Consider the following 56419-nt stretch of genomic DNA (forward strand, 5'->3'; position numbering starts at 1 on the left):
GGGGACGGCCGGACCCTGCCCGAGGGCACCGAGCTGATCGTCACCTCGCCGGGCTGGAAGCCCACCAGCCCGCTCTTCACGGCCGCCGAGGCCGCGGGTGTGCCCGTGTGGGGCGATGTGGAGCTGGCGTGGCGGCTGCGCGGTCCCGGGGCGGCGCCCTGGCTCGCGGTCACCGGCACCAACGGCAAGACGACCACCGTTCAGATGCTCGCCTCGATCCTGGGCGCGGCGGGCCTGCGCACCGCGGCGGTCGGCAACATCGGCACGCCGATCCTGGACGTCGTCCTGTCCGGGCAGGAGTACGACGTCCTCGCCGTCGAGCTGTCCAGCTACCAGCTGCACTGGGCGCCCTCGGTGCGCCCGCACTCGGCCGCGGTCCTCAACCTGGCCCCGGACCACCTCGACTGGCACGGCTCCATGGCCGCCTACGCCGCCGACAAGGGCCGCATCTACGAGGGCAACAAGGTCGCGTGCGTCTACAACCTCGCCGACCCGGCCACCGAGGCCCTGGTGCGCGAGGCCGACGTCGAGGAGGGCTGCCGCGCGATCGGCTTCGGCCTCGGCAGCCCCCGGCCCTCGGAGCTCGGGGTCGTCGACGGCATCCTCGTCGACCGTGCCTTCGCGCCCGAGCGGCACAGCCACGCGCAGGAGCTGGCCGAGGTCTCCGACGTGAACCCGCCGGCCCCGCACAACATCGCCAACGCGCTGGCGGCGGCGGCCCTCGCCCGCGCCTTCGGCGTCGAGCCGGCCGCCGTCCGCGACGGCCTGCGCGCCTTCCGGCCGGACGCCCACCGGATCGCGCACGTGGACCGGATCGACGACGTGGACTACGTCGACGACTCCAAGGCCACCAACACCCACGCCGCCGAGGCCTCCCTCGCCGCGTACGAGCACATCGTCTGGATCGGAGGCGGCCTCGCCAAGGGCGCCACCTTCGACGAGCTGGTCGAGGCCGCCGCCAAGCGGCTGCGCGGCGCGGTCCTGATGGGCGCCGACCGCGCCCTCATCCGTGAAGCGCTCGCGCGACACGCCCCCGAGGTCCCGGTCGTCGACCTCGACCGCACCGACACTGGGGCGATGGCGGCGGCCGTCCGCGCCGCGCGGAATCTCGCCCACCCGGGCGACACGGTGCTCCTGGCACCGGCCTGTGCCTCGATGGACATGTTCGCGGACTACAAGGCTCGCGGAAACGCCTTCGCGGCGGCCGTACGGGATCTGCGGGCGTCCGGCGCCGGGCAGTAGCCGGAGCCGCTCCGGCACGCACCGCGACCAAGGAGGGGACATGACGGCAGCCGACCACGGTGACGCCTCCGGCTCTCGTTCCCGCAACGCGCTGACGGCGCCGGCCCGCCCCGCGCGGGCGGCGCTGCCCCGGCCCGAGGCCGCCGCGTCCGGGACGCGCCCGCCGGGCGGGAAACCGCCGCGGGGCAGCGCGCTGCGGGGCGCGAAGGTCGTCCTCGACCGTGCCATGCGGACCTGGGACCGCCCGCTGACCGCCTACTACGTGGTCCTCGGCAGCAGCCTGCTGATCACCGTGCTCGGTCTGGTGATGGTGTTCTCCGCCTCGCAGATCAAGGCGCTGGAGTACGGGCTGCCCTCCACGTACTACTTCCGCAAGCAGCTGTTCGCCGCCGTGCTCGGCACCGGCCTGCTCGTGGCCGCCTCGCGCGTCCCGGTGCGCCTCCACCGCGCACTGTCCTACCCGCTGCTCGTCGGCTCGGTCTTCCTGATGGCCCTGGTCCAGGTCCCCGGGATAGGGCAGTCCGTCAACGGCAACCAGAACTGGCTCTACCTCGGCGGCCCGTTCCAGCTGCAGCCCAGTGAGTTCGGCAAGCTCGCGCTCGTCCTGTGGGGCGCCGACCTGCTGGCCCGCAAGGAGGACAAGAAGCTCCTGGTCCAGTGGAAGCACCTGCTGATCCCGCTGGTGCCGGTGGCCTTTCTGCTGCTCGGCCTGATCATGCTCGGCGGTGACATGGGCACCGCGATCATCCTCACCGCGATCCTCTTCGGCCTGCTGTGGATCGCCGGCGCCCCCACCCGGCTGTTCGCGGGCGTCCTGGGGGTCGCCGGCGTCATCGGCTTCCTGCTGATCAAGACCAGCGGGAACCGCATGGACCGGCTGGCCTGCATCGGGGCCACCGATGTCACTCCCGGTGGCGGCTGCTGGCAGGCCGTACACGGGATCTACGCCCTGGCCTCGGGCGGATGGTTCGGTTCCGGACTCGGGGCGAGCGTGGAAAAATGGGGCCAACTGCCCGAACCGCACACCGACTTCATCTTCGCCGTGACCGGGGAGGAACTGGGGCTGACGGGGACGCTGTCGGTGCTCGTTCTCTTCGCGGCTCTAGGCTATGCGGGTATCCGCGTGGCCGGTCGTACGGAGGACCCCTTCGTCAGGTTTGCCGCGGGAGGCGTGACGACGTGGATCACGGCGCAGTTCGTGGTCAACATCGGTGCGGTGCTCGGTCTGCTGCCGATCGCCGGAGTCCCGCTCCCGCTGTTCTCCTACGGGGGCTCGGCCCTCCTGCCGACCATGTTCGCGATCGGGCTGCTGATCTCCTTCGCGAGGAACGAGCCCGCCGCGCGAACGGCACTCAACGCGCGGGGGCCCGGCTACTGGCCGGGGGCAATGACACGGACGATGAGGCGGTTCGTCAAGCGGCGGCCGTCCGGAGAGCGGTGAATTTCGGTGCATGTCGTACTCGCCGGTGGGGGGACCGCCGGCCACATCGAGCCCGCGCTCGCGCTCGCCGACGCCCTGCGCAGGCTGGACCCGACCGTGGGGATCACGGCTCTCGGCACCGAGCGGGGTCTGGAGACCCGTCTGGTGCCGGAACGCGGCTACGATCTGGCGCTGATCCCCGCCGTCCCGCTGCCGCGCAAGCCCACCCCCGAGCTGATCACCGTCCCCGGGCGGCTGCGCGGCACGATCAAGGCCGCGGAGCAGATCCTGGAGCGCACGAAGGCCGACGCGCTCGTCGGCTTCGGCGGCTACGTCGCGCTGCCCGGCTACCTGGCCGCCAAGCGGCTCGGTGTGCCGATCGTGGTGCACGAGGCCAACGCCCGTCCGGGCCTCGCCAACAAGATCGGCTCCCGCTACACCGACTACGTCGCGGTGAGTACCCCGGACAGCAAGCTCCGGCACTCGCGCTACGTCGGCATCCCGCTGCGCCGGTCCATCGCGACCCTCGACCGCGCCGCGGTCCGTGCCGAGGCGCGCGCCGCGTTCGGGCTCGACCAGACCCTGCCGACGCTGCTGGTCTCCGGCGGCTCCCAGGGCGCCCGGCGGCTCAACGAGGTGATCGCCTCGGTCGCCCCGCGCCTGCAGCAGTCCGGCGTCCAGATCCTGCACGCGGTCGGCCCGAAGAACGAGCTCCCGCACGCCGACAACATGCCCGGCATGCCGCAGTACATCCCGGTTCCCTACCTCGACCGGATGGATCTGGCCTACGCCGCCGCCGACATGATGCTCTGCCGCGCCGGCGCCATGACCGTCGCCGAGCTCTCCGCCGTGGGCCTCCCCGCGGCCTACGTCCCGCTGCCGATCGGCAACGGCGAACAGCGGCTCAACGCGCAGCCGGTGGTCAAGGCGGGCGGCGGTGTGATCGTCGACGACGCGGACCTCACCGCGGACTGGGTGCTGGGCAATGTGCTGCCGGTCCTGACCGATCCGCACCGACTGTATGAAATGTCGCGCGCCGCGGCCGAGTTCGGCCGCCCGCACGCCGACGAACTGCTCGTCGGCATGGTCCACGAGGCGATCGCCGCCCGCCGCGGCTGAACTCCCTTGCGGCCGCGCCCCTCCGTCACGCCGGGCGAACGAGGCGAATGACGGGGTGCCCCCGCGCCTTCCGGGCGCAGGGGGCGCCCCCGTACTCCGAAGGGGTACGGGGGAGGGTGGGCCCGGACCGCCCGGCGGCGCGCGGCCGCCGGCACGACCCGCACGACGACTAGCCTGCCCGGAAAGCGGAAGGCAGTTCCGACGACCCCGGAGGCGAACGTGGCCGTACCGACGACCGTCGAACCGGCCGGCGACCAGGAGGGCGAGACCGTGCGCCCGCCCCGGCGCCGCCGGCGCGTCATCGTGCTGACGGCGCTCGTCGCCGCCACCGTGCTCGGCGGCACGGGCACCTGGTTGCTGTACGGCTCAGCCTGGCTGCGCGCGACCCAGGTCCGCGTGACCGGCACCGACGTGCTCTACCCCGACGAGGTGCGCGACGCCGCCGAGGTCCCGCTCAACGGACCGCTGGTGTCCGTGGACACGGCCGCGATCGCCCGCCGGCTGAAGGCACGGCTGCCGCGCATCTCCGCTGTGGAAGTGGAACGTTCATGGCCGCACACGATCACCCTGAAAGTGACCGAGCGAACTCCCGCCGCGCTTGTCAAAGATGACGGTAACTTCATCGAAGTGGACGCGGACGGTGTCCGCTTCGACGAACGGGACACTCCCCTCAAGGGTGTGCCCATCATCGATTTGAGGCCCGACCGCTCGTCCGCGAGCTATCGCTATTTCGGGACAAAACGCCTATTGGTCGCGGCGGTTCAGGTCGCGGCGGACCTGCCGAAGGTGGCATACCGGGATGCACGCCTCATCCGGGTGCGCTCATATGACGACATTACGGTCGAACTGACCGGCGGGCGTGCGGTGGTGTGGGGGAGCGCGGAACAAGGGGCGGAGAAAGCGGTCGCGCTCACGGCGTTGATGAAAGTCGAGAGCGATGCCGAGTTCTACGATGTGAGTGCCCCAACATCCCCTTCTACGTCGGACGGTTGACGTCTCAGCCTCCTGTTCGACACCCTGGTTGGTCCGGCTCTGACGTGATCACATAGGGTCAAAAGAAAAACGGGAGGTTCGGCGTGTTCGTTGTACGCGAACCGCTTGTCGATTTAGTGTCCTGTCCCAAAGACAGTGCGGGACAGACATACTGGTAACCCTAAACCTGAGGGTTAGGGTTCGGATCGGCGGGCCTTCCCGACCGTCCCCACAGGTATACGTAACTCGAGGCGAGAGGCCTTCGACGTGGCAGCACCGCAGAACTACCTCGCAGTCATCAAGGTCGTCGGCATCGGCGGCGGTGGCGTGAACGCCATCAACAGGATGATCGAGGTCGGTCTCAAGGGCGTCGAGTTCATCGCGATCAACACCGATGCACAGGCCCTGCTGATGAGCGATGCCGACGTCAAGCTCGACGTCGGCCGTGAGCTCACTCGTGGACTCGGCGCCGGAGCCAACCCCGATGTCGGCCGCAAGGCCGCCGAGGACCACCGCGAGGAGATCGAAGAGGTGCTCAAGGGCGCCGACATGGTCTTCGTCACCGCGGGTGAGGGCGGCGGCACCGGCACCGGCGGCGCGCCCGTCGTGGCCAACATCGCCCGCTCGCTGGGCGCCCTCACCATCGGTGTGGTCACCCGCCCGTTCACCTTCGAGGGACGCCGCCGGGCCAACCAGGCCGAGGACGGCATCGCGCAGCTGCGCGACGAGGTCGACACCCTCATCGTGATCCCCAACGACCGGCTGCTGTCCATCTCGGACCGCCAGGTGAGCGTGCTGGACGCCTTCCGCTCCGCGGACCAGGTGCTGCTCTCCGGTGTCCAGGGCATCACCGACCTGATCACCACCCCCGGCCTGATCAACCTCGACTTCGCCGACGTGAAGTCCGTGATGTCCGAGGCGGGTTCGGCCCTCATGGGCATCGGCTCGGCCCGCGGCGACGACCGCGCGGTCGCCGCCGCGGAGATGGCCATCTCCTCGCCGCTGCTGGAGGCGTCCATCGACGGCGCCCGCGGTGTACTGCTCTCCATCTCCGGCGGATCCGACCTCGGCCTTTTCGAGATCAACGAGTCCGCCCAGCTGGTCAGCGAGGCGGCCCACCCCGAGGCCAACATCATCTTCGGTGCGGTCATCGACGACGCCCTGGGCGACGAGGTCCGGGTCACCGTCATCGCGGCCGGGTTCGACGGCGGGCAGCCGCCGACCCGCAACCGGGACAAGGTGCTCGGCTCGTACGGCTCCCGCGAGGAGAGCACGTCCGCGTCGCCGGCCCGTCCGGCCACCCCGCCCGCCGAGCCCGTACGTCCGGCCTTCAGCGGTCTGGGCAGCGTGACCCAGCGCGAGGAGGAGTCCAGGCCCGAGCCGGTCGCCGAAGTGCCGGCCCAGCCGATCGCCCCGCAGGTGCCCCCGGCGCGTCCCTACCAGGACACCGCCGCCGAGGAGCTCGACGTACCCGACTTCCTGAAGTAAGCACAGCCTCACGTGATAACGCTCAACCACGCACGTCCGGGCGGCGCCCACTTCGCCTTCACCGACAGGTGGGGCGGGGTGAGCGCCGCTCCGTACGACAGCCTCAACCTCGGTGGCGCGGTCGGCGACGACCCGGCCGCCGTCCTTTCCAACCGCGACCTCGCCGCGCGCGAGCTGGGCCTCGACCCGGCCCGCGTGGTGTGGATGAACCAGGTGCACGGCAACGATGTCGCCGTCGTCGCCGCTCCCTGGGCCGACGGCCGGATCCCGGAGGTGGACGCCATCGTCACCACCCGGCCCGGACTCGCCCTGGCGGTGCTGACCGCCGACTGCGTGCCGGTGCTGCTGGCCGACACGGAGGCCGGGGTCGTCGCCGCGGCCCACGCCGGCCGCCCGGGTCTGCTGGCCGGGGTCGTCCCGGCGGCGGTCGAGGCCATGGTCGGCCTCGGCGCCCGCGCGGAGCGGATCACCGCCGTCACCGGACCGTCGGTCTGCGGCGCCTGCTACGAGGTGCCCGAGGCGATGCGCGAGGAGGTCGCCCTCGTCGTCCCCGAGGCCCGCGCCACCACCGGCTGGGGCACCCCCTCCCTCGACATCGCCACGGGCGTGCATTCCCAACTCGCCCGGCTCGGCGTCCCGATGGGTGAGAAATCCCATATTTGTACGATGGAGTCCGGAGACCACTTCTCGTACCGCCGCGAGCGGACCACCGGGCGACTCGCGGGATATGTCTGGCTGGACGGGCCGAGTGACTGACCGCACACAAGAGCGAAGGGCCGAACTGGCCGGGAACCTGGCCGCGGTCGAGCAGCGCATCGCCGCGGCCTGCGCGGCGGCCGGCCGGGCACGGGACGAGGTGACCCTGATCGTGGTCACCAAGACCTATCCGGCGAGCGATGTCCGGATCCTGTCGGAGCTCGGTGTCCGCGAGGTGGCCGAGAACCGCGACCAGGACGCCGCACCGAAGGCGGCCGCCTGCGCCGATCTACCGCTGACCTGGCATTTCGTCGGCCAACTGCAGACGAACAAGGTGCGTTCCGTGGTCGGCTACGCGGATCTCGTGCACTCGGTCGACCGCCCGCGGCTGGTCGACGCGCTCTCCGCCGCCGTCATGAAGTCCGAGCGGGCCGACCGCGAGCTGGGCTGCCTGGTCCAGGTCGCGCTGGACGCCGAGTCGGGGACGCAGGGCGCGCGCGGCGGAATCGCACCCGATGCCGTCGAAGGGATCGCCGAAGCGGTCGCGGCCGCCCCGGGACTCCGTCTCGACGGCCTCATGACGGTCGCACCGCTGGCGGGATCGTACGCGGGTCAACCCCGCGCCGCCTTCGATCGGCTGGCGGAAATCGCATCCTGCCTGCGCGCGGCCCATCCGGCTGCAAACATGGTCTCGGCAGGGATGAGCGCGGACCTCGAAGAGGCCATCGCCGCCGGTGCGACACACGTACGCATCGGTAGCGCGGTACTCGGAGTCCGGACCGGGCTCGGGTAACGTCACCAAGCAAGTCGGACCACACAAAAAATATGGTCTTTCCCCGCTGAGAGGACGCAGAGCATGGCCGGCGCGATGCGCAAGATGGCGGTCTACCTCGGCCTCGTGGAGGACGACGGGTACGACGGCCCCGGATTCGACCCCGACGACGAGTTCGAACCCGAGCCCGAGCCGGAGCGCTCCCGCCGACCGCACCAGTCCCACCAGCCACCGCACCAGACACAATCGGAAGAACCGGCGCGAATCGTGCACGCTCCGGTTCCCCGGGAACCGCGGATCGCCCCAGTGGCATCCATCACACCAGAACGCCATAGCCTGGAGAAGAACGCGCCGGTGATCATGCCTAAGGTCGTGTCGGAACGAGAGCCGTACCGGATCACGACACTCCACCCCCGGACGTACAACGAAGCCCGTACGATCGGGGAACACTTCCGTGAGGGCACGCCGGTGATCATGAATCTGACGGAGATGGACGACACGGACGCAAAGCGACTTGTCGACTTCGCCGCCGGACTGGTCTTCGGGCTTCACGGCAGCATCGAGCGGGTGACGCAGAAGGTGTTTCTTCTGTCGCCTGCTAACGTCGATGTCACGGCGGAGGACAAGGCCCGCATCGCCGAAGGCGGGTTCTTCAATCAGAGCTGAGATACGCAACCGTACGAAACCGGCCGCGAGGCCCATGACCGAGCAGAGGAGATGGACGCGCGATGGACATCGCACTCCAGGTGCTGTGGATCGCGCTGATGTGCTTCCTGCTTGTCCTGATCTTCCGGTTGGTGATGGACTATGTTTTCCAGTTCGCTCGATCGTGGCAGCCCGGGAAGCCCATGGTGGTCGTCCTGGAGGCCACCTACACTGTCACCGATCCGCCACTCAAGCTTTTGCGGCGGTTCATCCCGCCGCTGCGTCTCGGGGGCGTGGCGCTCGACCTGTCCTTCTTCGTATTGATGATCATCGTGTACATCCTGCTCACCGTCGTAGGGGGCTTGCGAGGATGACCGATGCGGGCTCCCGATATGTCGACGATCACGTTGAGGTGAAGAGATGCCACTGACCCCCGAGGACGTGCGGAACAAGCAGTTCACGACCGTCCGCCTCCGAGAAGGCTATGACGAGGACGAGGTGGACGCCTTCCTCGACGAGGTCGAGGCGGAACTGACCCGACTGCTCCGCGAGAACGAGGACCTGCGGGCCAAGCTGGCCGCGGCCACCCGAGCCGCCGCCCAGAACCAGCAGCAGGGCATGCGCAAGCCCGAGCCGCAGGACGGCCGCGGTCCCGGGGCTCCCGTGCCCGCCGCCATATCCGGACCGCAGCCGGTGCCGCCCCAGCAGATGGGCGGCCCCCAGGGACCCGGCAGTGGCCTCGCCCTGCCCGCCGGGCCCAGCGCTCAGCAGGGCCCCGGCCCGATGCAGGGCGGCCCCATGCAGGGCGGCCCGATGCAGGGCGGCCCCATGGGACAGGGCCCGATGGGCCCCGGTCCGATGCAGGGCGGTCCCATGGGCCCCGGCCCGATGGGCCAGCACCCCATGGGTGGACCCGGTCACCCGATGCAGCAGCAGGGCCCCGGTGGCGACAGCGCCGCCCGTGTGCTCTCGCTCGCCCAGCAGACGGCCGACCAGGCGATCGCCGAGGCGCGCGCCGAGGCGAACAAGATCGTCGGCGAGGCCCGCAGCCGCGCCGAGGGTCTGGAGCGCGACGCCCGCGCCAAGGCAGACGCCCTTGAGCGGGACGCGCAGGAGAAGCACCGCGTGGCCATGGGCTCCCTGGAGTCCGCGCGCGCCACGCTGGAGCGCAAGGTCGAGGACCTCCGCGGCTTCGAGCGCGAGTACCGCACGCGCCTGAAGTCGTACCTGGAGAGCCAGCTGCGCCAGCTGGAGAACCAGGCCGACGACTCGCTCGCCCCGCCGCGCACCCCCGCGGCCGCGTCCCTCTCCTCCGGTTCCGGGGGTATGGGCGGCGGCATGAGTGGCGGCACCATGGGCGGCGGCATGGCCACGGCCGGTGCCGGCACCATGGGTGGCGGCCAGAGCTACGGCGGCCAGGGCATGGGCGTCGGCGGTCCGAACCCGACGTACGGCGGCCAGCAGCAGATGTCGCCTGCCATGACGCAGCCGATGGCACCGGTACGGCCGCAGGGGCCGGCACCGCTGCAGCAGGCGCCGACGCCGATGCGCGGGTTCTTGATCGACGAGGACGACAACTAGTCGCTTGTGCGACGGGCACCACATAGGGCCGGGCCCCCAGGGAGACGCTTCGCTTCCCTCGGGGGCCCGGCCCTTTTGCGTGCGCCCGTGTCATGTGTGTGCGGCGCCGTTGCGGTGGGGGTGGGGGTCGCCCGGCGCGGTCAGTGGCCGCCTCGCTGCGTACGGGGTGGGTCGGTGCCGCGCCGGGGTCCTCCCTCGGCCTTCGGCCGGGGTGCCCCATCTCGGGGCTCGCGGCGCTGCCTCACATCATTGGGCGCCGGGTTCGCTGCTCGTCTCCCGCAGCTACCGCTGGGGGGCACCCCGCCACACCCCCTCCGGTGGTCTGTGCGCCTGACGGCCGGTGGGGAGTCAGTGAGGCACTTGCGGCAACCCCGGACGGCCTTCTCACCCCCACCCACCGGCGGTCAGCCGCCGACGAGAGGGAGGGGCGGGGGAGTTGGGGCGCCCCCGGCCGAAGGCTGGGGGAGGGTGGGCGTTCTGGACGCTGACGCATATGTGTGTGCGGCATCCGGGACAGATTGAGGTCGTGCCCGCAGGCACGTGAATATGCGGTCCAGAATGGGCCCCAAGGGCCCCGACCCCGGCCCACCACCAACAGCGCGCAAGACGGCGATTGACCGCGCCGGAACACCCCCACCCCAACAGAAACCACGACGCACCCGCGGACGACGACGCCCCCCGCCCACACGAAACGTGGGGCGGGGGGCGGCGCGTGGGGTGCGGCCCCGTGGGGGTTACCGCTTGCGGAGGTGGAACGTGAGCCCGAGCGCCTCGTCCGTGAAGGCGGGGCCGTAACCCTCCTCCGGGCCGCCGGAGGCGAAGTCCGTCGCGAGGACCTCGTCCGCGACGAGCCCCGCGTGCTCCGCGAGTGCCTCCGCCAGTTCCGCGTCCGTCGCGGCCCAGCGCAGCGCGATGCGGTCCGCGACGTCCAGGCCGCTGTTCTTGCGGGCCTCCTGCACGAGCCGGATGACGTCACGGGCCAGGCCCGCCCGCCGCAGTTCCGGGGTGACCTCCAGGTCGAGCGCGACGGTCGCGCCGGAGTCGGAGGCGACGGACCAGCCCTCGCGCGGGGTCTCCGTGATGATCACTTCCTCCGCCGACAGCGGGACCGGCTCGCCGTCCACGACCACCGACGCGTTGCCCTCGCGCAGCGCGAGCGACAGTGCCGCGGCGTCGCACTCGGCGACGGCCTTGGCGACCGCCTGGACGCCCTTGCCGAAACGCTTGCCGAGCGCGCGGAAGTTGGCCTTGGCCGTGGTGTCGACCAGGGAGCCGCCGACCGAGCTGAGGGACGCCAGGGAGGCGACGTTGAGCTCCTCGGCGATCTGCGCCCGCAGTTCGCCGCCCAGCGCGTCGAAGCCCGAGGCGGCCACCAGCGCCCGCGAGAGCGGCTGGCGGGTCTTGACCCCGGACTCCGCACGTGTGGCGCGGCCGAGCTCCACCAGGCGCCGTACGAGGGCCATCTGCTCGGACAGGGCGGGGTCGACGAGCGCCTCGTCCACCGCCGGCCAGGTCGCCAGGTGCACGGACTCCGGGGCGCCCGGGGTGACGGGGACGATCAGGTCCTGCCAGACGCGCTCGGTGATGAAGGGCACCAGGGGAGCCATCAGCCGGGTCACGGTCTCGACGACGTCGTGCAGAGTGCGCAGCGCCGCCTTGTCGCCCTGCCAGAAGCGGCGCCGCGAGCGGCGCACGTACCAGTTGGACAGGTCGTCGACGAAGGAGGAGAGCAGCTTGCCCGCGCGCTGGGTGTCGTAGGACTCCAGCGCGTCCGTCACGTCCCGCACCAGGGCGCCCAGCTCGCCGAGCAGCCAGCGGTCCAGCAGCGGGCGTTCGGCCGGCGCCGGGTCGGCGTCGCCCGGCGCCCAGCCGGAGGTGCGGGCGTACAGCGCCTGGAAGGCGACCGTGTTCCAGTACGTCAGGAGGGTCTTGCGGACGACCTCCTGGATCGTGCCGTGGCCGACCCGCCGGGCGGCCCAGGGCGAGCCGCCGGCCGCCATGAACCAGCGCACCGCGTCGGCGCCGTGCTGGTCCATGAGCGGGATGGGCTGGAGGATGTTGCCCAGGTGCTTGGACATCTTCCGGCCGTCCTCGGCGAGGATGTGGCCCAGGCAGACCACGTTCTCGTACGCGTTCCGGTCGAAGACCAGCGTGCCGACCGCCATCAGCGTGTAGAACCAGCCGCGGGTCTGGTCGATCGCCTCGGAGATGAACTGCGCGGGGTACGTGCGCTCGAAGACCTCCTTGTTGCGGTACGGGTAGCCCCACTGCGCGAACGGCATGGAACCCGAGTCGTACCAGGCGTCGATGACCTCGGGCACGCGCACGGACTCACCGGAGCACTGCGGGCAGGCGAACGTGACGTCGTCGATGAAGGGGCGGTGCGGCTCGAGGCCCGTCTGGTCGGTGCCGGTCAGCTCCGACAGTTCGGACAGGGAGCCGACGCAGGTGAGGTGGCCCTCCCCGCAGCGCCAGATGGGCAGCGGGGTGCCCCAGTAGCGGTTCCGGGAGAGCGCCCAGTCGATGTTGTTGTTGAGCCAGTCGCCGAAGCGGCCGTGCTTGACCGCCTCCGGGTACCAGTTGGTGCGCTCGTTCTCGCGGAGCAGGGCGTCCTTGACCGCGGTCGTGCGGATGTACCAGGACGGCTGCGCGTAGTAGAGCAGGGCGGTGTGGCAGCGCCAGCAGTGCGGGTAGCTGTGCTCGTACGGCAGGTGCCTGAAGAGCAGTCCGCGCGCCTGGAGGTCGTCGACGAGGGCCTCGTCGGCCTTCTTGAAGAACTGGCCGCCGACGAGCTCCAGCCCCTCCTCGAAGGTGCCGTCGGGACGCACCGGGTTGACCACCGGCAGGTCGTAGGCGCGGCAGGTCCTGAGGTCGTCCTCACCGAAGGCCGGCGACTGGTGGACCAGGCCCGTACCGTCCTCGGTGGTCACGTACTCGGCGTTGACGACGAAGTGCGCGTTCTCGATCTCCACGAAGCCGAAGGGCCGGTCGTAGGTCCAGCGCTCCATCTCCCGGCCCGTGAAGCTCTGGCCGGTGGCCTCCCAGCCCTCGCCGAGTGCCTTGCCGAGCAGCGGCTCGGCGACGACCAGCTTCTCCTCGCCGTCGGTCGCGACGACGTAAGTGACGTCGGGGTGTGCGGCGACCGCGGTGTTGGAGACCAGGGTCCAGGGCGTGGTCGTCCACACCAGGAGCGCGGCCTCGCCGGCGAGAGGGCCGGAGGTGAGCGGGAAGCGGACGTAGACCGAGGGATCCACCACGGTCTCGTAGCCCTGCGCCAGCTCGTGGTCGGACAGGCCGGTACCGCAGCGCGGGCACCAGGGGGCGACGCGGTGGTCCTGGACCAGCAGGCCCTTGTCGAAGATCTGCTTCAGCGACCACCAGACGGACTCGATGTACTCAGGGTCCATCGTCCGGTAGGCGTCGTCGAGGTCCACCCAGTAACCCATTCGGGTGGTCAACTCGGCGAAGGCGTCGGTGTGCCGGGTCACGGACTCGCGGCACTTGGCGTTGAACTCGGCGATGCCGTACGCCTCGATGTCCTTCTTGCCGGAGAAGCCGAGCTCCTTCTCGACGGCGAGCTCGACGGGGAGGCCGTGGCAGTCCCAGCCGGCCTTGCGGGTCACGTGGTGGCCCTGCATGGTCTTGAAGCGCGGGAAGACGTCCTTGAAGACGCGGGCCTCGATGTGGTGTGCGCCGGGCATGCCGTTGGCGGTCGGCGGCCCCTCGTAGAAGACCCACTCCGGCTTGCCCTCGGTCTGCTCCAGCGAGCGGGCGAAGATTTTGTTCTCCTGCCAGAACGCGAGCACCTCGTGCTCCAGCGCGGGCAGGTCGACCTGGGCGGGGACCTGGCGGTACTGCGTCATCGGATCTGCCTCCGGCGGACACGTTCGCGTGCGTATTCCGTCGGAGGGACGAGAGCGCGTGTCGTGCGTGCTCCCGCGGTACCACCCTCCTTGGCTGCGGCCGGGCCCGTGAGGGCTCGCTCCGCAACCCCCTCATTGGGGTCGCGCTGCCGGGTCTAGTCGCCCTCGCGGGCTTTCTTCCGGCGGCTCCGGGGTGATCTTCACGTCGCGCACACCCCCGGGCTTCCACCGTCCCCGGGTCGCTATGGGCTGCGTACGGCGCTACTCGTCCCCTTCCACGCCTTTCGCTCCGCCCAGTGTAAGGGCCTGCGGGGTGCCGTGTCGGCCGGGTTTCCGCGGGCGGCGGGTGTGACCCGAATGGCCCGGTCCGCACCCTGTTACCGGTTGGTACCGGAATACCTCGCGGAGAGCTGGGCACAACGGATGCAGACCTGCCTCCCGACCGGGCACGGCGGGCGAATCAGGCGGCTGCCCCGTTGCCGCGCGTCCCGAGTCGATTTATCGTTCCGGCACGATTCGCGAGCAAGATCACAATATGTGAAGGGGCCGCGGCCATGGTGGGGAAGAAGACCACCGTCACGAAGAAGACGACGGCGAAGAAGACGGCACCGAGGGCCGCTTCCACGGCCCGCGCGAACGCCGCGTCCACCGTGAGGAAGACGGCGGCCAAGCGCCCCGCCAAGCCCGCGTCCCCCGCCCGCAGGACCGCCGCAACGGCCGACGAGGGAGCGGCCGCCGGAAAGGCGGCCGTCCCGCGGAAGCCCGCGCCGCGCAAGAAGGCGGCGCCCGCACCGAAGACCACCGCGGCGCCCGCCGCGAAGAAGGCCGCGGCCGGAAAGAAGGCGCCCGCGAAGAAAGCTGTCGTACGCAAGGCGGCACCTGCCGCGAAGAAGGCCGCGGCGCCCGCCGCGGGGAAGACCGCGGCCAAGGCCGCAGGAAAGAAGGCGGCCGTGGCGGAGGAGACGACGACGAAGGCGGCGTCCACGCGGAAGACCACGGGACGTACGGCGAGGAAGAGCGCGCCCCCCGCCAGGAAGACGGCGACCTCGGCGGAGAAGCCCGCGAAGGCCCCGGCCGCGGCCAAGAAGACCGCGCCGGCAGGGAAGGCCGCGAAGGCCGCGGGGACGGCGGCGACCGCGAAGGCGGCGAAGGCGTCCACGAGCGCGAGGACGGCGCCGGCGGGTAAGCCCGCGAAGGCGTCCACGACGGCGAAGGCCGCGAAGACCGACAGGGCTGCCCAGGCAGCGAAGAGCACGAAGGCCGTGAAGGCCACCAAGGTCACGAAGACGGGAGCCAAGAAGGTGGTAGCGAAGAAGACGGCGGCCGGTACGGCCGCGGCAGGGGCGTCGGCCTCCGCGGTCCCCACGGCCCGCATCGCCGAGGCGACGGGTGTCGTCGCCGGCGACCTGGCCGTACGGCCCGACGAGGAGCCGTGGTCCGAGGAGGAGGTGGACGCGGCGCGCGCAGAGCTGCTGGCCGAGATGGACCGGCTCCGCGCCGAGATCTCGACCTCGGAGGACGCCATCACCGGGCTGCTGCGCGACTCGGGCGACGGTGCCGGCGACGACCAGGCCGACACCGGCACCAAGAACATCACACGCGAGCACGAGATGGCGCTGACCGCCAACGCCCGCGAGATGCTCGCCCAGACCGAGCACGCGCTGGAGCGGCTCGACTCCGGCACGTACGGGCTGTGCGAGTCCTGCGGCAAGCCCATCGGCAAGGCGCGGATGCAGGCCTTCCCGCGGGCGACTCTCTGTGTGGACTGCAAGCAGCGGCAGGAGCGCCACTGACCGCGGCACGACCACCGGCACGCGGAATCGCGGGGCCCGCACCCCCGTAGCCCCGCTGTTCGGACGTATGTGCCGTAACCTCGTCTGCGTCAGGATCCGGCCTGGCGGAGATCAGGGCTGAAGGACTCACATGGCGAAGGCACAGGAGACCGCGGCGGACACGGCGGACCAGCCGACCGGCGCTACGGACGAGGTCACCGGCAAGGGACCGCGGCGCATCGCCGTGCTCCTCGGGGTGGCTGCGCTGGCGTACGTTCTCGACCTCCTCTCCAAGATCTGGGTGGTGACCAGCCTCGAGGGGCATGAGCCCATCGACGTGATCGGTCACTACCTGCGCCTGGAGGCGGTGCGCAACGCCGGCGCGGCCTTCGGCTTCGGCCAGGGCATGACCATCATCTTCACGGTGATCGCGGTCACCGTGATCGTCGTGATCGCCCGGATCGCCCGCAAGCTGCACAGTGTGCCGTGGGCGATCGCGCTGGGGCTGCTGCTCGGGGGCGCCTTCGGCAACCTCACCGACCGGGTGTTCCGCGCACCCGGCTTCCTGCAGGGGCATGTGGTCGACTTCGTCGCTCCGGCCCACTTCGCGGTCTTCAACCTGGCCGACTCGGCGATCGTCTGCGGCGGTGTCCTGATCGTTCTGCTGTCCTTCCGCGGCCTCGACCCGGACGGAACCGTGCACAAGGACTGACCGGCGAAGGACCGCCCGCGGATCCGGCATACTCGATCAGGTGAGTATGTCTGCCGAAGTTCGATCCCTCCCTGTCCCCGACGGCCTCGAGGGCGAGCGTGTCGACGCCGCCATCGCCCGTATGTTCGGTTTCTCGCGGACCAAGGCGGCCGAGCTGGCCGCCGCCGGGAAGGTGACGATCGACGGCAACGAGGCCGGCAAGTCCGACCGGGTCTCGGGCGGTGCCTGGCTCGAGGTCGAGATGCCCGCGCCGCCGCGCCCGGTGGAGATCGTCGCCGAGCCCGTGCCGGGCATGCGGATCGTGTACGACGACGACCACGTGGTCGTGATCGACAAGCCCGTCGGCGTGGCCGCCCACCCCAGCCCCGGCTGGACCGGCACCACCGTCATCGGGGGCCTGGCCGCCGCCGGCTACCGGATCTCCACATCCGGCGCCGCAGAGCGCCAGGGCATCGTGCACCGGCTCGACGTCGGCACCTCCGGTCTGATGGCCGTCGCCAAGTCGGAGATCGCCTACAGCGACCTCAAGCAGCAGTTCCGCGAGCGCACCGTCGACAAGCGTTACCACGCGCTCGTCCAGGGCCATCCGGACCCGCTCAGCGGCACCATCGACGCGCCGATCGGCCGCCACCCGAACCACGACTACAAGTGGGCCGTGACCGCCGACGGCAAACCCAGCGTCACGCACTACGACCTCGTCGAGGCGTTCCGGGCGGCCTCCCTGCTCGACATCAAGCTGGAGACCGGCCGCACCCACCAGATCCGGGTCCACATGGCCGCCCACCGCCACCCCTGCGTCGGCGACCTGACCTACGGAGCGGACCCCACCCTCGCCAAGCGGCTGAAGATCACCCGCCAGTGGCTGCACGCCGTGCGCCTGGGCTTCTCCCACCCCGAGGACGGCCGCTGGGTGGAGTTCGAGAGCCCGTACCCGGACGACCTCCAGAACGCCCTCGACACCGTGCGAGCCGACAGTGCCTGAGACGTACGAGGTGCGGGTCGCCACCGACCCCGACGACCTGAAGGCGTACTACGCGATACGGCACGAGGTCTTCGTCGAGGAGCAGAAGGTCCCCGCCGAGCTGGAGTACGACGCCCACGACGCCGTCGCCGTGCACGTCCTGGCCACCGGCCCGGACAGGGCGCTGGGCGCCGGGCGGCTGCTCCCCGGCACCGACGGCACCGGCATCCTCGGCCGGCTGGCGGTCACCGGCGCCGCCCGCGGGCTGGGCATCGGCGTGGCCCTGGTGCGCGCCATCGAGGACGAGGCCCGCCGCCTCGGCCTCGACGCCGTCGAACTGCACGCCCAGACGCACGCGGTCGGTTTCTACGAGCGCCTCGGCTACACGTCCTTGGGTGAGGAGTACGAGGAGGCGGGCATCCCGCACCTTTCGATGAGGCGCGTGCTCTGAGCGGGGCGGGGACGGCGGCCATGCCACGCTAGGGGTGTGGATCAACTCGCGCTGTTCTTCGCCCTGATGCTCGCGGCCATCGTGATGGTGCCGCTGGGCGACCGGATGGGGCTGCCGTCACCCGTGCTGATGACGCTGCTCGGGGTCGTACTGGCCCTTCTGCCGTTCGTGCCGAACGTCGAGATCAACCCCGAGCTCATCCTGCCGCTCGTCCTGCCGCCGCTGCTCTACGCGTCCGTGCAGCGCACCTCCTGGCGGCAGTTCGCCGCCAACAAGAAGGCCATCTTCCTGCTGGCCGTCGCCCTGGTGCTGATCACCACCGCCGCGGTGGGCGCCATCGCCCACTCCGTCGTCCCCGGCATCTCGCTGGCCGCGGCCGTCGCGCTCGGCGCGCTGGTCGCCCCACCCGACCCGGTCGCCGCGACCGCCGTGGCCGGGCGCCTCGGACTGCCGCGCCGCATGGTGTCGACCCTGGAGGGCGAGGGGCTGTTCAACGACGTCACCGCCATCGTCGTCTACAACGTGGCGGTCGCCGCGGCCGTGACGGGCTCCTTCTCCTGGCCGGAGGCGCTCGGCGAGCTGCTGCTGTCGGCGGTCGTCGCGGTCGCCGTCGGTGTCGTCCTGGGCTGGACGGCCTCCAAGCTGATGGGGGTCGTGGGCGATCCGACCCTGCAGATCGGGCTCTCCCTGCTCGTCCCCTTCGCCTCGTACGCGATCGCCGACGAGGCGCACGGCTCCGGCGTCCTCGCCGTGCTCACCACCGCGCTGTTCCTCGCCGAACACGCCCGCGACGCCGACGACGTGACCGGGCGGCTGGTCGGCGCCACCTTCTGGGAGGTCGTCGACACCCTCGTCACCGGCGTCGCCTTCGGCCTGATCGGCCTGGAGCTGCACAACGTCTTCGGCGTGGGCTCCGGCCGCTGGGGCGCGATGGTCGGCCACGCGGCGATCGTCGTCGGCGCCGTCATCCTGGTACGGCTCGCCTACCTGATGCCCGCCGCCGCGGTGACCAGGCGGCTCCACAAGCGGCGCGACCTCGACGAGGACATCCCGATGTCCTGGCGCGAGACCGTCGTCATGTGGTGGTCCGGCATGCGCGGCGTGGCGTCCGTCGCCCTGGCGCTGGCCATTCCGCACACCACGGAGACGGGCGAGCCCTTCCCGGCGCGCGACGAGATCCTCTTCATCGCCTTCTCCGTCGTCCTCACCACCCTCGTCCTGCAGGGGCTCACCCTTCCGTGGGTCGTCAAACGGCTCGGGGTGAGCAGCGACACCCAGGTGGAGCACGACATGGAGATGCTGCTCGCGCTGCGTGCCATGGCGGCCGCCAAGCAGCGGCTGAGGGAGGTCGAGGAGACCGAGAGCTTCCCCGAGGAGGTCTCCGAACTCCTGCACCGCCGCGCCTTCGACGTAGGGGCCCGGATCTGCCCGGACATCGTCGACGACGAGAAGCGCGAGCGGCACACCGCGCGCGTGCGCCGCATCAGGACCGTCGAACGCGTCCAGCGGGACATGCTCTCCGCCGCCCGGCACGAGGTGCTCGCCGCCCGCAGCGAGCCCGGCTACGACCCGGAGATCGTCGACCGCGTGCTGCGTCAGCTCGACGTGCGCAGCCTGCGTGTGTCCCGGTAGGCCCCGGCGTCGGCCGGCTGACCGGCCGCCCGCCGACGGCGTACCGGCGCCTACCGCGCCCCGGGGCCGGGGCCGATGTCCTTGGCCCCGGGTGTGGCCTGCTCCCGGTCCGGGGCCTCGGCCAGGCCGGGAGCGGTGGCGGTGTTGATGCGCGGCAGCGCGTACGGGTGCTCGCGGCGCAGCCAGTCGATCATCTGCTCGCGCACCACGCAGCGGACCGTCCAGATGTCGTCCGCGTCCTTCGCCGTGGCCAGGGCCCGGACCTCGATCGTGGACGGGGTGGTGTCGGTCACCACCAGGCCCCAGGCCCGGCCGTCCCACTGCTCGCACTCCTTGAGGACGTCGTGGAGACGTTCGCGCATCAGGTCGACGGGGGTGGTGTGGTCCAGGTGGAAGTAGACGGTGCCGGTCATCCGGGCGTTGCCGCGGGACCAGTTCTCGAAGGGCTTGCTGGTGAAGTAGGAGACCGGCATGGTGATCCGCCGCTCGTCCCAGGTGCGGACCACCAGATAGGTGAGGGTGATCTCCTCCACCGTCCCCCACTCGCCCTCCACGACCACGGCGTCGCCGATCCGGACCATGTCCCCGAAGGCGATCTGCAGCCCCGCGAAGAGGTTCCCCAGCGTCGACTGGGCGGCGATACCGGCGACGATGCCGATCACACCGGCCGAGGCCAGCATCGAGGCGCCGAAGCCGCGCATCGCCGGGAAGGTCAGCAGCATGGCCGCGACCGCCACGACGCCGACGACCGCCGAGACCACCCGCTGGATCAGCGTCACCTGGGTCCGCACCCGCCGCACCCGCGCCGCGTCCTGGGCGCCGGAGGCGTAACGCGAGTACGACGCCTCGACGATGGCGGCCGCGACCCGGACGACCAGCCAGGCGCAGGCCCCGATGAGCACCAGGGTCAGCACCTGCCCGATCGCACGGGTGTGGCCGCGGGCCAGATGCGCCTGCTCGTACGAACCGCGCAGCAGCGAACTGCAGATCACCAGTTGTAGCGGCAGCCGGGCGCGGCGCAGCAGATTCCACAGCGGGGTCTCCGGGTGCCGGGCGTCGGCCCTGCGCAGCGCGTGGTCGACGGCCCAGCCCACGGCGAACGTCACGACGAGAGAGCCGCCCACCACGCCGAGCGGCCGTACGACGGAATCCATGTCTTCGACGGTAACGGGCATGATGGAGCCCGTACCCGACCGTGCGCCGTTCATGGGAAGTGAAATTGTGACCTCCGGCATGACCATCGTGCTGTTCCACTCGGCCTACGGACTCCGTCCGGCCGTGCACGCCGCCGCCGACCGGCTGCGCGCTGCCGGTCACGAGGTGCTCGTACCGGACCTCTACGAGGGCCGCACCGCGGACACCGTCGAGGAGGGCATGGCCATCAAGGACGAGATCGGCCGCGACGAACTGCTGATGCGCGCCGTCACCGTCTCCGGCCCGCTCTCCGGCCGCGGCCTGGTCTACGCCGGGTTCTCGCTGGGCGGTTCCATCGCGCAGAACCTCGCCCTCGCCGACGACAAGGCCCGCGGCCTCCTGCTGCTGCACGGCACCTCCGACATCGCGGACGACGCCGCCACCGACATCCCCGTCCAGCTGCACGTCGCCGAGCCCGACCCCTTCGAGCCGGACGACTGGCTGAACGCCTGGTACCTGCGCATGCGCAAGGCGGGCGCCGACGTGGAGATCCACCGCTACCGCGGCGCCGGCCACCTCTTCACCGACCCGGAGCTCGACGACTACGACGCGGAGGCGGCCGAGCGCGCCTGGGCCGTCGCACTGGACTTCCTGGCGGACATCGCGGCGGACGCCGGGGAGGCGGGGGACGCGAGCGCGGAGTAGCGGGCAACGGCGCTGCGGGCGGGGGCCGTTGTCGGTGCCGGCTGAGATCATCCGGGGCATGGGTGTTCTCTACGGGTACTACTCCGCCGCCGACGACAGGGACGCCGCCCGCGCCGTGGCCCGGGAGTTCGGCATGGCCGCCGGGCACGGCCACGACCAGCACGTGACCAAGGGCATCGACCCGGTGGTGGAGTTGCTGCCCGCGGAGGTGCTCATCACCGGCCGCGCCCCCGAGGACGTGCGTTCCGACCCGCGCCGCGGGGCGCTGGTGGGTGTGGCCGGCGAGGGCCGGGTGGTCGCCGTGTCCCTCACCGACACCTTCCGCGACGCGCTCGCCGCCTTCGACGAGGAGCTGCTTGACGACGTCGCCGTGGGCTGGGCCCGCAGCCCCGGCGGCCTCCACGGTGTGCAGGATCCGCGCGATCTCAGGCTGTTCCTCAAGGAGCTCGCCGGGCTGGCCGGGCGCGCGACCGCGCACGGCCGGCGTCTCTACTGCTGGATCCGCCCCTGAGCGACGGGCGTGTGAGCGGCGGACCCCTGAGCGGCGCCGAGGGCGGTCGCCGGTGAGGGCCCCGCGTACACCGACCAGCACCAGATCGCGGTGCCGGCCGCGACCCCCGCGAGCACCAGCACCCCGGCCCAGCCCAGCAGCCGCGCGGTGCCCGGCCTCCGACGGGGGCCGGTGGCCGCGGCGAGGAGCAGGAGCGCGGCCGAGGGGAGGAAGACGAACATCGCCAGCACGGCGCCCAGTACGGACCAGGTGATCAGCGCGAGCGCGACGATCACGCAGGCCTGGGCGAAGACGCGCGGGAACCGCCCCAGAAGCAGAGGAAGCAGCAGCGGCAGCACCGTCAGGGCGAAGAATCCGCCGTAGTAGCTGTCCAGCCCGAACAGCAGCCCGGGCACCGCCGCGGCCACCGCCCCCACCGCGAGCCCCAACTGCCGCCGTTCGACCCGCGCATGCGCATCCGGCGCCACCCCCATGGCCGCCCCTTCCCCCTGGCGAACACCGCTTTGAACGTGTTCAACCTAGCGGATGGCGGTCCCGGTCAGTACCACCAGCCGAACGCGGCGGCGCCGAGGCCGCGCCCGGCGGCGTGACGGAGCACGCGCGGCGTCGCCATCGCGCACCCAGGTGGTGACGCGGGAGATGGCCTCGTCCCTCCGGGGTCCGGATGCGTCGAGGGCACGTGCGGCCCGGGGGAGTGCCGCCGCCACCTCGGCACCGACCAGCAGGAAGTCGTCGAACCATCCCGGCAGCAAGGCCGAGTTCCGCGCGCCGAGGCCGTGGAAGAGCGCCGCGGCAGGGATCGCCTTGCGGGCGGCGGCGACGAACACACCGGCGTCCTGGGCCTGCGGCATGAGGTCCACGGCCGCGTCCTGCAGGGCCTCCGCGGGCTGCCGGCGGCGGCCCCCGCCATGAGGTGGGCAGCGCCCGGGCAGCGCCCGGGCCTCGTCGTCGGAGACCGTACCGACCACCCAGACACCCAAAAGTGCTTAATCTCACAGATCGCCCTTCAGGTGTCATAGACGCGCAGGCTCACCGGTCCTGGTGGGTATGGGTCGACGCCGAGCCGCCGTGCCGGACGATCGTCGACCTCCGGCTCCCAGAGGGAGTCAGCAAACCCGCTGCCAGGAGGAGAACCTTCATGTCCAAGCCCGTCGTCGCGATCGCCTACCACTCCGGCTACGGCCACACGACCGTCCTCGCCGAGGCCGTACGTGACGGTGCCGTGCAGGCCGGCGCCGACGTCCACCTGATCAAGGTCGACGAGATCACGGACGAGCAGTGGGCGCTGCTCGACGCCTCCGACGCGATCGTCTTCGGCTCGCCGACCTACATGGGCACCGCCTCCGGCGCGTTCCACCAGTTCGCCGAGACGACCTCCAAGCGCTGGTTCGTCCACTCGTGGAAGGACAAGCTCGCGGCCGGATTCAGCAACTCCGGCGCCAAGAGCGGCGACAAGCTCCACACGCTCCAGTACTTCGCCGTCCTGGCGGCCCAGCACGGCATGAACTGGGTCAACCTCGGCCTGCACCCGGGCTGGAACAGCTCCACCGCCTCCGAGGACGACCTCAACCGCCTCGGCATCTACCTCGGCGCGGGCGCCCAGACCCCCACCGACCTGGGCCCCGAGGAAGTCCACAAGGCCGACATCGCCACCGCGGAGCACCTCGGCCGCCGCGTCGCCGAGCAGGCCCGCATCTACGTCGCCGGACGCGCGGCCCTCGGCGTCTGAGCCCGCGCACACCCCCGCCCGCGCCGTCGCGGCGCCGCCGCGGAACCCGCCCCGTCGGCCGCGGTGACGCCGGCACGGTGCACGGGCCGGGAAGTCACACAGCCGGTACACCCTCGGGTGTGCCGGCTGCCGTGCTGTGCACCCCCCAGCAGCCGCGCTCCTCCGACAACGAGAAGCGCGATCCCCGACTCGGCCGGTCCGCGCGCGTGCCCCTCTTCCTGATCTGCCGCACAGCCTTCGCAGGTGAGGGACGCCCGGTCGAGGCCGGCGGGGTTGTCGAGGATGTCTTCTGCCTCCATCAGGGCAGAGTGGTCATGGCGACGGTCCGGATCGAGTGCGGGCGGGTCTGCACGGGCGGTGCGGTGGAGACGGTCGGCTTCCACGGCGGCGCGATCTCCCGCGTCGCCGGTGTCGATGCCTGCAGGCTGCGTGTCGACGAGGCAAGCGCGGGCATGAACGTAGGACTGCTGCTGCCGGGTGCCGCGGGGGGGAGCAGTGGAGCGAGGGCAGGTGCTTGCCGCGCCGGGTTCGATCGGCGCACACGTCGCCTTCGCTGCGCGGATCTCGCACTGCTGTCAGAGGAACAGGGCGGTGCGGAAGCGCGCACGGGTGAGAGTTCACTTCTACGTCCGCGCTGGTGGGGTGGCGGGCGTCGTAACGCTTCCCCCACGGCCTGGACACTCGCTTTCCGTCATCACGGTCGCGCCGCCGGTTCAGGGACACTGACCCGCCTTCCGCGCTGAGCCTTCATGAGCGGGCCCACATTCGGATCGCTGCGACGGTTGAGAACTGATCGAGGTGATCCTGCGGAGGCTGCTCCCGTCTAGCGGAGCTCGATGCTGAGCTGGGCACCCAGTTCCTGGAACCCCAAAGCGGCCGCAACCCGGCGAGACGCGAGTGGCCGGGCGCGCCATTGCGGCAGGAGTCCGGCGGCGAACGCGTGCGCCACGGTTGCCGAGGCCGTCACCCGGGCGAGACCTCGTCCACGCCAGGCAGGATCGGTCAGCACGCCGATGTGAGCGGTCCCACCCGGCCAGGATCGGTATCCGGCAGCGGCAACCACCCGTCCAGCCGCGCGAACCACGAAGGCCGGCGAGGTGATTTCCCCGAGAGCGGCCTCCCCGGCGCTCTCCTCACCCGCGACCTCCTCCAGGCTTCGTAGTTCAGGGTCGTGACAGCGAAGTCGCTGCACAGCCAAGGCACCTGGCAAGGCCGAGCGGAATGCGTCCGGGGACAGGTAGGACAACGCCGCGGGGCCGATCATCCGGGCTACCGGCAGGACCTCACGGACGGCGTCGGCGTCGGCGACCGCCGCCACGGGCAGCGCCGCCAACCCATCACGAACCAGGGCCGCCGAGCGCTCAGTGGGGGCGGTTACGACTGCCGCATCGCCAAGGGACACGACACCGACCCAGCCGGCAGGACAGAGGCTCGACTCAGGCGAGGTGACAACGCTGATGCCTCCCCTCAGTGCGAACGATACGGGTGCTGCCGCCAGGCCCTCCCAGAGTGCACGGGCTCTGGCCAGCAAGGGGTCAATCGGCATAGTCGGATCCTGCCAGTTCCGCACGAGGCTGTCCCGGCTGCCTCCGGGCCGTGAGGGGTAAGCGGGTGCCATCAACGTTGACAACCAGGGAGGGCGTCAACGCCGGCCGGTGAGCCATCGGGGTGCTGTGCCCCAGCTCGGCGAAGCGGCGGCTCAGTAGACCGATATGTGCACATGGTCGAAGTGGTTCTGCGTGATGGACCCGCGGTCCTCCATGAGCTTCCACCCCTGCTGCGGAAGTCGGCTGGACCATATGTGCTGTTCGTAGATGACGTACCAAATGCCGTATTCGTCCGCATGCTCCCGCACCCACGCCACGATGGCCTCACCCAGGGCGTCGGCCTTGGGGGTGGCCTTCTTGCCGGCGGGCATGAGCATGAAGTCGCAGGCGCGGCCCAGGGGGTGTTCGCCGCCGCCGGCGATGCCGCCGTCCTCGCGGTAGCAGCCGGGGGCGCCTTCGAGGCCGCGGGGGCCGAACTCCTTGACGACGGCGTCGCGTACGGCCGCCATGCGGGGAGTTATGTGGTGCGGCCCGGTGGGCTGTTCCTTCGGCCAGTTGGCCGCGCGGACCTGCGCGGAGAGTGTGGGCCACCCGATGGCGGCCAGTACGAGGCCGCCGATCAGCAGCAGCCCGAACAAGGTGCGCCGCCGGCCGCGGCGCGCGGTGTCCCGCCCCCTGGTTGTGTTCATCGGAAGCCAGAACGCGCGACGGTGACCGGAAGTGCCCGGTTGAACGCGTGGCGGCCTTGACGCGAATATCACGTCCCTCCCGGGGCCGCCGCCGGGCACACGAGCGTACGCTCCTGCGTTGACCCGGCAGACACGGACCAGCCCAGGAGGCGCACCACCGATGGCCACAGGCATGACGACGGACGAAGAGCGCGGCGAGCGGATTCTCGAGGTCTTCGGGACCGCGTTCGGGGAGCTGCTGGCCGCCGATCCGGCCGCGTTCCGGGTCAAGTTCCGCAAGATGGCGGCCTCGGCGTTCGCCTTCTACCGGGGCACCGCGTGCCTCTACTACGCCGACCTGGCCGACGCCAAGGACGACAGCCCGTTCCTGGACGAGCGCACCTCCCGGGTGTGGATCCACGGCGACCTGCACGCCGAGAACTTCGGCACCTACCTGGACGCCAACGGCCGGCTGATCTTCAACGTCAACGACTTCGACGAGGCCTACGTCGGCCCCTTCACCTGGGACCTGCAGCGCTTCGCCGCCTCCATCGCGCTCATCGGCTACAGCAAGGCCCTGGCCGACGACGTGATATCCGGCCTGGTGCGCACCTACGCCGCCGCCTACCGCGAGCGGATCCGCGCCCTCGCCCAGGACGAGGCCGTGCCCTCGCTCACCCTGGACACCGCCGAGGGCCCGCTGCTGGACGCGCTGCGCCACGCCCGCTCCGAGACCCGGGTCGGGCTGCTGGACTCGATGACCGAGATCCGCGCCTGGGACCGCCGCTTCACCCAGGGCGGCGGCGCCGTGGAGCTGGACGAGGCCACCCGCCAGAAGGTGCTGCGGGCCTTCGAGGCGTACCTGGACACGCTGCCGGAGACCAGTCGCATCAACCCGGAGAGCCACCGGGTCAAGGACGTGGTCGGCCGCCGCGGCGTCGGCATCGGCAGCGCCGGCCTGCCCTCGTACAACATCCTCCTCGAGGGGCACACCGACGCCCTGGAGAACGATGTCGTGATCTACATGAAGCAGGGGCAGACCCCGGCGGTCTCCCGGCACATCACCGACCCGGCGGTGCGCGGCTACTTCCGCCACGAGGGCCACCGCACCGTGATCTCGCAGCGCGCGCTGCAGGCGCACGCCGACCCGTACCTGGGCTGGACCGAGCTGGACGGGGTCGGGCAGCTGGTCGCCGAGGTGTCGCCGTACGCGGTGGACCTGGACTGGTCGGACATCGACGACCAGGAGCAGATCGAGGCCGTCGTCGCGGACCTCGGCCGGGCCACGGCCGGCATGCACGCGGCCGCGGACGACGAGAGCGGGCACTCGCTGGTGCCCTTCTCCACGGAGGACGCCATCGACGCGGCCATCGCGCGGGACGAGGAGGGCTTCGCCGAGACGCTGGTGGAGTTCGCCCACTCCTACGGGGCCAGGGCCCGCGCCGACCACCAGATCTTCGTCGACCTGTTCCGCAACGGCCGCTTCCCGGGGCTCTGACCCGGGCATCGGTCCGGCGGTTGTTCCGGGGTTTAGGCATTGCTTACACACCGGCATGGCACACTCTGCGCCATGGAAGGGACCGGACCCCGGCTGAGGGCACTGCGCGCGGGATGCTTCGCCGCGCTGTGCGTGACGCTGTCCGCGACCGCCCACATCATGCTCTCGCAGGAGCCCCTGCCGCTGACGATCACGGCGGGGGCCTTCGCGGCCGTCTTCGCGCTCGCGTACACGCTCGGCCGCCGCGAGCGCGGCTACTGGCCGATCGCCGGACTGCTGGTCCCGCTGGAACTGGCCGTCGACACGCTGTACACCGCCGGCCAGCACACCTGCTACGGGCCTGGCGGCGGGCCCGTCACCGGCTCGTGGCGCTCGATCAACGAGGCGCTGGCCTGTCACGGCGGCGAGGTCGGCGGATCGCTCGCCACGGCGTCCGGGATGCCGGGCCCCACCACCTCACCGTGGCTGCTCCTCCTCACGCACGTCGCCGTCGGCCTGGTCGCCGCCGGGTGGCTGCGGTCCGGTGAGGACGCCCTGCACCGCCTGCTGCGCGCGGCCTTCCGGCCGCTGCTCATCGCGGTGGCCGCCTTCCGGTCCGCCGAGCCGCGCGGCGCCGTCCGCCGCGCGACGTCCGGCCCCGGGGCCGTCGCCCCGGCGCTGCCCCTGCTCCTGCACTCCGTCGTACGGCGAGGGCCGCCCGCCCCCCTCGGCTTCCGCTGAGCACGGCGCCCGCCCCTCACCCCACGTACGCACGAGTCGGAGAAGACACCACCATGAGCAAGCGAAACAGCCAGTCCGCCAAGAACGCCGCCCGTGAGCGGCTGCGCGCCGAGCGCGAGCGCCAGGCCAAGCGGGACAAGGTGCGGCGGCAGCTCGTCGTCGCCGGCAGCGTGCTCGGCGTGCTGGCGATCGGCGCCGGCATAGCCGTGGCCGTCGTCAAGATGAACGCGCCCACCTACTGGGAGAAGGCCGCGGACAAGCCGCTGGTGAAGCCGGCCAACTCCTCCGGCAAGAACGGCACGTCGATCGTCATCGGCGACGAGAACGCCAAGCACACCCTGAAGGTGTACGAGGACCTGCGCTGCCCGGTGTGCGCGCAGTTCGAGCAGACCTCCGGCGAGACGGTCCAGAAGGACGCCAAGGACGGCAAGTACAACATCTCGTACACCATGGGCGCCTTCCTCGACGAGCGCCTCGGCCAGGGCCAGGGCTCGAAGAAGGCGCTGAGCGCCCTCGGTGCCGCGCTGAACGTCAGCAAGGACGCGTTCGTCCAGTACCACACGCTGCTGTACAGCAAGGACGTCCACCCGGAGGAGACCAAGGACGACTTCGGCAGCGCCGACAAGCTGATCGAGCTGGCGCAGAAGGTCGACGCGCTCAAGGGCAACAAGACCTTCGAGAACGCGGTCCGCAACGGCACCTACGACAAGTGGGCGCTGACCATGGACAAGCAGTTCACCGCCGACGGCATCACGGGCACGCCGACCGTGAAGCTCGACGGCAAGACCATCGACAGCGTGCAGGCGATGACCGCCGACCAGTACACGGCCGCGGTCGACCAGATCATCGGCAAGGGCTAGCACCGGCCCGCGGCTGCGACTTCGCCCTCCGGTCCCCGGCGTCCCGCCGGGGACCGGAGGGCGAAGTCCTTCCGAACTCTTGTGCATTCGGCCCCGGAAAGGGGTTACTGACGCGTAATCTGACCGCCCGTGACCGAGACCTCTGCACCCTCACAGACCTCATCCAGAACACCGAGCCGCCGCTCGGTCGTCAAGGCCGGCGCCGTCGTGACCGGCGCCGCGCTGATACCGCTGGCCGCCACCGCCGCCCCGGCGTCCGCCGCCGCGGCCCCCGCCTTCCTGCACGGCGTGGCCTCCGGTGACCCGCTGCCCGACGGCGTCCTGCTGTGGACGCGGGTGACGCCCGTCCCCGAGGCCGTCCCCGGCTCCGGGCTCGGCCCGGACACCGAGGTGAGCTGGACCGTCGCCAAGGACAAGGCGTTCAACTCCGTCGTGGCGACCGGTACGGCGACCACGGGCGCCGCCTCCGACCACACCGTCAAGGCCGACGTGCGCGGCCTGCAGCCCGCCACGGACTACTGGTACCGCTTCACCTCCGGCGGCGTGACCTCGCCGGCCGGCCGCACCCGCACCGCGCCCGCCGACAGCGCCACCGCCGCCCGGCTGCGCTTCGGCGTGGTCTCCTGCGCCAACTGGGAGGCCGGGTACTTCTCCTCGTACCGGCACCTGGCCTCGCGCGGCGACCTGGACGCCTGGCTGCACCTGGGCGACTACATCTACGAGTACGCCACCGGCGGCTACGCCGCCCGCGGCACCGTCGTCCGCCCGCACGCGCCCGCCAACGAGATCGTGACGCTGGCCGACTACCGCACCCGCCACGGCCGCTACAAGACCGACGCCGACCTGCAGGCGCTGCACGCCACGGCCCCGGTCGTGGCGATCTGGGACGACCACGAGTTCGCCAACGACGCCTGGTCCGGCGGCGCCGAGAACCACACCGAGGGCGCCGAGGGCGCCTGGACGGCCCGCGTGGCCGCCGCCAAGCAGGCCTACTTCGAGTGGATGCCGGTGCGCCCCTCGGTCGCCGGCACGACCTACCGCCGCCTGCGCTTCGGCAAGCTCGCCGACCTGTCCCTGCTCGACCTGCGCTCCTTCCGCTCCCAGCAGGCCACGATCGGCAGCGGTTCGGTGGACGACCCGGACCGTACGATCACCGGCCGGGCCCAGCTCGACTGGCTGAAAGCCGGCCTGAAGGCCTCGGACACCACCTGGCGGCTGATCGGCAACTCGGTGATGATCTCGCCGGTCGCCTTCGGCGCGCTGCCGGACTACCTGCTGGCGCCGCTGGCGAAGCTGCTCGGCCTGCCCGCCGAGGGGCTGGCGATCAACGTCGACCAGTGGGACGGCTACACCGACGACCGCCGCGAACTCCTGGCCCACCTGCGGGACAACGGAATCCAGAACACCGTCTTCCTGACCGGCGACATCCACATGGCGTGGGCGAACGACGTCCCGGTGAAGGCGGCGACCTACCCGCTGTCGCCCTCCGCCGCGACCGAGTTCGTGGTCACCTCGGTCACCTCCGACAACCTGGACGACATCCTGAAGGTCGCGCCGGACACCGTCTCCGCGGTCGCCGAGACCGCGGTGAAGGCCGCCAACCGCCATGTGAAGTGGCTGGACATGGACTCCCACGGCTACGGCGTACTGGACATCACCGGCGAGCGCGCGCAGATGGACTACTACGCGCTCTCCGACCGGACCGACCCGAACGCCACCTCCACCTGGGAGCGTTCGTACCGCACCCTGTCCGGCACGCAGAAGGTCGAACGGGTCTACTCGCCGGTACGCTGAGCGTCCCGATCGTCGGTTTTCGGCCAACGCCCCGTCAGGTGCCGGAAACACCCGGCGCGGGGTGGGCGGTGGAGAGCCCCGAGTCCGAATCCGGACACACCGCCCGCCCCGCGTGTCGGGGATGTTGCGCCGGGGCGCCCGACCCTCAAGGGCCTTTCGTTGTCAAGGGATTACCCTCTGTTTGTCAACGGGCCGGAAGAGACCTGCACCGGTCCTGGCATGGACACATAACCTCCGGGCGGCGAGGAGGAAATTCCTCCCGTACGTCCCACGAGGAGTGCCCCCACATGTCACGCACCCCCCGTTCCCGCCGTCTCGTCGGTCTCGCCGCCGTGGCCGGAACCCTGGCCCTGCTCCCGCTCTCCGGCCCGACGGCCACCGTGAGCAGTGCCGCCGCGCACGCGAGAACCCCCGCCGAGGAGTGCGCCGCCGGCGGCGACGCCACGGCCCGCAAGATGAAGGGCTCGACGGCCCACGAGCCCAACGCAGTCAGCGACGCCGCCGCCAAGGCGATGGACGCGGACCTGAAGAAGCGCGTCGCCAGGATCAGGGCCGAGGGCAAGGGCTCCCGGCTCGCCGCCGCCGCGGCCACGACCATCCCGGTCTACTGGCACGTCATCCACAGCGGCAGCACCGGCAAGCTCAGCGCGGCGACCATCGCCGGCCAGATAGCCGTCCTGAACGCGGCCTACAGCGGCCAGGGCACCGGCAACAACGACTCCGGCTTCCAGTTCTCGCTGATCGCGACGGACTACACGGACAAGGCCGCCTGGTACAACCTGACCGAGGGCTCCTCGGCCGAGACCTCGATGAAGACCGCCCTCCGCAAGGGCGGCGCGAGCGCGCTGAACATCTACTCGGCCAACCTCCAGGACAGCCTCCTCGGCTGGGCCACCTTCCCGAGCTGGTACGCGGGCAACCCCGAGGACGACGGCGTCGTCATCCTCGACGCCTCCGTCCCCGGCGGCTCCGCCGCCAACTACAACCAGGGCGACACCGCCACCCACGAGGTCGGCCACTGGATGGGCCTGTACCACACCTTCCAGGGCGGCTGCGGAGCCAACGGCGACTACGTCTCCGACACGCCCGCCGAGAAGACCGCCGCCAGCGCCTGCCCGACCGGCCGCGACACCTGCGCCGCCGGCGGCGTGGACCCGATCCACAACTTCATGGACTACACCTACGACGCCTGCATGTACCAGTTCACCGCGGGCCAGGTGAGCCGCATGAAGAGCTCGTGGGCCGCCTACCGGGCGAGCTGACGCTCACCGTCCGCGACCGGCCGGACACGGGGCCGGCCGGCCGCGGGCGGGCGCGTGGGAATGGCCTCGGCTGTCGTACCCCCGGCGTAGGATTCCAACGCCGCCAGATGACGACCGATGCCGGAGGTGTCGCTTCCCGTGACCACGCCGTTCACCCACCTTCATGTCCACACCCAGTACTCCCTGCTGGACGGAGCGGCGCGGCTCAAGGACATGTTCAAGGCCTGCGGTGAGATGGGCATGACGCACATCGCCATGACCGACCACGGCAACCTGCACGGTGCGTACGACTTCTTCCACCAGGCCAAGGGCGCCGGGATCACGCCGATCATCGGAATCGAGGCGTACGTCGCCCCCGAGTCCCGGCGGAACAAGCGCAAGATCACCTGGGGCCAGCCGCACCAGAAGCGGGACGACGTCTCGGCCTCCGGCTCGTATCTGCACAAGACGATCTGGGCGGCGAACAAGACCGGTCTGCACAACCTCTTCCGGCTCTCCTCCGACGCCTACGCGGAGGGCTGGCTGACCAAGTACCCCCGCATGGACAAGGAGACCATCGCCCAGTGGTCGGAGGGCCTGATGGCCTCCACCGGCTGCCCCTCGGGCGAGGTGCAGACCAGGCTCCGCCTCGGCCAGTTCGACGAGGCGGTGAAGGCCGCCGCCGAGTACCAGGACATCTTCGGCAAGGAGCGGTACTTCCTGGAGCTGATGGACCACGGCATCGAGATCGAGCGCCGGGTCCGCGACGGGCTGCTGGAGATCGGCAAGAAGCTCGGCATCCCCCCGGTCGTCACCAACGACTCGCACTACACCTACGCGCACGAGGCCGAGGCCCACGACGCGCTGCTGTGCATCCAGACCGGCAAGAACATCTCCGACCCGGACCGCTTCCGCTTCGACGGCTCCGGCTACTACCTGAAGTCGACCGACGAGATGCTCGCCGTCGACTCCTCCGACGCCTGGCAGGAGGGCTGCCGCAACACCACGCTGCTGGTCGCGGAGCAGGTGGACACCGACGGCTGGTTCACCGAGAAGAACCTGATGCCGCGCTTCGACGTGCCCGACGGGTACACCGAGGTCACCTGGTTCCGCGAGGAGACCATGCGCGGCATGCACCGCCGGTACCCGAACGGGATCCCCGACGACCGACTGAAGCAGGCCGAGTACGAAATGGACACCATCATCCAGATGGGGTTCCCCGGCTACTTCCTCGTCGTCGCCGACTTCATCATGTGGGCCAAGAACAACGGCATCGCCGTCGGCCCCGGCCGAGGCTCCGCGGCGGGCTCGATCGTCGCCTACGCGATGGGCATCACCGACCTCGACCCGATCGAGCACGGCCTGATCTTCGAGCGCTTCCTCAACCCCGAGCGCGTCTCCATGCCCGATGTCGACATCGACTTCGACGAGCGCCGGCGCGCCGAGGTGATCCGGTACGTGACCGAGAAGTACGGCGCCGACAAGGTGGCCATGATCGGCACCTACGGCACCATCAAGGCCAAGAACGCGATCAAGGACTCGGCCCGCGTCCTGGGCTACCCGTACGCGGTGGGCGACCGCCTCACCAAGGCGATGCCCGCCGACGTCCTCGGCAAGGGCATCCCGCTCTCCGGCATCACCGACAGCTCCCACCCGCGCTACAGCGAGGCCGGCGAGATCCGCGGGATGTACGAGAACGAGCCCGACGCCAAGAAGGTCATCGACCTCGCCCGCGGTGTCGAGGGCCTGGTCCGGCAGATGGGCGTGCACGCCGCCGGCGTGATTATGTCCAGCGAGACGATCACCGACCACGTGCCCGTCTGGGTCCGGCACAGCGACGGCGTCACCATCACCCAGTGGGACTACCCGAGCTGCGAGTCGCTCGGCCTGCTGAAGATGGACTTCCTCGGCCTGCGCAACCTCACGATCATGGACGACGCCGTCAAGCTCGTGAAGGCCAACAAGGGCATCGACATCGAGCTGCTGGCGCTGCCGCTCGACGACCCGAAGACCTTCGAACTGCTCGGCCGCGGTGACACCCTCGGCGTCTTCCAGTTCGACGGCGGACCCATGCGCTCCCTGCTGCGCATGATGAAGCCCGACAACTTCGAGGACATCTCCGCCGTCTCGGCCCTCTACCGGCCGGGCCCGATGGGCATGAACTCGCACATCAACTACGCCCTGCGCAAGAACGGCCAGCAGGAGATCACCCCGATCCACCCGGAGCTGGAGGAGCCTCTCAAGGAGGTCCTCGACATCACCTACGGCCTGATCGTGTACCAGGAGCAGGTGCAGAAGGCCGCCCAGGTGCTCGCCGGTTACTCACTCGGTCAGGCCGACCTGCTGCGCCGGGCGATGGGCAAGAAGAAGAAGGAGGTCCTCGACAAGGAGTTCATCCCCTTCCAGAAGGGCGCGCGCGAGCGCGGCTACTCCGACGAGGCCATCCAGGCGGTGTGGGACGTGCTGGTCCCCTTCGCCGGCTACGCCTTCAACAAGGCGCACTCCTCCGCGTACGGCCTGGTCTCCTACTGGACCGCCTATCTCAAGGCGAACTACCCGGCCGAGTACATGGCGGCGCTGCTCACCTCGGTGCGCGACGACAAGGACAAGTCGGCGATCTACCTCAACGAGTGCCGCCGCATGGGCATCAAGGTGCTCCCGCCGAACGTGAACGAGTCGGACGCGAACTTCACCGCCCAGGGCGACGACGTCATCCTCTTCGGCCTCACCGCCGTCCGCAACGTCGGCCAGAACGTGGTGGACTCGATCATCCGCTGCCGCAAGTCCAAGGGGAAGTACACCTCCTTCCCCGACTTCCTGGACAAGGTCGAGGCGGTGGTCTGCAACAAGCGCACCGTCGAATCGCTGATCAAGGCGGGCGCCTACGACGAGATGGGCCACACCCGCAAGGGCCTCACCGAGCACTACGAGCCGATGATCGACAACGTGGTCGCGGTCAAGCGCAAGGAGGCCGAGGGGCAGTTCGACCTCTTCGGCGGGATGGGCGACGACGACGCCGGCGACGAGCCGGGCTTCGGCCTCGACGTCACCTTCTCCGACGTCGAGTGGGACAAGACGTATCTCCTCGCGCAGGAGCGCGAGATGCTCGGCCTGTACGTCTCCGACCATCCGCTCTTCGGTATCGAGCACGTCCTCAACGACAAGGCGGACGCGTCCATCGCGGCCCTCGCCGGCGACTACTCCGACGGCTCGATCGTCACGATCGGCGGCATCATCTCCGGTCTGCAGCGCAAGATGACCAAGCAGGGCAACGCCTGGGCCATCGCCACCGTGGAGGACCTCGGCGGCTCCATCGACTGCATGTTCTTCCCCGCCACCTACCAGCTGATCTCGACCCAGCTCATCGAGGACGCCGTCGTCTTCGTCAAGGGCCGGCTCGACAAGCGCGAGGACGTCCCGCGTCTGGTGGCGATGGAGCTGATGGTCCCCGATCTCACGGACGCCGGGACGAACGCCCCGGTGACCATCTCCATCCCGACGGTGAAGGTCACCCCGCCGCTGGTCGCCCGCCTCGGCGAGGTCCTCGCCAGCCACAAGGGGAGCACCGAGGTCCGGGTGCGGCTCCAAGGCGCCCGCTCGACGACGGTGCTGCGGCTGGACCGGCACCGCGTCACTCCCGACCCGGCGCTCTTCGGTGACCTCAAGGCCCTCCTGGGCCCCGCCTGTCTCGCGTCCACCGCGTCCGGTCAGCAGCAGGCGGGCTGATCACCCTCCGTATCGAGGGGAGATGGACCTCGAGGGTGGCACCCCCGTGCGGGGTGCCACCCTCGATCATGAGCGACCGGCGCCTGCGCGCTAGTTGTGGCCGAACTTCTTCTGCCGCTTCTGCGACACGTGCGGTTCGGCGCCCGGGGCCGTCATCGCCATCTGCTCGCGTCCGGCAGCGCTCTTCGCGTGCTCTTCGGTGGTCGCGGCGCTGCGGTCATGGTGCTGGCCGGTACGTTCGCCCCGGTTCTTGTTCTTGCCCACGATTCCTCCTTGGGGGAAATCTCGGATGATGGGCCGCACTCAGGCTTGCACGGGAGTACGAAGGTCGCATTTCGGGCAGTTGCAGAGTGTGGCGCGCCGGTGATCGCGTAACCGGTCACAACGCCCCGGTGTTCGGGCAGACTCGGGGCAACAGTGTTACCGGGGGGACGGACGGCAGGACTTTCGGAGAAGAGGGTGAGACCGATGGACCGCTGCGTCGTCCTCGTGGACGCCGGTTACCTGCTCGGCGCCGCCGCGAGCCTCCTCGCCGGAGAGCCCTCCCGATCCCGGATCACGGTCGACCACGCCGAGATCGTCGCCGGTCTGCGGGAACGCGCGGAGAAGGAGACGGGACAGCCGCTGCTGCGGATCTACTGGTTCGACGGAGCCCCCGACCGCGTCCCCCAACCGGAGCACCGCAGGCTGCGGGTGATGCCCCGGGTCACGGTCCGCCTGGGCGCGCTGACCCGGACCGACGGCCGCTGGGCGCAGAAGGGCGTCGACGCGGCCATGCACGCCGAGCTGTCCGAGCTGGCCCGCAACCGCGCCTGTTCCGACGTCGTCCTGGTCACCGGCGACGGCGATCTCCTGCCCGGCATGATGTCGGCGAAGGAGCACGGCGTCGCCGTCCACCTGTGGGCCGTGCAGGCCGCCGACGGCGACTTCAACCAGTCCGAGGACCTGGTCGCCGAGGCCGACGAACGGCGCGTCCTGGACCGGGAGTGGATCACCAGGGCCATTCAGGTGCGCGAGCCCGCCGGGGTCTGCGCGCCGCTCACCCCGCGGCCCGAGATCGCGGCCATCCTCTCCGCGCCCCTGCCCGAACCCGCCCAGCCGGCGAAGCCGCAGCCGGTCGCCGACCAGCCCGCTGAGCCCTCCGCCACGCCCTCGGTCGTCACCGCGGCCCAGAACGGCGCCGGCCCGATCACCGAGACCCCCGCGGCGGTCGGCAAAGGGGTGGTGCCCACCCCCAAGGACGTCGCCGGAATCGTCCACCGCGGCCACTCCGCCCCGCACCCCTCGTCCCCGTCCGCCACCGGGGCCACCCTGCGCTGGTCCTCCGACCGCGGACTGGTCGGCGGCACCGACGCCGCGGACGCCGGCCTGCCCACGCTGGCCCAGCTCACCAGCCCCGAACAGCGCTGGGCGGACCGCGAGGAGGACATCACCGCCGTCAGCGGCGACCCCTACGAGGTCGGCCAGGTCTTCGCCCGCCGCTGGATCGGCCGGCTCCCCGACGCGTCCCATCTTCAGGTGCTCTCCGCCGAGTACCCGCGCGTCCCGCACCGCATCGACGGCGAGCTGCTGCGTTACGCCGCCCGGTTCGGCCTGCTGGCCCACAAGGACGACCAGATCGACGAGCACGACCGCTACGCCATCCGGGCGGGCTTCTGGCGCGAGATCGACGCCCGCGCCGTCGTCGCGCGGGCCTCCGCGGGGGAGTGAGCACGCCCGGACCGGACCCTGAGGCACGTCCTGGCCGGGATGCAGCGTAGTCTCGATGCTCGTGAGTACGGGCACGGAACAGGGCACCACCGCGCGGACGGCGGTGGTGGTGACCGTGCGCGGGCTCGTGAAGAGCTATCCGGCCGGGCGGGGGCGGCGCGCCGCCGAGAGCCCGCCGGTGCGGGCCAACGACGGCATCGACCTCGACGTCCGGGGCGGTGAGATCTTCGGACTGCTCGGCCCCAACGGCGCCGGGAAGACCACCCTCGTACGCCAGTTGACGGGGCTGCTGCGCCCCGACGCGGGCACCGTCGAACTGCTCGGGCACGACCTCGTACGTCACCCGGAGCGCGCGGCGCGGCTGATCGGCTACCTCGGGCAGGAGTCGAGCGCGCTGGACGAGCTGACCGTCGCCCTCGCCGCCGAGACCACCGGACGGCTGCGCGGTCTGGACGCCAGGGCTGCGCGCGCCGAGCGGGACGCCGTCCTGGAGGAGCTGGGACTGACCGCGCTCGCCTCGCGGCCGCTGAAGAAGCTGTCGGGCGGGGAGCGGCGGCTGGCCTGCTTCGCCGCCGCCCTGGTGGGGGAGCGCCCGGTGCTCGTACTGGACGAGCCGACCACCGCCATGGACCCGGTCGCCCGGCGCGCGGTGTGGGCGGCGGTCGACCGGCGGCGCGCCGAACGGGGCACCACGGTGCTGCTGGTCACCCACAACGTGATCGAGGCGGAGACCGTGCTGGACCGGGTCGCGGTCATCGACGACGGCAGGGTCATCGCCTGCGACACCCCGGCCGGGCTCAAGGCGCTCGTCGCCGACGAGGTACGGCTGGACCTGGTGTGGCGGGACGAGCCGCCGCTGGCGCTGCCGGGTGTGGCCGCCCTGCGCGACACCGCCCGGGTCACCGGACGCCGCTGGACGCTCCGGCTGCCGCATCAGCGGGCCCGCGCCGTGGTCGCGGAGCTCACCGGCGGGCCGGCCTTCGCCGCGCTCGACGATTTCACCCTGACGACGCCGAGCCTGGAGGATGTCTACCTGGCGCTCGGCGGCCGGAAGGGACTGGTCAAGGCATGAGCGGCGGCAACGGCGAGGACCTGACCCTGGACGTGGACCGGAACGTGAACCTGGACGTGGCGCGCGGCACCGCGCAGCGGGGCGGCGCGCGGTGACGATCGTCTCCGCGGGAGCGGACACCCGAACGGCGGCACCGGCCGCGCCCCTCGCCGGCCTCGGCGAGGCCGCGGCGCCGCTCGCGCCGCGCGCCCGGCTGCTGCCCGCGATGGCCGCGGTGTACCGGGCACAGCTGTCCCGGGCGAAGGTCGCCCGGATCCCGCTGCTGTTCGTGGCGACCTTCCAGTCGGTCGGCATCATGATCATGATGCGCGGGGTCGTCGACGGCGGCCCGGCCGCGCGCGCGGTGGTCGCCGGATCCAGCGTGCTGGTCGTGGCCTTCGTCGCGCTCAATCTGCTCGCCCAGTACTTCGGGCAGCTGCGGGCCTCCGGCGGCCTGGACCACTACGCGACCCTGCCGGTGCCCCCGGCCGCCGTGGTGCTCGGCGTCGCGGGCGCGTACGCCTCCTTCACCGTGCCCGGGACGCTCGTGACGGCGGGGATCGGCTGCGCGCTGTTCCAGCTGCCGTTCACCCATTTGTGGATCCTGGCCGCGGTCATCCCGCTGGCGGGGGCCGCGCTGTCCGGACTGGGCGCGGCGCTCGGGCTGCTCGCGCCGCGCCAGGAGCTGGCCACCCTCGCCGGTCAGCTCGGCATGTCGGCGGCGCTGCTGCTGGGCGTGCTGCCGGCCGGCAACCTCCCCGCGCCGATCGGCTACGTACGGGATCTGCTGCCGTCCACCTACGGGGTCGAGGCCTTCATCCGCAGCTTCGACGCCCACCCGGACTGGCTGGCGGTCACCGCCGACCTCTCGGTGTGCGCGGCCGTGGGCCTGGTGTCGCTGGCGGTGGCCACCTGGGCGTACCGCCGGGCGGCCAGCCGGTGACCCGGGGTGTGGCACCGGTGAGGTGCCGGTGACGCGTGTCATGGACGGACCTGGCACGATGGCAGGGTGACCGCACCCCTGACGCCCCACGATCACTGGCCGCCCGCACCGCTGCCGCCGTTCCCGGAGCAGGAGACCCGTATGGATCCCGTCCGGGAGCTGAAGAGCGGTGCGCTGACCGCACTGCTCGTGGCCGTGACGGGTGTGGCGCTCGGCCTGCTGTGGTTGTGGCTCGCCCCGCGGATCCCGCTGGTCTCCGACGGCAAGGCGGTCTACCTCAAGGACACCGAGGGCGAGCAGGCCATCGGTGCCGACGGGACCTTCGTCCTGCTCGGGCTCGGCATCGGGCTGCTGACCGGTGCCCTGGTCTTCTGGCGGCACCGGCGCGGTGGCGTCGGCGTCGTCCTGGGCATGGCGGTGGGCGCGGTGCTGGGCTCCGTCCTGGCCTGGCGGCTGGGCGTGTGGCTCGGCCCCACCAGCGACCTGATCGCGCATGCCAGGGCCGCCGGCGTGAAGAAGGTCTTCGACGGCCCCATCGAACTGCAGGCCAAGGGCGCGCTCCTGGCCTGGCCCATAGGGGCCGTTCTCACCCATCTCCTGCTGACCACGGCCTTCGGCCCGCGCGACGAGCAGCCCGCCCCGCACTGGGACGTACCGCCACCGCCCCCGGGCGCCTGACCCGGGGCCGGGGCCGCCCGGAGGTCAGGCCGGGCGCCTGCCGTGGTTGGCGTTGCGCTTCTTGATCCGCCACTTGCGCTTGCGGGTGCGTTTGGACATCGGGCCTCCCCTGCGCCGGGTGTGCTTCCGGGCAGAGTGCGCCCGTACGGCCCGGCCGTCCAGGGGTCAGGCACGTCCGATCGGCGCGACGACGGCGTCCGTGAGCCCGACCAGGTCCCGCGGCGCGAGTTCGACCTCCAGTCCGCGCTTGCCCGCCGAGACGAAGACGGTGGGGTGCTCCAGCGCGGAGGCGTCCACGACGGTGCGCAGCCGCTTGCGCTGCCCCAGCGGCGAGATGCCGCCCCGCACATAGCCGGTGGTCCGCTCGGCGGCGGCCGGGTCCGCCATCCCGGCGCGTTTGCCGCCGGCCGCGGCGGCGAGCGCCTTCAGATCCAGCGAGCCGGCCACGGGGACCACGGCGACGGTCAGCGCCCCGTCCACCTCGGCGACGAGGGTCTTGAAGACCCGGTCGGGGGACGTGCCCAGCGCCTGCGCGGCCTCCTCCCCGTAGCCGAGCTCCGAGGCGGGGTCATGTGCGTAGGCGTGCACGGTGAAGGCGGCTCCCGCCTTCTCCAGGGCGACGGTGGCGGGCGTACCGCCGGACGACGACTGCTTCTTCTTGGCCATGGCGCTGTGAGGATACGTCAGTTCGGGTTGGGGACCTGACGGGTCAGGTCCACGGCGGGCAGGGTGTGGAGCTTGTCGATGACCGCGGCCTCGCGGCGCAGCAGCCGCAGCTCCTGCTCCAGCCGGGCCGCCGTGTCCGGGGCCTCCAGCAGTTGCTGCTTGGCCCCGGTGTCCGCGACGGTCGCGGCGGCCACCAGGTACGACAGCACGGTCGGGTCGTCCGGCAGCTCCTGGCTCCCGGCCAGGCTCCGCTCCCGCGCCCCGGCCAGCCGCTTCTGGTAGGTGCGGAACGCCCGCGCGACCCCGGCCGCCAGCGCCCCGGACCCGTTGCCGGGCTCCTCCGGGACCTCCTCGACCTCGCCCACCAGGTACGGCCCCGAGGCGTCCACCGACAGCAGCCGGAACCGCGTCGTGCCGGTCGCCACGACGTCGAAGCCGCCGTCCTCGCGCTCCCCGATCGTCGCCGCGTCCGCCGTGCAGCCCAGCGTGTACAGCGCGTCCGACAGATCCGGCGCGAAGCCGGCCGTCGCCTCCTCCGCGCCGGCGGGAGCCACCTCGTGACCGTCCCGGATCGCCACCACGCCGAACAGACGCGGCGCGTCCTCGGGAAGGGCCAGCAGGTCGCGGAAGAGCGCGCGGTAGCGCTCCTCGAAGACGTTCAGCGGCAGCACGAGCCCCGGGAAGAGCACCGAGCCGAGCGGGAAGAGCGGAAGACGAGCGGTCACGGTCAGCAAGCCTAGGGCCTGCGGCGCTCGCCCATCGTCGGCCTCGTCCCCGCACCGCCGGCGTTTCCCTCGGTGCCGCCTCCGTGCAGCTCCGTGCCGCCCCCGTGCCACGGCCCGGCACCCGCCGTGCGGGGACGGGGGTGTCAGCCGCGGCGGAGGAGACGGGAGGCGCCGGCGGCGACCGTCGTGGCGAGGATCCAGCCCAGCATGGTGAGGACCGCGGCGGCCCATTGGGCGCTGCCGTTCAGGCGCCACGCGTTGTCCTGGCCGAGGTTGATGACCGGGAGCAGCAGGTCGAGGGCGAAGAGGGACGGGCTCCATTCCGGGAACGCCCCGCCGTCGACGGGAGCGGGCCTGCCGTGCGCGGCGAAGAAGATCGCGCCGCACGCCCACAGCAGGGCCATCCAGATCGCCGCCCGCCCCGGGCGGTAGCCGTAGCCGACGGTCACGTCCTGCAGGTAGCCCCAGAGCTTTCCCGCCACCGGGAGCGTCTCGCGCCGTCGGCGCTGCTTGGCCAGCAGCACCTCGCGGGCGTCGGCGTCCTCGCCGCTCGCGCGCAGGGCGGCCGACAGGTGCTCGTACGGCTCCGGGCTGTACTCCGGGGTGGCCGCCGCCAGCCAGGCGATGCGGGCGCGCAGCGGGAAGGGGCCCTCGGGGCTGAGGGATCCGTAGGCGAAGCCCGTCAGGTCCAGGCCGCCCGCGTCCGGCCAGCAGGTCCGGCTGTCGGTGAGATTGCCCACGCGCGCTCCGGCCAGCGAGATCGTGCCGGTCGGCGGCTGGTCGAGGGTGATGCGCAGCTCGGGTGTCTGGATCCGGCGCAGCGACAGCTGCTGGCCGCCGGTGAGCCGGAACCGCGCCTGGTGGATGATCACCGCGTTGCCGAACCGTCCGTCGTCCAGCCGTACTCCGCCGTCCGAGCTGAAGCGCCGGGTGCGCACGCCCAGCGGCGGGGTGCCGCCGCCGGAGCCGCCGGTGCCGACGTAGCCCGCGCTCAGGTAGAGGGTGTGCTCGACGGTGACCCGGGCCGCGTTGAGCGCGTAGCGCCCGTACGGGTTGTGCAGCCGGCTGCCGCGCAGGCTGAGGCGGCCGCCGATGCGGGCGCTGCGCAGGCTGATCTCGCCGGTCGCCTCGATCAGCTCGGCCTCGACGTCCTGGGCGACGCTCAGCCCGTCGGCGGCGAGCGCCCGGCCGTGCCGGTCCTTGCGCAGGGTGATCTGGTTGAGCAGCAGGTCCGTGCCGATGTGGGCGTCGGTGAGCCGTATCCCGCCCTCGATCGTGCACTGCGGAAGGTGCAGGTCACCGGAGGTGTGCAGGCGTGCCGCCTCCAGCCGCGGTATGGCGCAGCGCACCATGCGCAGGGTCGTGAAGTTGCACTCGGCGAGCAGCACCTGCTGCTCGAAGCGGCAGTCGTGCAGCTCCACGTACGGCACGACGGTGCCGCCCGAGAGGTTGAGCTGCCCGCTGATCTGCGCCCCGGACAGCTTCACGCACGACACGCGCCCGGAGGCGGCCTGCGGTCCGTCGAGCAGCAGCTTGGCGATCACCTCGGCCCGCACCGTCCGGTCCGGGCCCCAGAAGCGGTCGGCGGCCGGGTCGTCCCGCTCGGGTATCCCCGTCCGCAGGTCGTACAGCTCACCCAGGCGGAAGGCCTCCCACAGGCCCTGTTCCACAGCGGTCCAGTCGTTCGGTGGCGCGACGTCCGACGGCTCGGTCACCGGTTCCCCTCCCGTGGCTCTCCGTGGCTGGCGACGACGGAAACGCTAACCAAGAAGATCACCGTGCGGGTGCCGTACGCGTATCACGGACTGATACTCGACGGAGCCGCCGTGGGCGGTTCTCTACACTTGGGAGGGTGATCTCCCGAATCGATCTGCGCGGTGACGCCTTCCCCGAGGACGGCATCGACCGCGATCTGCTGCCCCGTGCCGAGCTCGACGTCGAGGCCGCCCTGGAGAAGGTGCGCCCGATCTGCGACGACGTGAAGCATCGTGGCACCGCGGCACTGATCGACTACGCGGAGAAGTTCGACGGCGTCACCATCGACCGGGTGCGCGTTCCGGCCGAGGCGCTGACCCGGGCCCTGGAGGAGCTGGACCCGAGGGTGCGGGCCGCGCTGGAGGAGTCGATCCGCCGCGCCCGGCTCGTGCACGGCGGGCAGCGCCGCACGGATCACACCACGCAGGTCGTGCCGGGCGGCACGGTGACCGAGCGCTGGGTGCCGGTCGAGCGCGTGGGCCTCTACGTCCCCGGCGGCCGCTCGGTCTACCCGTCGTCCGTGGTGATGAACGTGGTGCCCGCGCAGGAGGCCAAGGTCGGCTCGATGGCCGTCGCCTCGCCGCCGCAGAAGGAGTTCGGCGGGCTCCCGCACCCCACCATCCTGGCCGCGTGCGCCCTGCTCGGCGTGGACGAGGTGTACGCCGCCGGCGGCGCCCAGGCCGTCGCGATGTTCGCGTACGGCACCGAGGAGTGCCGTCCGGTGAACATGGTCACCGGGCCCGGCAACATCTGGGTCGCCGCCGCCAAGCGCCTGCTCAAGGGCCGCATCGGCATCGACGCGGAGGCCGGCCCCACCGAGATCGCGATCCTCGCCGACGCGACCGCCGACCCGGTGCACGTCGCCGCCGACCTGATCAGCCAGGCCGAGCACGACCCCCTGGCCGCGGCCGTCCTGGTCACCGACTCCGCCGACCTCGCCGATGCGGTGGAGAAGGAGCTGGCCACGCAGGTCGCCGCCACCAAGCACGTCGAGGACCGGATCGCCCCCGCGCTGTCCGGCCGCCAGTCCGGCATCGTCCTGGTCGACGGGATCGAGCAGGGCCTGCGGGTCGTGGACGCCTACGCGGCCGAGCACCTGGAGATCCAGACCGAGGACGCAGCCGCCGTCGCCGCCCGGGTGCGCAACGCGGGTGCGATCTTCGTCGGCGCCTACGCCCCGGTCTCGCTCGGCGACTACGCGGCCGGCTCCAACCACGTGCTGCCCACCGGCGGCTGCGCCTGCCACTCCTCGGGCCTGTCCGTGCAGTCCTTCCTGCGCGGCATCCACGTCGTGGACTACACGCGCGAGGCGCTGGCGGAGATCGCCGGCCACGTGGTGACCCTCGCCGACGCCGAGGACCTGCCCGCGCACGGCGCGGCGGTGCGGGCGCGATTCGATTGGACGGTACCGGGTTCGTGACCGGCATTGACGACCTGCCCATCCGGGACGAGCTGCGCGGCCAGTCCCCCTACGGCGCCCCGCAACTCGACGTCCCCGTACGCCTGAACACCAACGAGAACCCGTACCCGCTGCCCCAGCCGCTGGTCGAGCGGATCACCGAGCGCGTCCGCGAGGCCGCCCGCGGCCTCAACCGCTACCCCGACCGGGACGCGGTGGAGCTGCGCACCGAACTGGCCAAGTACCTGACCCGCACGGCGGGCCACGAGGTGGGCCTCGCCAACGTGTGGGCCGCCAACGGCTCCAACGAGGTCATCCAGCAACTGCTGCAGACTTTCGGCGGCCCCGGGCGCACCGCGATCGGCTTCGAGCCCTCGTACTCGATGCACGGCCTGATCTCCCGCGGTACCGGTACCGGCTGGATCTCCGGCCCGCGCCGCGAGGACTTCACCATCGACGTGGCCGCCGCCGCGCGGGTCATCGCCGAGCAGCGGCCGAACGTGGTCTTCGTCACCTCGCCCAACAATCCCACCGGCACCGCCGTCGCCGCCGACACCGTCGTCGCGCTCTACGAGGCCGCCCAGGCCGCCCGGCCCTCGCTGGTGGTGGTCGACGAGGCGTACGGCGAGTTCAGCCACAGCCCCTCCCTGCTGCCGCTGATCCAGGGCCGTCCCAACATGGTGATCAGCCGCACCATGTCCAAGGCCTTCGGCGCCGCCGGCCTGCGCTTGGGCTACCTCGCCGCCGACCCGGCGGTCGTGGACGCCGTCCAGCTGGTCCGCCTGCCGTACCACCTGTCCGCCGTCACCCAGGCCACCGCGCTCGCCGCCTTGGAGCACACCGATACGCTGCTGGCGTATGTCGAGCAGCTGAAGGCCGAGCGGGACCGCCTGGTCGACGAGCTGCGCGCGATCGGCTACGAGGTCACCGACTCCGACGCCAACTTCGTGCAGTTCGGCCGCTTCGAGGACAGCCACCGCGCGTGGCAGGCCATCCTCGACCGCGGCGTGCTCGTCCGCGACAACGGCGTACCGGGCTGGCTGCGGGTCACCGCGGGCACCCCGGCCGAGAACGACGCGTTCCTCGAAGCGGTACGCGAGCTGAAGAAGGAGCAGTAACCACATGACCCGCGTCGGCCGCGTGGAGCGCACGACCAAGGAGACGTCCGTCGTCGTCGAGCTCGACCTCGACGGCACCGGCAGGACCGAGATCTCCACCGGAGTCGGCTTCTACGACCACATGCTCGATCAGCTCGGCCGCCACGGCCTCTTCGACCTCACGGTCAAGACCGAGGGCGACCTGCACATCGACACCCACCACACCATCGAGGACACCGCCCTCGCGCTCGGCGCCGCCTTCAAGCAGGCGCTCGGCGACAAGGTGGGCATCTACCGCTTCGGCAACTGCACGGTGCCTTTGGACGAGTCCCTCGCCCAGGTCACCGTCGACCTCTCCGGCCGCCCGTACCTGGTGCACACCGAGCCGGAGAACATGGCGCCGATGATCGGCAGCTACGACACGACGATGACCCGGCACATCCTGGAGTCCTTCGTCGCCCAGGCGCAGATCGCGCTGCACGTCCACGTCCCGTACGGGCGCAACGCCCACCACATCGTGGAGTGCCAGTTCAAGGCGCTGGCCCGGGCCCTGCGCTACGCCTCCGAGCGCGACCCGCGCGCCGCGGGCATCCTCCCGTCGACGAAGGGCGCCCTCTGATGAGCAAGCCGGCCGTTCTCTTCATCCTCCTCGGCCTCTTCCTGGCCGGCGGGGTCTACTCGTTCTGGAAGCAGAAGATGCCCAAGAGCGTCGTCGTGCTGCTCGGTGTCGGCTCCGCCATGTCGCTGGCGGCCGGCCTGCTGCGGCTGTAGGGGGGTCCGCGCATGAGCAAGGCCGCAAAGAAGGTCGTGGTCCTCGACTACGGCTTCGGCAACGTCCGTTCCGCCGAGCGCGCGCTCGCCCGGGCCGGCGCGGACGTGGAGATCACCGCCGACTTCGACAAGGCCATGAACGCCGACGGGCTGCTCGTCCCCGGTGTCGGCGCCTTCGCCGCCTGCATGGCCGGGCTGAAGTCGGTGCGCGGTGAGTGGATCATCGGCCGCCGGCTGGCCGGGGGCCGCCCGGTGATGGGCATCTGCGTCGGCATGCAGATCCTCTTCGCGCAGGGCGTCGAGCACGGTGTCACCACCGAGGGCTGCGACGAGTGGCCCGGCACCGTCGAGCCGCTGCGCGCGCCGATCGTGCCGCACATGGGCTGGAACACCGTCAAGGCGCCCGAGGACTCGCAGCTGTTCGCGGGTCTGGACGCCGACGCCCGCTTCTACTTCGTGCACTCGTACGCGGTGCGCACCTGGGAGCTGGAGACCGCCAACCCCACCATCCGGGCCCCGAAGGTCACCTGGGCGACGCACGGCGAGCCCTTCGTCGCCGCGGTGGAGAACGGCCCGCTGTGGGCCACCCAGTTCCACCCCGAGAAGTCCGGCGACGCCGGCGCCCAGCTGCTGACCAACTGGCTCGACACCTTCAAGGACTAGGACGTACGCCGCCATGAGCACGACGCACCGCCTCGAACTCCTCCCCGCCGTCGACGTCCGCGACGGCCAGGCCGTCCGCCTCGTCCACGGCGAGTCCGGCTCGGAGACGTCGTACGGCGACCCGATGGCCGCCGCCCTGGCCTGGCAGCAGGCCGGCGCCGAATGGCTGCACCTGGTCGACCTGGACGCCGCCTTCGGCACCGGGGACAACCGCGAGCAGATCGCCGGGGTCGCCCGCTCCATGGACATCAAGGTCGAGCTGTCCGGCGGCATCCGCGACGACGAGACCCTGGCCGCGGCGCTCGCCACCGGCTGCACCCGGGTCAACCTCGGCACCGCCGCCCTGGAGGCACCCGAGTGGGTCGCCAAGGTCATCGCCGAGCACGGCGACAAGATCGCGGTGGGCCTCGACGTCCGCGGCACCACGCTGCGCGGCCGCGGCTGGACCCGCGACGGCGGCGACCTCTACGAGACGCTGGCCCGCCTCGACTCCGAGGGGTGCGCCCGCTACGTCGTCACCGACATCAACAAGGACGGCACCCTGCAGGGCCCCAACCTGGACCTGCTGAAGAGCGTCTGCGCGGCCACCGACCGTCCGGTCGTCGCCTCCGGCGGCGTCTCCTCCCTCGACGACCTGCGCGCCATCGCCGGGCTGGTTCCCGTGGGCGTCGAAGGCGCGATCGTGGGTAAGGCCCTCTACGCCAAGGCATTCACCTTGGAAGAGGCTTTGGAGGCTGTGTCCCGATGACCCAAACCCCGGCCGTGCAGCGTGTGCAGAGCAGCAGCCCCTGGGAGGAGCAGTTCGGCTTCGCACGCGGTGTCGCGGCGGGGGACCGGGTCCACGTCGCGGGCACGATGCCGTTCGTCGGCACCGTGCTGTACGGCGAGGGCGACCCGTACGAGCAGGCCAAGGTGGCCTTCGCCAACGCCCTCGCCGTCCTTGAGGAGTTCGGCCTGGGGGCCGAGTCCGTCGTCCGTACCCGCATGTACCTCACCCACACCCGCGACGTGGATGCGGTGGGCCGGGCCCACAAGGAGCTCTTCGACGCCGTACGCCCGGCCGCCACGGTGGTCGTGGTCTCCGGTTTCGTGGACTCCCGGGTACTGGTCGAAGTCGAACTGGAAGCATTCCGAGGAGCCTGAGCGCAATGACCCTGGCGGTCCGAGTCATCCCCTGCCTGGACGTGGACAACGGCCGGGTCGTCAAGGGCGTCAACTTCAAGAACCTGCGGGACGCCGGCGACCCCGTCGAGATGGCCAAGCTGTACGACGCCGAGGGCGCCGACGAGCTGACCTTCCTCGACATCACCGCCTCCTCCGGCAACCGCGAGACGACCTACGACGTGGTGCGGCGCACCGCCGAGCAGGTCTTCATCCCGCTCACCGTCGGCGGCGGCGTGCGGTCCGCCGACGACGTCGACAAGCTGCTGCGGGCCGGGGCCGACAAGGTCGGCGTCAACACCGCCGCGATCGCCCGGCCCGAACTGCTCCGCGAGATCGCCGAGCGGTTCGGCCGCCAGGTGCTGGTGCTCTCGGTGGACGCCCGCCGCACCGATGCCGGTACCCCGTCCGGCTTCGAGGTCACCACGCACGGCGGCCGCCAGGGCACGGGCATCGACGCAGTGGAGTGGGCGCACCGCGCGGCCGAACTGGGCGCCGGCGAGATCCTGCTCAACTCGATGGACGCCGACGGGACGAAGGACGGCTACGACACGGAGATGATCGCCGCCGTGCGCAGGCACGTCACCGTCCCCGTCATCGCCTCCGGCGGCGCGGGCCGCCTCGCCGACTTCCCGCCGGCGATCGCCGCCGGCGCCGACGCCGTCCTGGCCGCCTCCGTCTTCCACTTCGGCGACCTGCGCATCGGCGAGGTCAAGCAGGCGCTGCGCACGGCCGGCCACCCGGTGCGTTAGCGCCGCGACCCCGAGCGCCGGGGCAGGGGCACCGTGCCCTGCGGAACGCCCCGGCGGTGTCCGGAGGGGTGTGAACTCCCGTGCGGCGCGCGGACTCCGACCGCCGCAACCCGCCGGCCGGCGTCTGGCCGGCGATCCCGAGCGACAGGACGCGGGCGGCCCGCAACTCCCTTGTGCGGTCGGGCCGTCAGGCGGCGTACGGCACCGGCGCGGCGCGAGCCGCCTGCGGCGCCCGGGGTGCCGGCGTACCGGCTCCTGGTCGGTGCCCCTCGGCGGCGGGGCACGGGCTTCGCGCCCCGCCGGGCGACTCCAGGCCTCAGGCCTCAGGCCGCCGGGACGCGATGGGGTGTCGTGGCCGCGGCCGCCGCGCGGTTGAGGAAGGGGCGGGCGGCGAGGAGGACCAGCGCGGCGACGGTGACACCGGTGGCGCCGCTGAGAGCCGCGGCGCGCAGCGGGCTCGTGGCGAGGATCAGCCCGGCGACGGCGGAGCCGCCGGCGATGCCGGTCGTGACGAGGGTGACCAGCCAGGCGAAGGCCTCCGTGACGGTGCCCGCGGGCGCCAGTTCGCCGGTGAGCGCGAACACCACGGTCAGCAGCGGTGCGAAGAACACCCCGGTGAGCAGGGCGAAGAACACCATCGCGAGCTGCCCCGGGACGAGAGCCACCGGCCAGTACGTCGCCGCCATCCCGGTCGCCGTCAGTGCCGCCTTGGTGGACGCCGGCGCCCGCCACCGCGCCCCGGCGAGCACGACCGCCCCGCAGAGGGCGCCGACGGAGGACAGCGCCAGCAAGGTGCCCGCGCCGCCGGGCAGCGGGTGGCGCTCGGCGTAGGCCACCGCGAAGACGTTGAAGGTGCCCAGGGCCCAGCCGCAGCCGCCCAGCGCGCACAGGAGCAGCGCGAGCCCGCGGCTGCGCAGCGCGCCCAGCCAGTGCGGGGAGCGGGCGGCGGAGACCCAGGCCCGCGAGGGGCCCGAGCCGGCGACGACCAGCGCGCCGAGCAGTCCCAGCGCGGCCGCCGCCCACAGCGCGAGCGGGGCCGGTCCCGCCACGGCGAGCCCGCCGACCAGCAGCGGCCCCGCGATGAAGACCAGTTCCTGCGCGCCCGCGTCCACCGCGTACGCCGCCTCCAGTTCGCCGGGCCGTACGAGGTCGGGCCACAGCGCCCGCAGACACGGCTCCAGCGGCGGCGCCGCCCCTCCCGCCACCGCGGAGCCCACCAGGACCGCGGCGGTGTTTCCCGGAGCGACCGCCGGCAGGGCGAACCCGGCCCCCGACACCACCGCCGAGGCGATGAGCACCCGCGGCTGCCCCAGCCGGTCCACGAGCCGCCCGAGCACCGGCCCGCCCGCCGCCCCGGACAGCGCGTACACACCGGTGGCCACGCCGACCAGGCGATAGCCCGTACCGGCCTCGCGCAGCGCCAGCGCGATCGCCAGGGCCGCCATGGCGGTCGGCAGCCGGCCGAGCAGCGAACCGGACAGAAGCCGGCCCACATGGGGCCGGCGGAGCAGCTTCACATACGGCACACGTCACCCACGGAGGTCGAGCGCTGCGGCGATCACGTCGTGCACCAGGGTCTCACCGGGTGCCCGGTTCTCCTTCAGCCGTCCGAGCTCCTCCGGGCCGGACCAGCCGTGCGCCGTGTGCCTGCCCCACTCCAGGCGCGGGCGAGCGAGGTCCCCCTCGACCCGGCCACGAAGTCCGCCTCGTGGCGCAGTCCCTGGCCGTCGTCGCCCTCCCGGGGGACACCCCGATCAGCCGCCGCACCGCGCGCAGCCGCCGGCCGGTCTCTGCCCTGGCCTTCGGCATGGGGAACCCCACCTCCACGTCGCGGGCGAGAGCCCCGAGCAGGGTCTCGCCGGGTTCCACACGTCCACCGACGATGTCCCGGCAGTCGGGAGGAGCCTGCGGCCGGGGGAGCGGCGCTGGGCGAAGGCCCTGCCCTCCGCGCCGCCGCCCTCCGCGTCGAGGATCACCGTGCCGGCGGTCCAGGTCCCGCCCGGGCGGGGGACCGGCATCCCGATCCCCGCGGCCTCGATCCCCGCCGTCCCGCTCGCTCCGTGCCATGGCCGCAGAGCGCGGCGAAGATGTGCACGAGAAGTTGCGCAATTTTTCTTGCGCAAATTTCCTTTCCTGTCTAGCCTCCTGGGTATGTCCGAGGAAGAGCCCCCAGCAGACCTCCGCAGGATCACCGACCTCGAGGCGCTCAAGGTCTTCACCCACCCGCTGCGCATCGAGCTCTACCGTGCGCTGTTCACCGCCCGCACGGCGACCGCCTCCCAACTGGCCGACCAGGTCGACGAGGCGGTCTCGCTGGTCAGCTACCACCTGCGCAAGCTCGCCGCGCACGGCTTCATCACCGAGGCCCCCGGCCAGAGCGCGGACGGCCGCGAGCGCTGGTGGAGGGTCAGCTCCGAGCGCGGATTCTCCTTCCGCACCTCGGACTTCGCCGACCGCCCCGAGGACGCCGCCGTCATGAGCGAGGTCACCCGGCAGCTCGTGGCCACCCGGTACGCGCGTTACGCCGCCTACCTCGACCAGCAGCACACCTGGGGCAAGGAGTGGACGGACGCCGGCTTCAGCTCCGAGTACATGCCCCGGCTCACCCCCGAGGAGGCACGCCAACTGAGCGACGAGCTCGGCGAGCTGATGATGCGCTGGGTCGACCGCGGACGCGCCGCCGAGGAGGCGGGCGACACCGAGGGCCGCGAGCACCTCGCGGTGCACCTGTACGGATTCCCCTACCGGCCGTGAACCACGAGGGACATGAAGGAGGCGACCGCATGTCGGCGCCCGCTGCCACCGCCCCGCCCGTCGCGCTGCCCGGAACCCCCGCCCACCGGGACGCCAACGTCCTGCGCTGGCTGGCCGCGTTCACGGCCTCGCTCGTCGGTGACGCCGTGTGGTTCCTCGCCCTGTCCTGGGCCGCCACCCGTGCCGGGGACCCGGGGCGGGCCGGCCTGGTGCTCGCCGTAGGCGCCGTGCCGCGCGCGGTGCTGATGCTCGGCGGGGGAGTGCTGGCCGACCGGTTCGGCCCGCGCCGCATCGTCATCGGCAGTGATCTGACACGCTGCGCCGTGATGTTCGCCGCGGCCGCGCTGCTCGCCCTGACCACGCCGGGGCTGTGGGCGCTCGCCGTGATCGCGCTGCTCTTCGGCGCCGTGGACGCGGTGTTCCTCCCGGCGGTCGGCGCCCTGCCGCCCCGGATCACCGGCCCGGACCAACTCGGCCGCCTGCACGGGATGAAGGGCATCGCGATGCGCGTCGGCAACGTGGCCGGTGCCTCACTGGGCGGTACGGCGGTCGCGACCGGCGGCCCCTCCATCGCGTTCGCCCTGGCGGGCGTGCTGTTCGCGGTCTCGCTCGCGCTGCTGCTCGCCGTCCGCGTCGCCCCGCTGCCCCCCGACGACCGGGCCGCGGGGGCGGCCGGCACACCGTGGCGGGATCTGGTGGAGGGCCTGCGCTACATACGCGGACGGGGCGCGCTCACCGCGCTGATGGTCGTCATCGCGGTCGGCGAGCTCGGCTTCGCCGGGCCGTTCAACATCGGCCTCGCGCTGACCGCCGCCGACCGGGGCTGGGGCGCCGCCGGGCTGGGCTGGATCGTCAGCGGCTTCGGCGCCGGCGCGGGTGCCGCCTCGCTGCTGCTGACGGTGCGCGGCCGGCTGCCTCGCGCCGGGCTGGCCCAGGCCTGCTGCCTGGGGCTCGGGGCGGTCGCGGTGGCCGGGTTCGCCTTCGTTCCGGCGCTGCCGGGGGCGGTCGCCGTCGCGGTCGTCGTCGGTCTCGTCGCAGGGCTCAGCGGCGCGCTGTGCGGAGCCCTGCTGCAGACCCTCACCGACGCGGCCTACCTGGGCCGGGTCAGCTCGGTGGCCGCGCTGTTCTCGCTCGGAGTCGCCCCGCTGAGCTACCCGGTCACCGGTGCCGCCATCGGCGCCTGGGGCCCGCAGCCGGTGTTCGTCGCGAGCGCGGCGGTCGCGGCCGCCGGCGCCGTCGTGGGACTCGCCGCGCCGGCGCTGCGGCGGGCCGAACTGGCCCGCCGCCCGCGGTAGGGGCGCGACGACAGGACCCGGCGGGACTCAGGCGGTGATGCCGAGCCTCGCGTCGTACAGCCGGGCCACCGCATCCTTGTCGCCCTCCGTCTCCACCCGGGCCGAGTCCTGCCGGCCGAAGGCGAACAGCAGCAGCTCGCCGGGCTCCCCGGTGACCGTGACGACCGGCGTCCCGCGGTGCGCCACCGCGGTCCGGCCGTCCGGGCGGCGCAGCACGATGCCGACCGGGGCCTTGCGGCCCAGCAGGCGGGCGGAGCGCTCCAGGCGGGACCACAGCAGATCGGCGAAGACCGGGTCCAGTTCACGTGGCGCCCAGTCGGGCTGGGCCCGGCGCACGTCCTCGGAATGGACGTAGAACTCGACGGTGTTGGCGGCCTCGTCGATCTGCTTGACGGCGAACGGCGACAGCCGCGGCGGCCCGGTGCGGATGAGCCGGATCAGCTCCTGGTAGGGCTTGTCCGCGTACTCCTTGCGGACCCGTTCCGACCGGTCCGCGAGCAGCGGGATGACCAGGCCGGCCGAGGCGTCACCGCGCCGCTCGCGCACGACGACGTGGGCGGCGAGATCGCGGGTGGTCCAGCCCTCGCAGAGGGTGGGTGCCTCGGGTCCGGCACTCTCCAGCAGGTCGGCGAGGAGCAGACGTTCACGCTGGGCATGAGTCGACATACCGTCAGCCTACGTCCGGCCCCCGCCGGTGGGCAGCAGCTACGGCAGCGGTTTGGTCAGCTTCTTGCCGTCCAGCCGGTTGCTGAGGGTCAGGGAGCAGGAAACGGTGTCCTTGCCCTGCAACTGGTAGCCCGTGAGCTTCGGGTACAGCGCGTAGTAGAAGTACCCCGGATTGTCCTTGACGTCCTTCAGGCGCTTGGCGGCGTCCGCCTCGCACAGCTTCAGCACCTTGGTCTTGAGCGCCGCCTCGGTGGCGAAGGTGCCGGTGATGGTCTCGTTGGCGATGACCTCGGCGTCGTGCGGGCCGTTGCAGGAGACCGTGGTGACCTCGGTGACGCCGCTGTCCAGGCCGGGATCGTTGAAGCACTGGCCCGGGCTGAGCACCACGTACTTGCGGAAGGTCTCCGAGGGGTCCGGCTCCGTGGAGGCGGCCGTCGTGTCCTCGGTGGCCGGTGCGGAGGTCGTGGGGCTGCTGCTGGTGGACCCGCCGGCGCTCTTGTCGTCATCGCCGCCGCTCAGCGCGACCGCCAGGCCGCCGACGAGCAGTGCGATCAGGACGACCGCGCCGATGACTATCGCGGCCACCTTCGCACCGCCACCGCCGCGCGGCGGCTGCGGCGGGGGCGGGTAGCCGTAACCGCCGCCCTGCCGAGGGGGGCCCGGGAACTGCGGCTGGTTCTGGTACGGGGGCATCGGCTGCGGCTGCCCCTGGGGCTGGTACTGCGGCGGGCCGAAACCCCCCGGCGGCGGCCCAAATCCGCCGCCCTGTCCGGAGTGCGGGTCGTTGGGCGGCGGCGACGGCGGAAAACTCATGGACGAAGCATGCCCCATACGGGTGAGCGGGGTGAGGTCAGGAGCCGAAGTCGCACCGCCCGGACCGGGCAGAATGGAGGACATGGAATCCCCGCTCGACCCAGCCGTCGCCGCCCGCCTCAAGCGCACCGCCGACGGGCTCGTCCCCGCCGTCGCGCAGCAGTACGACACCGGCGAAGTCCTCATGCTCGGATGGATGGACGACGAGGCGCTGCACCGCACCCTCACCACCGGCCGCTGCACCTACTGGAGCCGCAGCCGCCGGGAGTACTGGGTCAAGGGCGACACCTCCGGGCACGTCCAGCACGTGAAGTCGGTGGCCCTGGACTGCGACGGCGACACGATCCTCGTCAAGGTCGACCAGGTCGGCGCGGCCTGCCACACCGGCGACCGCACCTGCTTCGACGCCGGCACCCTGCCGCTGGCCTGAGCGGGCCGCCCCCGGGCACTAGGCTGCGGGCATGACCACGGGCACCGTCACCCCCGACCTCGACACCTTCCGCAAGCTGGCGCAGGACCGCCGTGTCATCCCGGTCAGCAGGAAGCTGCTGGCCGACGGGGACACCCCGGTCGGGCTGTACCGGAAGCTCGCCGCCGAACGCCCCGGCACCTTCCTGCTGGAGTCCGCGGAGAACGGCCGCTCGTGGTCCCGTTACTCCTTCGTCGGCGTGCGCAGCGCCGCCACCCTGACCGAGCGCGACGGCGAGGCCCGCTGGCTCGGCGCGCCCCCGGTCGGCGTGCCGGCCGGGGGCGACCCGCTGGAGGCGCTGCGGGCCACGATCGACGCCCTGCACACCCCGCGCGACCTGCACGACGACGCGGGGCTGCCGCCGTTCACCGGCGGCATGGTCGGCTACCTCGGATACGACGTCGTACGCCGCCTGGAGCGCATCGGCGACCACGCCCGCGACGACCTGGGGCTTCCCGAGCTCACGATGCTGCTCACCTCCGACCTGGCGGTGCTCGACCACTGGGACGGCTCGGTGCTGCTGATCGCGAACGCGATCAACCACAACGACCTCGACACGGGCGTCGACGAGGCGTACGCCGAGGCCGTGCGCCGGCTCGACGCCATGTCGGCCGACCTGGCCCGCCCCGTCGACTCCGCCCCCGCCGAGCTGCCGCCCTCCCGCCTCCCGGAGGAGATCACCGCCCGCTTCGGCGGCGCCGCGTACCAGGCTGCGGTGGAGCGGACCAAGGAGTACATCCGGGCCGGAGACGCCTTCCAGGTCGTGCCCTCGCAGCGGTTCGAGACGCCGTGCCCGGCGAGCGCGCTCGACGTCTACCGCGTGCTGCGCGCGACCAACCCCTCCCCCTACATGTACCTCCTGCGCTTCGACGGCTTCGACGTCGTCGGCTCCAGCCCCGAGGCGCTGGTGAAGGTGGAGGACGGCCGGGCCATGGTGCACCCCATCGCGGGCACCCGGCCCCGCGGCGGCACCCCGCAGGAGGACCAGGCCCTCGCCGAGGAGCTGCTGGCCGACCCCAAGGAGCGCGCCGAGCACCTGATGCTCGTCGACCTCGGCCGCAACGACCTCGGACGGGTCTGCGAGCCCGGCAGCGTCGAGGTCGTCGACTTCATGTCGATCGAGCGCTACAGCCACGTCATGCACATCGTCTCCACCGTCACCGGCAGTCTCGGTGCCGGCCGCACGGCCTTCGACGTGCTCACCGCCTGCTTCCCCGCCGGCACCCTGTCGGGGGCGCCCAAGCCGCGCGCGATGCAGATCATCGACGAGCTGGAGCCCACCCGGCGCGGCCTGTACGGAGGCGCCGTGGGCTACCTGGACTTCGCCGGCGACTCCGACACCGCCATCGCCATCCGCACCGCCGTGCTGCGCGAAGGGACCGCGTACGTGCAGGCGGGCGCGGGCATCGTCGCCGACTCCGACCCGGTCTCCGAGGACACCGAGTGCCGCAACAAGGCGGCCGCGGTCCTCCGCGCCGTCGCCACGGCCAACCGGATGCGCGAGCCCCGCGGCGAGTGAACGAGGGGCCGGAAGGCGCCCCGGAGGCGAACGAGCCAGGCGCGGGGTGGATAGTGGTGGGGTGAGTAGCGCC

Annotated in this window: 56 protein-coding genes (1 of these 56 cut by a window edge); 41 read left to right on the forward strand and 15 right to left on the reverse strand. The window is 71.9% G+C overall.

From position 1 onward, the window contains the following. The 10 genes from murD to ACWDAS_RS27670 all read left to right on the forward strand — a co-directional run. Positions 1-1242: UDP-N-acetylmuramoyl-L-alanine--D-glutamate ligase (gene murD / locus ACWDAS_RS27625; protein WP_450396086.1), on the forward strand; the 1242-nt coding region annotated here is incomplete at its 5' end. Positions 1243-1282: 40 nt separating this feature from the next. After that, a complete protein-coding gene (gene ftsW / locus ACWDAS_RS27630) occupies positions 1283-2683 on the forward strand; it encodes a putative lipid II flippase FtsW (RefSeq protein ID WP_450396089.1) in 1401 nt (466 codons plus the stop codon). A gap of 6 nt (positions 2684-2689) precedes the next feature. After that, positions 2690-3781: an undecaprenyldiphospho-muramoylpentapeptide beta-N-acetylglucosaminyltransferase gene (murG, locus tag ACWDAS_RS27635; RefSeq protein WP_450396092.1), complete on the forward strand. Its 1092-nt coding sequence runs from the start codon at positions 2690-2692 to the stop codon at positions 3779-3781. Positions 3782-4000: 219 nt separating this feature from the next. Then, a complete protein-coding gene (locus ACWDAS_RS27640; protein ID WP_450396094.1) occupies positions 4001-4774 on the forward strand; it encodes a cell division protein FtsQ/DivIB in 774 nt (257 codons plus the stop codon). A gap of 246 nt (positions 4775-5020) precedes the next feature. Further along, complete coding sequence (gene ftsZ, locus ACWDAS_RS27645; protein WP_450396097.1) at positions 5021-6241, forward strand: cell division protein FtsZ; 1221 nt, start codon at positions 5021-5023, stop codon at positions 6239-6241. A gap of 15 nt (positions 6242-6256) precedes the next feature. Further along, positions 6257-6997, forward strand: coding sequence for a peptidoglycan editing factor PgeF (gene pgeF, locus ACWDAS_RS27650; RefSeq protein ID WP_450396426.1), 741 nt, complete (start codon positions 6257-6259; stop codon positions 6995-6997). After that, positions 6969-7730, forward strand: a complete 762-nt coding sequence (locus ACWDAS_RS27655; protein ID WP_450396100.1) for a YggS family pyridoxal phosphate-dependent enzyme — start codon at positions 6969-6971, stop codon at positions 7728-7730. The genes pgeF and ACWDAS_RS27655 overlap by 29 nt, the downstream gene beginning before the upstream one ends. Positions 7731-7793: 63 nt before the next feature. After that, the gene (locus tag ACWDAS_RS27660; protein WP_450396102.1) at positions 7794-8375 is read left to right on the forward strand and encodes a cell division protein SepF; all 582 of its coding nucleotides are present in this window, start codon (positions 7794-7796) and stop codon (positions 8373-8375) included. 62 nt (positions 8376-8437) lie between these two features. After that, positions 8438-8728: a YggT family protein gene (locus tag ACWDAS_RS27665; RefSeq protein WP_018557120.1), complete on the forward strand. Its 291-nt coding sequence runs from the start codon at positions 8438-8440 to the stop codon at positions 8726-8728. Between the two features lie 46 nt (positions 8729-8774). Next, positions 8775-9935 carry a DivIVA domain-containing protein gene (locus tag ACWDAS_RS27670; RefSeq protein WP_450396105.1) on the forward strand — a complete coding sequence of 387 codons (1161 nt, stop codon included), beginning with the start codon at positions 8775-8777 and terminating at the stop codon, positions 9933-9935. Between the two features lie 734 nt (positions 9936-10669). On the opposite strand, the gene ileS is transcribed toward ACWDAS_RS27670, so the two are convergent. Both ileS and ACWDAS_RS27680 read right to left on the reverse strand, forming a co-directional pair. Further along, positions 10670-13798, reverse strand: a complete 3129-nt coding sequence (gene ileS, locus ACWDAS_RS27675) for an isoleucine--tRNA ligase (RefSeq protein ID WP_450396108.1) — start codon at positions 13796-13798, stop codon at positions 10670-10672. A gap of 460 nt (positions 13799-14258) precedes the next feature. Next, positions 14259-15080 (reverse strand): hypothetical protein, encoded by an 822-nt coding sequence (locus ACWDAS_RS27680; protein WP_450396111.1) that lies wholly within the window; start codon positions 15078-15080, stop codon positions 14259-14261. Here ACWDAS_RS27680 and ACWDAS_RS27685 point away from each other — a divergent pair. The 5 genes from ACWDAS_RS27685 (at position 15061) to ACWDAS_RS27705 (ending at position 19326) form a co-directional block, all read left to right on the forward strand. Further along, positions 15061-15591 (forward strand): TraR/DksA family transcriptional regulator, encoded by a 531-nt coding sequence (locus ACWDAS_RS27685; protein WP_450396114.1) that lies wholly within the window; start codon positions 15061-15063, stop codon positions 15589-15591. The genes ACWDAS_RS27680 and ACWDAS_RS27685 overlap by 20 nt on opposite strands. 130 nt (positions 15592-15721) lie before the next feature. Next, a complete protein-coding gene (gene lspA / locus ACWDAS_RS27690) occupies positions 15722-16282 on the forward strand; it encodes a signal peptidase II (RefSeq protein WP_450396117.1) in 561 nt (186 codons plus the stop codon). 46 nt (positions 16283-16328) lie between these two features. Further along, positions 16329-17264 (forward strand): RluA family pseudouridine synthase, encoded by a 936-nt coding sequence (locus ACWDAS_RS27695; RefSeq protein WP_450396429.1) that lies wholly within the window; start codon positions 16329-16331, stop codon positions 17262-17264. Beyond that, a complete protein-coding gene (locus tag ACWDAS_RS27700; RefSeq protein ID WP_450396120.1) occupies positions 17257-17694 on the forward strand; it encodes a GNAT family N-acetyltransferase in 438 nt (145 codons plus the stop codon). Before ACWDAS_RS27695 ends, ACWDAS_RS27700 begins: the two co-directional genes overlap by 8 nt. Positions 17695-17730: 36 nt before the next feature. Next, positions 17731-19326, forward strand: a complete 1596-nt coding sequence (locus ACWDAS_RS27705) for a Na+/H+ antiporter (protein ID WP_450396122.1) — start codon at positions 17731-17733, stop codon at positions 19324-19326. 50 nt (positions 19327-19376) lie between these two features. On the opposite strand, the gene ACWDAS_RS27710 is transcribed toward ACWDAS_RS27705, so the two are convergent. Beyond that, complete coding sequence (locus ACWDAS_RS27710) at positions 19377-20480, reverse strand: mechanosensitive ion channel family protein (protein WP_450396124.1); 1104 nt, start codon at positions 20478-20480, stop codon at positions 19377-19379. Positions 20481-20559: 79 nt separating this feature from the next. Here ACWDAS_RS27710 and ACWDAS_RS27715 point away from each other — a divergent pair, with 79 nt between their 5' ends. Both ACWDAS_RS27715 and ACWDAS_RS27720 read left to right on the forward strand, forming a co-directional pair. After that, positions 20560-21165 carry a dienelactone hydrolase family protein gene (locus ACWDAS_RS27715; RefSeq protein WP_450396127.1) on the forward strand — a complete coding sequence of 202 codons (606 nt, stop codon included), beginning with the start codon at positions 20560-20562 and terminating at the stop codon, positions 21163-21165. A gap of 58 nt (positions 21166-21223) precedes the next feature. Continuing rightward, positions 21224-21676: a hypothetical protein gene (locus ACWDAS_RS27720; protein WP_450396129.1), complete on the forward strand. Its 453-nt coding sequence runs from the start codon at positions 21224-21226 to the stop codon at positions 21674-21676. On the opposite strand, the gene ACWDAS_RS27725 is transcribed toward ACWDAS_RS27720, so the two are convergent. Further along, positions 21655-22149 carry a hypothetical protein gene (locus ACWDAS_RS27725; protein WP_450396132.1) on the reverse strand — a complete coding sequence of 165 codons (495 nt, stop codon included), beginning with the start codon at positions 22147-22149 and terminating at the stop codon, positions 21655-21657. The two genes, ACWDAS_RS27720 and ACWDAS_RS27725, sit on opposite strands and share 22 nt — an antisense overlap. 45 nt (positions 22150-22194) lie before the next feature. Then, a complete protein-coding gene (locus ACWDAS_RS27730; RefSeq protein ID WP_450396135.1) occupies positions 22195-22644 on the reverse strand; it encodes a hypothetical protein in 450 nt (149 codons plus the stop codon). A gap of 170 nt (positions 22645-22814) precedes the next feature. Between ACWDAS_RS27730 and ACWDAS_RS27735 the strand changes: the two genes are divergently transcribed. Beyond that, positions 22815-23405 (forward strand): flavodoxin family protein, encoded by a 591-nt coding sequence (locus ACWDAS_RS27735; protein WP_450396138.1) that lies wholly within the window; start codon positions 22815-22817, stop codon positions 23403-23405. A 298-nt stretch (positions 23406-23703) separates the two neighbouring features. On the opposite strand, the gene ACWDAS_RS27740 is transcribed toward ACWDAS_RS27735, so the two are convergent. From ACWDAS_RS27740 to ACWDAS_RS27750, 3 genes are all read right to left on the reverse strand, one after another. Continuing rightward, the gene (locus tag ACWDAS_RS27740) at positions 23704-23859 is read right to left on the reverse strand and encodes a hypothetical protein (RefSeq protein ID WP_450396140.1); all 156 of its coding nucleotides are present in this window, start codon (positions 23857-23859) and stop codon (positions 23704-23706) included. Between the two features lie 369 nt (positions 23860-24228). After that, positions 24229-24951, reverse strand: coding sequence for a GNAT family N-acetyltransferase (locus ACWDAS_RS27745; protein WP_450396143.1), 723 nt, complete (start codon positions 24949-24951; stop codon positions 24229-24231). A gap of 153 nt (positions 24952-25104) precedes the next feature. Continuing rightward, a complete protein-coding gene (locus ACWDAS_RS27750; protein ID WP_450396146.1) occupies positions 25105-25641 on the reverse strand; it encodes a hypothetical protein in 537 nt (178 codons plus the stop codon). Between the two features lie 160 nt (positions 25642-25801). On the opposite strand from ACWDAS_RS27750, the gene ACWDAS_RS27755 reads away from it, so the two are divergent. The 6 genes from ACWDAS_RS27755 (at position 25802) to dnaE (ending at position 35459) form a co-directional block, all read left to right on the forward strand. Then, the gene (locus ACWDAS_RS27755; protein WP_450396149.1) at positions 25802-27118 is read left to right on the forward strand and encodes a DUF2252 domain-containing protein; all 1317 of its coding nucleotides are present in this window, start codon (positions 25802-25804) and stop codon (positions 27116-27118) included. Between the two features lie 72 nt (positions 27119-27190). After that, positions 27191-27838, forward strand: coding sequence for a hypothetical protein (locus tag ACWDAS_RS27760; RefSeq protein WP_450396152.1), 648 nt, complete (start codon positions 27191-27193; stop codon positions 27836-27838). A 53-nt stretch (positions 27839-27891) separates the two neighbouring features. Continuing rightward, entirely contained in the window at positions 27892-28698 is an 807-nt protein-coding gene (locus tag ACWDAS_RS27765) for a DsbA family protein (protein WP_450396155.1), read from the forward strand. Between the two features lie 129 nt (positions 28699-28827). After that, on the forward strand, positions 28828-30492 hold the full coding sequence (locus ACWDAS_RS27770; protein ID WP_450396158.1) for an alkaline phosphatase D family protein: 1665 nt from the start codon (positions 28828-28830) through the stop codon (positions 30490-30492). Positions 30493-30779: 287 nt separating this feature from the next. Continuing rightward, on the forward strand, positions 30780-31754 hold the full coding sequence (locus ACWDAS_RS27775; RefSeq protein ID WP_450396160.1) for a zinc metalloprotease: 975 nt from the start codon (positions 30780-30782) through the stop codon (positions 31752-31754). Positions 31755-31871: 117 nt separating this feature from the next. Beyond that, positions 31872-35459: a DNA polymerase III subunit alpha gene (gene dnaE, locus ACWDAS_RS27780; protein ID WP_450396162.1), complete on the forward strand. Its 3588-nt coding sequence runs from the start codon at positions 31872-31874 to the stop codon at positions 35457-35459. A 90-nt stretch (positions 35460-35549) separates the two neighbouring features. Here dnaE and ACWDAS_RS27785 read toward each other — a convergent pair whose 3' ends face one another. After that, positions 35550-35723, reverse strand: coding sequence for a hypothetical protein (locus tag ACWDAS_RS27785; protein ID WP_361803133.1), 174 nt, complete (start codon positions 35721-35723; stop codon positions 35550-35552). A gap of 204 nt (positions 35724-35927) precedes the next feature. Between ACWDAS_RS27785 and ACWDAS_RS27790 the strand changes: the two genes are divergently transcribed. The 4 genes from ACWDAS_RS27790 (at position 35928) to ACWDAS_RS27805 (ending at position 39841) form a co-directional block, all read left to right on the forward strand. Then, positions 35928-37169 carry an NYN domain-containing protein gene (locus ACWDAS_RS27790; protein WP_450396165.1) on the forward strand — a complete coding sequence of 414 codons (1242 nt, stop codon included), beginning with the start codon at positions 35928-35930 and terminating at the stop codon, positions 37167-37169. Between the two features lie 55 nt (positions 37170-37224). Next, entirely contained in the window at positions 37225-38241 is a 1017-nt protein-coding gene (locus ACWDAS_RS27795) for an ABC transporter ATP-binding protein (protein WP_450396168.1), read from the forward strand. Positions 38242-38332: 91 nt separating this feature from the next. Further along, complete coding sequence (locus ACWDAS_RS27800) at positions 38333-39163, forward strand: ABC transporter permease (protein WP_450396171.1); 831 nt, start codon at positions 38333-38335, stop codon at positions 39161-39163. 66 nt (positions 39164-39229) lie between these two features. Continuing rightward, positions 39230-39841 (forward strand): ABC transporter permease, encoded by a 612-nt coding sequence (locus ACWDAS_RS27805; protein WP_450396173.1) that lies wholly within the window; start codon positions 39230-39232, stop codon positions 39839-39841. Between the two features lie 165 nt (positions 39842-40006). Here ACWDAS_RS27805 and ybaK read toward each other — a convergent pair whose 3' ends face one another. From ybaK to ACWDAS_RS27820, 3 genes are all read right to left on the reverse strand, one after another. Then, positions 40007-40507: a Cys-tRNA(Pro) deacylase gene (gene ybaK / locus ACWDAS_RS27810; RefSeq protein ID WP_450396176.1), complete on the reverse strand. Its 501-nt coding sequence runs from the start codon at positions 40505-40507 to the stop codon at positions 40007-40009. Positions 40508-40524: 17 nt separating this feature from the next. Continuing rightward, complete coding sequence (locus ACWDAS_RS27815) at positions 40525-41232, reverse strand: LON peptidase substrate-binding domain-containing protein (protein ID WP_450396179.1); 708 nt, start codon at positions 41230-41232, stop codon at positions 40525-40527. A gap of 143 nt (positions 41233-41375) precedes the next feature. After that, positions 41376-42947 carry an oxidoreductase gene (locus tag ACWDAS_RS27820; protein ID WP_450396182.1) on the reverse strand — a complete coding sequence of 524 codons (1572 nt, stop codon included), beginning with the start codon at positions 42945-42947 and terminating at the stop codon, positions 41376-41378. Positions 42948-43084: 137 nt separating this feature from the next. Between ACWDAS_RS27820 and hisD the strand changes: the two genes are divergently transcribed. From hisD to hisF, 8 genes are read left to right on the forward strand one after another with little or no spacing between them, the layout of a single operon-like run. After that, positions 43085-44407: a histidinol dehydrogenase gene (gene hisD / locus ACWDAS_RS27825; protein ID WP_450396185.1), complete on the forward strand. Its 1323-nt coding sequence runs from the start codon at positions 43085-43087 to the stop codon at positions 44405-44407. Beyond that, complete coding sequence (locus ACWDAS_RS27830; protein WP_450396186.1) at positions 44404-45504, forward strand: histidinol-phosphate transaminase; 1101 nt, start codon at positions 44404-44406, stop codon at positions 45502-45504. Before hisD ends, ACWDAS_RS27830 begins: the two co-directional genes overlap by 4 nt. A 4-nt stretch (positions 45505-45508) precedes the next feature. Further along, positions 45509-46102, forward strand: coding sequence for an imidazoleglycerol-phosphate dehydratase HisB (hisB, locus tag ACWDAS_RS27835; protein ID WP_319661088.1), 594 nt, complete (start codon positions 45509-45511; stop codon positions 46100-46102). After that, a complete protein-coding gene (locus tag ACWDAS_RS27840; RefSeq protein ID WP_450396188.1) occupies positions 46102-46254 on the forward strand; it encodes a hypothetical protein in 153 nt (50 codons plus the stop codon). Before hisB ends, ACWDAS_RS27840 begins: the two co-directional genes overlap by 1 nt. 12 nt (positions 46255-46266) lie before the next feature. Further along, entirely contained in the window at positions 46267-46917 is a 651-nt protein-coding gene (hisH, locus tag ACWDAS_RS27845) for an imidazole glycerol phosphate synthase subunit HisH (protein WP_450396191.1), read from the forward strand. 13 nt (positions 46918-46930) lie between these two features. Then, positions 46931-47665 carry a bifunctional 1-(5-phosphoribosyl)-5-((5-phosphoribosylamino)methylideneamino)imidazole-4-carboxamide isomerase/phosphoribosylanthranilate isomerase PriA gene (gene priA, locus ACWDAS_RS27850; RefSeq protein ID WP_450396194.1) on the forward strand — a complete coding sequence of 245 codons (735 nt, stop codon included), beginning with the start codon at positions 46931-46933 and terminating at the stop codon, positions 47663-47665. Further along, complete coding sequence (locus ACWDAS_RS27855; RefSeq protein WP_450396196.1) at positions 47662-48060, forward strand: RidA family protein; 399 nt, start codon at positions 47662-47664, stop codon at positions 48058-48060. The genes priA and ACWDAS_RS27855 overlap by 4 nt, the downstream gene beginning before the upstream one ends. Positions 48061-48065: 5 nt before the next feature. Continuing rightward, positions 48066-48830 carry an imidazole glycerol phosphate synthase subunit HisF gene (gene hisF, locus ACWDAS_RS27860; RefSeq protein ID WP_450396199.1) on the forward strand — a complete coding sequence of 255 codons (765 nt, stop codon included), beginning with the start codon at positions 48066-48068 and terminating at the stop codon, positions 48828-48830. A 323-nt stretch (positions 48831-49153) separates the two neighbouring features. On the opposite strand, the gene ACWDAS_RS27865 is transcribed toward hisF, so the two are convergent. Then, positions 49154-50347 (reverse strand): MFS transporter, encoded by a 1194-nt coding sequence (locus ACWDAS_RS27865; protein WP_450396201.1) that lies wholly within the window; start codon positions 50345-50347, stop codon positions 49154-49156. A gap of 634 nt (positions 50348-50981) precedes the next feature. On the opposite strand from ACWDAS_RS27865, the gene ACWDAS_RS27870 reads away from it, so the two are divergent. After that, positions 50982-51584 carry a helix-turn-helix domain-containing protein gene (locus ACWDAS_RS27870; protein ID WP_450396203.1) on the forward strand — a complete coding sequence of 201 codons (603 nt, stop codon included), beginning with the start codon at positions 50982-50984 and terminating at the stop codon, positions 51582-51584. Positions 51585-51613: 29 nt separating this feature from the next. Next, positions 51614-52879 carry an MFS transporter gene (locus ACWDAS_RS27875; RefSeq protein ID WP_450396205.1) on the forward strand — a complete coding sequence of 422 codons (1266 nt, stop codon included), beginning with the start codon at positions 51614-51616 and terminating at the stop codon, positions 52877-52879. 27 nt (positions 52880-52906) lie between these two features. On the opposite strand, the gene ACWDAS_RS27880 is transcribed toward ACWDAS_RS27875, so the two are convergent. Continuing rightward, entirely contained in the window at positions 52907-53545 is a 639-nt protein-coding gene (locus ACWDAS_RS27880) for a TIGR03085 family metal-binding protein (protein WP_450396207.1), read from the reverse strand. Between the two features lie 39 nt (positions 53546-53584). After that, positions 53585-54358, reverse strand: coding sequence for a hypothetical protein (locus ACWDAS_RS27885; RefSeq protein WP_450396209.1), 774 nt, complete (start codon positions 54356-54358; stop codon positions 53585-53587). Positions 54359-54440: 82 nt separating this feature from the next. Here ACWDAS_RS27885 and hisI point away from each other — a divergent pair, with 82 nt between their 5' ends. From hisI to ACWDAS_RS27900, 3 genes are all read left to right on the forward strand, one after another. Further along, on the forward strand, positions 54441-54788 hold the full coding sequence (gene hisI, locus ACWDAS_RS27890) for a phosphoribosyl-AMP cyclohydrolase (RefSeq protein ID WP_450396211.1): 348 nt from the start codon (positions 54441-54443) through the stop codon (positions 54786-54788). A gap of 31 nt (positions 54789-54819) precedes the next feature. Further along, positions 54820-56346 (forward strand): anthranilate synthase component I, encoded by a 1527-nt coding sequence (locus ACWDAS_RS27895; RefSeq protein WP_450396213.1) that lies wholly within the window; start codon positions 54820-54822, stop codon positions 56344-56346. A gap of 61 nt (positions 56347-56407) precedes the next feature. After that, positions 56408-56419, forward strand: the beginning of a protein-coding gene (locus ACWDAS_RS27900; RefSeq protein WP_450396215.1) for a TIGR02234 family membrane protein. The gene runs 648 nt beyond the window's last position; only the first 12 of its 660 coding nucleotides appear in the window; its start codon is at positions 56408-56410; the stop codon falls past the right edge of the window.

It is taken from the genome of Streptomyces sp. NPDC001070 (assembly GCF_053598835.1).

Coding starts and splice junctions, on each gene's coding strand:
- ACWDAS_RS27795 (WP_450396168.1), top strand. CDS start 37,225: ATGCTCGTGAGTACGGGCACGGAACAGGGCACCACCGCGCGGACGGCG.
- ACWDAS_RS27660 (WP_450396102.1), top strand. CDS start 7,794: ATGGCCGGCGCGATGCGCAAGATGGCGGTCTACCTCGGCCTCGTGGAG.
- ACWDAS_RS27870 (WP_450396203.1), top strand. CDS start 50,982: ATGTCCGAGGAAGAGCCCCCAGCAGACCTCCGCAGGATCACCGACCTC.
- ACWDAS_RS27735 (WP_450396138.1), top strand. CDS start 22,815: ATGTCCAAGCCCGTCGTCGCGATCGCCTACCACTCCGGCTACGGCCAC.
- ACWDAS_RS27760 (WP_450396152.1), top strand. CDS start 27,191: ATGGAAGGGACCGGACCCCGGCTGAGGGCACTGCGCGCGGGATGCTTC.
- ACWDAS_RS27725 (WP_450396132.1), bottom strand. CDS start 22,149: ATGGGGGTGGCGCCGGATGCGCATGCGCGGGTCGAACGGCGGCAGTTG.
- lspA (WP_450396117.1), top strand. CDS start 15,722: ATGGCGAAGGCACAGGAGACCGCGGCGGACACGGCGGACCAGCCGACC.
- dnaE (WP_450396162.1), top strand. CDS start 31,872: ATGCCGGAGGTGTCGCTTCCCGTGACCACGCCGTTCACCCACCTTCAT.
- ACWDAS_RS27880 (WP_450396207.1), bottom strand. CDS start 53,545: ATGTCGACTCATGCCCAGCGTGAACGTCTGCTCCTCGCCGACCTGCTG.
- ACWDAS_RS27665 (WP_018557120.1), top strand. CDS start 8,438: ATGGACATCGCACTCCAGGTGCTGTGGATCGCGCTGATGTGCTTCCTG.
- ACWDAS_RS27855 (WP_450396196.1), top strand. CDS start 47,662: ATGACCCAAACCCCGGCCGTGCAGCGTGTGCAGAGCAGCAGCCCCTGG.
- ACWDAS_RS27720 (WP_450396129.1), top strand. CDS start 21,224: ATGGGTGTTCTCTACGGGTACTACTCCGCCGCCGACGACAGGGACGCC.
- ileS (WP_450396108.1), bottom strand. CDS start 13,798: ATGACGCAGTACCGCCAGGTCCCCGCCCAGGTCGACCTGCCCGCGCTG.
- ACWDAS_RS27670 (WP_450396105.1), top strand. CDS start 8,775: ATGCCACTGACCCCCGAGGACGTGCGGAACAAGCAGTTCACGACCGTC.
- ACWDAS_RS27895 (WP_450396213.1), top strand. CDS start 54,820: ATGACCACGGGCACCGTCACCCCCGACCTCGACACCTTCCGCAAGCTG.
- ACWDAS_RS27740 (WP_450396140.1), bottom strand. CDS start 23,859: ATGCCCGCGCTTGCCTCGTCGACACGCAGCCTGCAGGCATCGACACCG.
- ACWDAS_RS27885 (WP_450396209.1), bottom strand. CDS start 54,358: ATGAGTTTTCCGCCGTCGCCGCCGCCCAACGACCCGCACTCCGGACAG.
- ACWDAS_RS27655 (WP_450396100.1), top strand. CDS start 6,969: ATGTCTGGCTGGACGGGCCGAGTGACTGACCGCACACAAGAGCGAAGG.
- hisH (WP_450396191.1), top strand. CDS start 46,267: ATGAGCAAGGCCGCAAAGAAGGTCGTGGTCCTCGACTACGGCTTCGGC.
- ACWDAS_RS27765 (WP_450396155.1), top strand. CDS start 27,892: ATGAGCAAGCGAAACAGCCAGTCCGCCAAGAACGCCGCCCGTGAGCGG.
- ACWDAS_RS27715 (WP_450396127.1), top strand. CDS start 20,560: ATGACCATCGTGCTGTTCCACTCGGCCTACGGACTCCGTCCGGCCGTG.
- ACWDAS_RS27790 (WP_450396165.1), top strand. CDS start 35,928: ATGGACCGCTGCGTCGTCCTCGTGGACGCCGGTTACCTGCTCGGCGCC.
- ACWDAS_RS27875 (WP_450396205.1), top strand. CDS start 51,614: ATGTCGGCGCCCGCTGCCACCGCCCCGCCCGTCGCGCTGCCCGGAACC.
- ACWDAS_RS27755 (WP_450396149.1), top strand. CDS start 25,802: ATGGCCACAGGCATGACGACGGACGAAGAGCGCGGCGAGCGGATTCTC.
- ACWDAS_RS27840 (WP_450396188.1), top strand. CDS start 46,102: ATGAGCAAGCCGGCCGTTCTCTTCATCCTCCTCGGCCTCTTCCTGGCC.
- ACWDAS_RS27710 (WP_450396124.1), bottom strand. CDS start 20,480: ATGGATTCCGTCGTACGGCCGCTCGGCGTGGTGGGCGGCTCTCTCGTC.
- hisI (WP_450396211.1), top strand. CDS start 54,441: ATGGAATCCCCGCTCGACCCAGCCGTCGCCGCCCGCCTCAAGCGCACC.
- hisB (WP_319661088.1), top strand. CDS start 45,509: ATGACCCGCGTCGGCCGCGTGGAGCGCACGACCAAGGAGACGTCCGTC.
- ybaK (WP_450396176.1), bottom strand. CDS start 40,507: ATGGCCAAGAAGAAGCAGTCGTCGTCCGGCGGTACGCCCGCCACCGTC.
- ftsW (WP_450396089.1), top strand. CDS start 1,283: ATGACGGCAGCCGACCACGGTGACGCCTCCGGCTCTCGTTCCCGCAAC.
- ACWDAS_RS27745 (WP_450396143.1), bottom strand. CDS start 24,951: ATGCCGATTGACCCCTTGCTGGCCAGAGCCCGTGCACTCTGGGAGGGC.
- ACWDAS_RS27750 (WP_450396146.1), bottom strand. CDS start 25,641: ATGAACACAACCAGGGGGCGGGACACCGCGCGCCGCGGCCGGCGGCGC.
- ACWDAS_RS27775 (WP_450396160.1), top strand. CDS start 30,780: ATGTCACGCACCCCCCGTTCCCGCCGTCTCGTCGGTCTCGCCGCCGTG.
- hisF (WP_450396199.1), top strand. CDS start 48,066: ATGACCCTGGCGGTCCGAGTCATCCCCTGCCTGGACGTGGACAACGGC.
- ACWDAS_RS27695 (WP_450396429.1), top strand. CDS start 16,329: ATGTCTGCCGAAGTTCGATCCCTCCCTGTCCCCGACGGCCTCGAGGGC.
- priA (WP_450396194.1), top strand. CDS start 46,931: ATGAGCACGACGCACCGCCTCGAACTCCTCCCCGCCGTCGACGTCCGC.